General features: G+C 59.5%; 51 protein-coding genes, 1 tRNA gene and 2 pseudogenes (1 of these 54 running past the window's edge). 42 read left to right on the forward strand and 12 right to left on the reverse strand.

The window, feature by feature from the left end:
• Positions 1–151: 151 nt before the first annotated feature.
• Positions 152–228: transfer RNA gene (locus ACP7E6_RS25560), tRNA-Met, on the forward strand.
• A 269-nt stretch (positions 229–497) separates the two neighbouring features.
• Here ACP7E6_RS25560 and ACP7E6_RS25565 read toward each other — a convergent pair.
• Positions 498–1,397 (reverse strand): AraC family transcriptional regulator, encoded by a 900-nt coding sequence (locus ACP7E6_RS25565; protein WP_426232500.1) that lies wholly within the window; start codon positions 1,395–1,397, stop codon positions 498–500.
• 248 nt (positions 1,398–1,645) lie between these two features.
• On the opposite strand from ACP7E6_RS25565, the gene ACP7E6_RS25570 reads away from it, so the two are divergent.
• The 12 genes and pseudogenes from ACP7E6_RS25570 (at position 1,646) to ACP7E6_RS25625 (ending at position 15,305) form a co-directional block, all read left to right on the forward strand.
• Entirely contained in the window at positions 1,646–3,079 is a 1,434-nt protein-coding gene (locus ACP7E6_RS25570; protein WP_426232501.1) for an aldehyde dehydrogenase, read from the forward strand.
• Between the two features lie 79 nt (positions 3,080–3,158).
• Positions 3,159–4,478: an ABC transporter substrate-binding protein gene (locus tag ACP7E6_RS25575; protein WP_426232502.1), complete on the forward strand. Its 1,320-nt coding sequence runs from the start codon at positions 3,159–3,161 to the stop codon at positions 4,476–4,478.
• Positions 4,479–4,485: 7 nt separating this feature from the next.
• Complete coding sequence (locus ACP7E6_RS25580; RefSeq protein ID WP_426232503.1) at positions 4,486–5,241, forward strand: ABC transporter ATP-binding protein; 756 nt, start codon at positions 4,486–4,488, stop codon at positions 5,239–5,241.
• Positions 5,238–5,965: pseudogene (locus ACP7E6_RS25585) on the forward strand (ABC transporter ATP-binding protein). Before ACP7E6_RS25580 ends, ACP7E6_RS25585 begins: the two are co-directional and overlap by 4 nt.
• On the forward strand, positions 5,962–6,888 hold the full coding sequence (locus ACP7E6_RS25590) for a branched-chain amino acid ABC transporter permease (RefSeq protein WP_426232504.1): 927 nt from the start codon (positions 5,962–5,964) through the stop codon (positions 6,886–6,888). Before ACP7E6_RS25585 ends, ACP7E6_RS25590 begins: the two are co-directional and overlap by 4 nt.
• Positions 6,885–7,910 (forward strand): branched-chain amino acid ABC transporter permease, encoded by a 1,026-nt coding sequence (locus ACP7E6_RS25595; RefSeq protein ID WP_426232505.1) that lies wholly within the window; start codon positions 6,885–6,887, stop codon positions 7,908–7,910. Before ACP7E6_RS25590 ends, ACP7E6_RS25595 begins: the two co-directional genes overlap by 4 nt.
• A 39-nt stretch (positions 7,911–7,949) precedes the next feature.
• Positions 7,950–8,735 (forward strand): coniferyl-alcohol dehydrogenase, encoded by a 786-nt coding sequence (locus ACP7E6_RS25600; protein WP_426232506.1) that lies wholly within the window; start codon positions 7,950–7,952, stop codon positions 8,733–8,735.
• 23 nt (positions 8,736–8,758) lie between these two features.
• Positions 8,759–10,204 (forward strand): aldehyde dehydrogenase, encoded by a 1,446-nt coding sequence (locus tag ACP7E6_RS25605; RefSeq protein WP_426232507.1) that lies wholly within the window; start codon positions 8,759–8,761, stop codon positions 10,202–10,204.
• A 921-nt stretch (positions 10,205–11,125) separates the two neighbouring features.
• Positions 11,126–12,433 (forward strand): sn-glycerol-3-phosphate ABC transporter substrate-binding protein UgpB, encoded by a 1,308-nt coding sequence (gene ugpB, locus ACP7E6_RS25610; RefSeq protein WP_426232508.1) that lies wholly within the window; start codon positions 11,126–11,128, stop codon positions 12,431–12,433.
• A gap of 86 nt (positions 12,434–12,519) precedes the next feature.
• Complete coding sequence (gene ugpA / locus ACP7E6_RS25615; protein ID WP_426232509.1) at positions 12,520–13,401, forward strand: sn-glycerol-3-phosphate ABC transporter permease UgpA; 882 nt, start codon at positions 12,520–12,522, stop codon at positions 13,399–13,401.
• Positions 13,402–13,410: 9 nt separating this feature from the next.
• Positions 13,411–14,259: a sn-glycerol-3-phosphate ABC transporter permease UgpE gene (gene ugpE, locus ACP7E6_RS25620; RefSeq protein WP_426232510.1), complete on the forward strand. Its 849-nt coding sequence runs from the start codon at positions 13,411–13,413 to the stop codon at positions 14,257–14,259.
• The gene (locus ACP7E6_RS25625) at positions 14,259–15,305 is read left to right on the forward strand and encodes a sn-glycerol-3-phosphate import ATP-binding protein UgpC (RefSeq protein WP_426232511.1); all 1,047 of its coding nucleotides are present in this window, start codon (positions 14,259–14,261) and stop codon (positions 15,303–15,305) included. The genes ugpE and ACP7E6_RS25625 overlap by 1 nt, the downstream gene beginning before the upstream one ends.
• 164 nt (positions 15,306–15,469) lie before the next feature.
• Here the strand turns inward: ACP7E6_RS25625 and copM are convergent, their stop codons facing one another.
• Both copM and ACP7E6_RS25635 read right to left on the reverse strand, forming a co-directional pair.
• Positions 15,470–15,862, reverse strand: coding sequence for a CopM family metallochaperone (gene copM / locus ACP7E6_RS25630; RefSeq protein WP_426232512.1), 393 nt, complete (start codon positions 15,860–15,862; stop codon positions 15,470–15,472).
• A gap of 14 nt (positions 15,863–15,876) precedes the next feature.
• Positions 15,877–16,071 carry a heavy-metal-associated domain-containing protein gene (locus ACP7E6_RS25635; protein WP_426232513.1) on the reverse strand — a complete coding sequence of 65 codons (195 nt, stop codon included), beginning with the start codon at positions 16,069–16,071 and terminating at the stop codon, positions 15,877–15,879.
• Between the two features lie 159 nt (positions 16,072–16,230).
• On the opposite strand from ACP7E6_RS25635, the gene ACP7E6_RS25640 reads away from it, so the two are divergent.
• Together ACP7E6_RS25640 and cueR are read left to right on the forward strand one after the other, a co-directional pair.
• Entirely contained in the window at positions 16,231–18,735 is a 2,505-nt protein-coding gene (locus tag ACP7E6_RS25640; RefSeq protein WP_426232514.1) for a heavy metal translocating P-type ATPase, read from the forward strand.
• 62 nt (positions 18,736–18,797) lie between these two features.
• Positions 18,798–19,247 (forward strand): Cu(I)-responsive transcriptional regulator, encoded by a 450-nt coding sequence (cueR, locus tag ACP7E6_RS25645; RefSeq protein WP_426232515.1) that lies wholly within the window; start codon positions 18,798–18,800, stop codon positions 19,245–19,247.
• 120 nt (positions 19,248–19,367) lie between these two features.
• On the opposite strand, the gene ACP7E6_RS25650 is transcribed toward cueR, so the two are convergent.
• Together ACP7E6_RS25650 and ACP7E6_RS25655 are read right to left on the reverse strand one after the other, a co-directional pair.
• A complete protein-coding gene (locus ACP7E6_RS25650) occupies positions 19,368–19,988 on the reverse strand; it encodes an RBBP9/YdeN family alpha/beta hydrolase (protein ID WP_426232516.1) in 621 nt (206 codons plus the stop codon).
• A gap of 743 nt (positions 19,989–20,731) precedes the next feature.
• Positions 20,732–21,529 (reverse strand): pseudouridine synthase, encoded by a 798-nt coding sequence (locus tag ACP7E6_RS25655; protein ID WP_426232517.1) that lies wholly within the window; start codon positions 21,527–21,529, stop codon positions 20,732–20,734.
• A 379-nt stretch (positions 21,530–21,908) separates the two neighbouring features.
• Between ACP7E6_RS25655 and ACP7E6_RS25660 the strand changes: the two genes are divergently transcribed.
• The 11 genes from ACP7E6_RS25660 to ACP7E6_RS25710 all read left to right on the forward strand — a co-directional run bounded on the left by ACP7E6_RS25660 (position 21,909) and on the right by ACP7E6_RS25710 (position 29,768).
• Positions 21,909–22,613, forward strand: a complete 705-nt coding sequence (locus ACP7E6_RS25660) for a GntR family transcriptional regulator (RefSeq protein ID WP_426232518.1) — start codon at positions 21,909–21,911, stop codon at positions 22,611–22,613.
• Between the two features lie 154 nt (positions 22,614–22,767).
• Positions 22,768–23,730: a dihydrodipicolinate synthase family protein gene (locus ACP7E6_RS25665; protein ID WP_426232519.1), complete on the forward strand. Its 963-nt coding sequence runs from the start codon at positions 22,768–22,770 to the stop codon at positions 23,728–23,730.
• Between the two features lie 326 nt (positions 23,731–24,056).
• Positions 24,057–24,311 carry a type II toxin-antitoxin system VapB family antitoxin gene (locus ACP7E6_RS25670; RefSeq protein ID WP_426232520.1) on the forward strand — a complete coding sequence of 85 codons (255 nt, stop codon included), beginning with the start codon at positions 24,057–24,059 and terminating at the stop codon, positions 24,309–24,311.
• Complete coding sequence (locus ACP7E6_RS25675) at positions 24,311–24,697, forward strand: type II toxin-antitoxin system VapC family toxin (protein ID WP_426232521.1); 387 nt, start codon at positions 24,311–24,313, stop codon at positions 24,695–24,697. Before ACP7E6_RS25670 ends, ACP7E6_RS25675 begins: the two co-directional genes overlap by 1 nt.
• A gap of 152 nt (positions 24,698–24,849) precedes the next feature.
• Positions 24,850–26,202, forward strand: a complete 1,353-nt coding sequence (locus ACP7E6_RS25680; protein WP_426232522.1) for a glutamine synthetase family protein — start codon at positions 24,850–24,852, stop codon at positions 26,200–26,202.
• A gap of 246 nt (positions 26,203–26,448) precedes the next feature.
• The gene (locus ACP7E6_RS25685; protein WP_426232523.1) at positions 26,449–26,760 is read left to right on the forward strand and encodes a hypothetical protein; all 312 of its coding nucleotides are present in this window, start codon (positions 26,449–26,451) and stop codon (positions 26,758–26,760) included.
• Between the two features lie 8 nt (positions 26,761–26,768).
• On the forward strand, positions 26,769–27,152 hold the full coding sequence (locus ACP7E6_RS25690; RefSeq protein ID WP_426232524.1) for a hypothetical protein: 384 nt from the start codon (positions 26,769–26,771) through the stop codon (positions 27,150–27,152).
• Positions 27,153–27,163: 11 nt separating this feature from the next.
• The gene (locus tag ACP7E6_RS25695) at positions 27,164–27,331 is read left to right on the forward strand and encodes a hypothetical protein (RefSeq protein ID WP_162743988.1); all 168 of its coding nucleotides are present in this window, start codon (positions 27,164–27,166) and stop codon (positions 27,329–27,331) included.
• Positions 27,332–27,341: 10 nt separating this feature from the next.
• Positions 27,342–28,739, forward strand: a complete 1,398-nt coding sequence (locus tag ACP7E6_RS25700; protein WP_426232525.1) for an APC family permease — start codon at positions 27,342–27,344, stop codon at positions 28,737–28,739.
• A 60-nt stretch (positions 28,740–28,799) separates the two neighbouring features.
• A complete protein-coding gene (locus ACP7E6_RS25705) occupies positions 28,800–29,495 on the forward strand; it encodes a hypothetical protein (protein ID WP_426232526.1) in 696 nt (231 codons plus the stop codon).
• A 9-nt stretch (positions 29,496–29,504) separates the two neighbouring features.
• Entirely contained in the window at positions 29,505–29,768 is a 264-nt protein-coding gene (locus ACP7E6_RS25710; RefSeq protein WP_426232527.1) for a hypothetical protein, read from the forward strand.
• Between the two features lie 65 nt (positions 29,769–29,833).
• Here the strand turns inward: ACP7E6_RS25710 and ACP7E6_RS25715 are convergent, their stop codons facing one another.
• A complete protein-coding gene (locus tag ACP7E6_RS25715; RefSeq protein WP_426232528.1) occupies positions 29,834–30,901 on the reverse strand; it encodes a LacI family DNA-binding transcriptional regulator in 1,068 nt (355 codons plus the stop codon).
• A 114-nt stretch (positions 30,902–31,015) separates the two neighbouring features.
• On the opposite strand from ACP7E6_RS25715, the gene ACP7E6_RS25720 reads away from it, so the two are divergent.
• The 13 genes from ACP7E6_RS25720 (at position 31,016) to ACP7E6_RS25780 (ending at position 47,935) form a co-directional block, all read left to right on the forward strand.
• A complete protein-coding gene (locus ACP7E6_RS25720; RefSeq protein ID WP_426232529.1) occupies positions 31,016–32,116 on the forward strand; it encodes a glycoside hydrolase family 88/105 protein in 1,101 nt (366 codons plus the stop codon).
• Entirely contained in the window at positions 32,113–32,949 is an 837-nt protein-coding gene (gene kduI, locus ACP7E6_RS25725; protein WP_426232530.1) for a 5-dehydro-4-deoxy-D-glucuronate isomerase, read from the forward strand. The genes ACP7E6_RS25720 and kduI overlap by 4 nt, the downstream gene beginning before the upstream one ends.
• Positions 32,946–35,429, forward strand: coding sequence for a hypothetical protein (locus ACP7E6_RS25730; RefSeq protein WP_426232531.1), 2,484 nt, complete (start codon positions 32,946–32,948; stop codon positions 35,427–35,429). The genes kduI and ACP7E6_RS25730 overlap by 4 nt, the downstream gene beginning before the upstream one ends.
• Before the next feature lie 82 nt (positions 35,430–35,511).
• On the forward strand, positions 35,512–36,780 hold the full coding sequence (locus tag ACP7E6_RS25735; RefSeq protein ID WP_426232532.1) for an ABC transporter substrate-binding protein: 1,269 nt from the start codon (positions 35,512–35,514) through the stop codon (positions 36,778–36,780).
• Between the two features lie 110 nt (positions 36,781–36,890).
• Positions 36,891–37,907 carry a carbohydrate ABC transporter permease gene (locus ACP7E6_RS25740; protein WP_426232533.1) on the forward strand — a complete coding sequence of 339 codons (1,017 nt, stop codon included), beginning with the start codon at positions 36,891–36,893 and terminating at the stop codon, positions 37,905–37,907.
• Complete coding sequence (locus ACP7E6_RS25745) at positions 37,904–38,956, forward strand: carbohydrate ABC transporter permease (protein WP_426232534.1); 1,053 nt, start codon at positions 37,904–37,906, stop codon at positions 38,954–38,956. Before ACP7E6_RS25740 ends, ACP7E6_RS25745 begins: the two co-directional genes overlap by 4 nt.
• A gap of 9 nt (positions 38,957–38,965) precedes the next feature.
• A complete protein-coding gene (locus ACP7E6_RS25750) occupies positions 38,966–40,051 on the forward strand; it encodes an ABC transporter ATP-binding protein (protein WP_426232535.1) in 1,086 nt (361 codons plus the stop codon).
• Entirely contained in the window at positions 40,035–40,793 is a 759-nt protein-coding gene (gene kduD, locus ACP7E6_RS25755; protein ID WP_426232536.1) for a 2-dehydro-3-deoxy-D-gluconate 5-dehydrogenase KduD, read from the forward strand. The genes ACP7E6_RS25750 and kduD overlap by 17 nt, the downstream gene beginning before the upstream one ends.
• 14 nt (positions 40,794–40,807) lie before the next feature.
• Positions 40,808–41,713, forward strand: a complete 906-nt coding sequence (locus tag ACP7E6_RS25760) for an alpha/beta hydrolase family protein (RefSeq protein WP_426232537.1) — start codon at positions 40,808–40,810, stop codon at positions 41,711–41,713.
• A gap of 234 nt (positions 41,714–41,947) precedes the next feature.
• Positions 41,948–42,613 (forward strand): L,D-transpeptidase, encoded by a 666-nt coding sequence (locus ACP7E6_RS25765; RefSeq protein WP_426232538.1) that lies wholly within the window; start codon positions 41,948–41,950, stop codon positions 42,611–42,613.
• Positions 42,614–42,625: 12 nt separating this feature from the next.
• Positions 42,626–43,162 (forward strand): OmpA family protein, encoded by a 537-nt coding sequence (locus tag ACP7E6_RS25770; RefSeq protein WP_426232539.1) that lies wholly within the window; start codon positions 42,626–42,628, stop codon positions 43,160–43,162.
• 1,646 nt (positions 43,163–44,808) lie between these two features.
• Positions 44,809–46,746: an AI-2E family transporter gene (locus ACP7E6_RS25775; RefSeq protein WP_426232540.1), complete on the forward strand. Its 1,938-nt coding sequence runs from the start codon at positions 44,809–44,811 to the stop codon at positions 46,744–46,746.
• 838 nt (positions 46,747–47,584) lie between these two features.
• Positions 47,585–47,935, forward strand: coding sequence for a hypothetical protein (locus ACP7E6_RS25780; protein ID WP_426232541.1), 351 nt, complete (start codon positions 47,585–47,587; stop codon positions 47,933–47,935).
• 155 nt (positions 47,936–48,090) lie between these two features.
• Here ACP7E6_RS25780 and ACP7E6_RS25785 read toward each other — a convergent pair whose 3' ends face one another.
• From ACP7E6_RS25785 to ACP7E6_RS25795, 3 genes are read right to left on the reverse strand one after another with little or no spacing between them, the layout of a single operon-like run.
• Positions 48,091–49,161, reverse strand: a complete 1,071-nt coding sequence (locus tag ACP7E6_RS25785) for a lipocalin-like domain-containing protein (RefSeq protein WP_426232542.1) — start codon at positions 49,159–49,161, stop codon at positions 48,091–48,093.
• Positions 49,151–51,556 carry an ABC transporter permease gene (locus ACP7E6_RS25790; protein ID WP_426232543.1) on the reverse strand — a complete coding sequence of 802 codons (2,406 nt, stop codon included), beginning with the start codon at positions 51,554–51,556 and terminating at the stop codon, positions 49,151–49,153. Before ACP7E6_RS25790 ends, ACP7E6_RS25785 begins: the two co-directional genes overlap by 11 nt.
• The gene (locus ACP7E6_RS25795) at positions 51,553–52,212 is read right to left on the reverse strand and encodes an ABC transporter ATP-binding protein (protein WP_426232571.1); all 660 of its coding nucleotides are present in this window, start codon (positions 52,210–52,212) and stop codon (positions 51,553–51,555) included. Before ACP7E6_RS25795 ends, ACP7E6_RS25790 begins: the two co-directional genes overlap by 4 nt.
• Positions 52,213–52,469: 257 nt before the next feature.
• On the opposite strand from ACP7E6_RS25795, the gene ACP7E6_RS25800 reads away from it, so the two are divergent.
• Both ACP7E6_RS25800 and ACP7E6_RS25805 read left to right on the forward strand, forming a co-directional pair.
• Positions 52,470–52,700: a hypothetical protein gene (locus ACP7E6_RS25800; RefSeq protein ID WP_426232544.1), complete on the forward strand. Its 231-nt coding sequence runs from the start codon at positions 52,470–52,472 to the stop codon at positions 52,698–52,700.
• Positions 52,701–52,746: 46 nt separating this feature from the next.
• Positions 52,747–53,237: pseudogene (locus ACP7E6_RS25805) on the forward strand (cupin).
• A gap of 1,265 nt (positions 53,238–54,502) precedes the next feature.
• Here ACP7E6_RS25805 and ACP7E6_RS25810 read toward each other — a convergent pair.
• A complete protein-coding gene (locus tag ACP7E6_RS25810) occupies positions 54,503–54,895 on the reverse strand; it encodes a GFA family protein (protein ID WP_426232545.1) in 393 nt (130 codons plus the stop codon).
• 69 nt (positions 54,896–54,964) lie between these two features.
• Positions 54,965–56,302, reverse strand: a complete 1,338-nt coding sequence (locus tag ACP7E6_RS25815) for an aspartate aminotransferase family protein (protein WP_426232546.1) — start codon at positions 56,300–56,302, stop codon at positions 54,965–54,967.
• Positions 56,303–56,445: 143 nt separating this feature from the next.
• Between ACP7E6_RS25815 and ACP7E6_RS25820 the strand changes: the two genes are divergently transcribed.
• The gene (locus tag ACP7E6_RS25820; RefSeq protein WP_426232547.1) at positions 56,446–56,994 is read left to right on the forward strand and encodes a cupin domain-containing protein; all 549 of its coding nucleotides are present in this window, start codon (positions 56,446–56,448) and stop codon (positions 56,992–56,994) included.
• A 21-nt stretch (positions 56,995–57,015) separates the two neighbouring features.
• On the opposite strand, the gene ACP7E6_RS25825 is transcribed toward ACP7E6_RS25820, so the two are convergent.
• On the reverse strand, positions 57,016–57,671 hold the end of the coding sequence (locus tag ACP7E6_RS25825) for a M20 family metallopeptidase (RefSeq protein ID WP_426232548.1). The gene runs 787 nt beyond the window's last position; 656 of the gene's 1,443 nt are visible here — the last part of the coding sequence; its start codon lies beyond the right edge, outside the window; its stop codon occupies positions 57,016–57,018.

Here is a 57,671-nt window from a genome sequence, read left to right on the forward strand (position 1 = left end):
AACATACGCAGGCAACTCCCTGCGTAAGCGACATTCGGAAAAGCCGAATGCGCTGCAAAGGGCAAAAGCCCTTCGGACTTTCGCCAGCGCGATTTTGCTGACGCAAAACGCTGATAACGCGACAAATCCCGACAGGGATTTGCACGGATAACGCGGGGTGGAGCAGCCCGGTAGCTCGTCAGGCTCATAACCTGAAGGCCGCAGGTTCAAATCCTGCCCCCGCAACCAAATCGATACCAAAAACACACAAAAAGCCCGCCATCCGGAAACGGAGGCGGGCTTTGCTGCGTTCGGGAACGTGAAATATCTGCTATCGACTTGCACGGCGGCAACTGTCTCGTCGGCCTCCTTGGTTCTCATCTCGGTTTCATTGTTTCTGAGCGGCACCCTGGTAGATACTTTTTCACGGGACTACGTTGGCGGCTCGGTCACCGCATAACGCAGCATGAAAGCCGCACTGCAACTTGTCCCTGATAATGCGAATGCGCCCCCGCCTTTTAGGGCCAATCTGCGTAGCCGGAAGACAGAGTATCGCGGTTCGTGCCGTCAGAGGCACGAGCCGCCTGTCTGTAGCTGGCCGGTGACAGTCCCGTCTTGCGTTTGAAGAAATGGCTGAAATAGGTCGGATCGCGAAAGCCCAAACTGTCGGAAATCTCCTGGATATTGCGGGCCGACCGCTCCAGCCGCAGTTTTGCCTCCTGCACCAGCCGCTCGTGCAGCAGCTGGATGGGCGATCGGCCGAGCGTACGGTGACAGATGGCGTGCAGGCGGTCGGCCGTCACCCCGAGTTCGTCGGCATAGTCGCTAACCGGCCGATGCTGGCGGAACCAGACCTCGACCAGTTGCCGGTAGCGCTGCAGGATAGAGCCGCTTTCGCCGCTGCCGCGCTGTTCGGCTTTTTCGCCGCCGGAACCACGCCAGACCGTCATCAGGATAAGCCGCATATAAGCCGAAACCACCATCCAGGACGCCCGGGCGGGATCGGCAAGTTCGCGCACGAAGCCGGCGATCAGCGGACTGACCTCGTTCACGGAAACCGCATCGGCGCCTTCGATCAGTTTCATCTGCTCGATGAAGATGCGCAAAGAATAGGATTCTACCTTGTTGCCGATCGCATCGACCATGATCTGCGCTGATGCACCGATCAGATAGGCCTCGGATCCTGCCGCAATCGAAACGTCGCAGCGGACCTGTGATGGCAGGAAAGCCAGTGCCGGACCGTGCAATATACGATGCTCGCCATCGTCGAAATGCAGTCCCCCCTCGCCTTCGCTCAGCAGGACGAAATGATGGAAGTCGGCATAGAGTCCTTTCTGGAACCGGATGCGCCGATGTGACAGCGACGGCTCCCGCCACTCGCCGCGTGCATGGTGATGAATACCCCCGTCCGTCGCCACTCATTCCTCCCCATTAAACAATACGGAGAATAAGCCAAATAGTTACAATATTAACCCTATAATTCACATTCCATCCTTTTAAGAACGGCGTACTCTTTCGTCACCAGCCTTTGGGAGGAGGCCTTCAACATATCCCTGCAGGACCCGCGGCCTTAACGGCCCGGCCCTGACATGTGTCTGTCTCCCATCGGAAAACGCGGGCTCAGCCTGCAGCTCAATGGGTGACGACAGTGTATGTGGCAAAGCTGATGATCAACGATGAGGCGGTGGATGCATCCGATGCGTCTACCTTCGAACGTATTGATCCGCTGACGGGAGATGTGGCGACGATCGCCCCTGCAGGTTCCGTTGCCGACATGGCAAGGGCGGCCAGCGCTGCCGCCGCAGCCTTTCCAGCCTGGTCGGAAACCGGCCCCGGCGAACGCCGCAGCTTGCTCAATGCCGCCGCCAATATTCTCAGCCGCCGCACGCCTGACTTTATTGCTGCGATGATCACCGAGACCGGTGCCACAGCGCAATGGGCAGCGATCAACTGCGCTCTCGGCGCCGATATTCTTCGCGAAGCTGCGGCCATGACCACGCAAGTCAACGGCGAAATCGTCCCATCCGGCATTCCGGGAAACCTCGCCATGGCCTTTCGCCAGCCAGCCGGCGTCTGCGTCGGCATCGCGCCCTGGAATGCGCCGATCATCCTTGGCACCCGCGCCATCGCCATGCCGCTCGCCTGCGGCAATACCGTCGTGCTCAAGGCCTCCGAACTCTGCCCGAAAACCCATAGCCTGATTGGCGATGTGATGCGCGAAGCCGGTTTTCCGCGCGGCGTCGTCAATGTCGTCAGCAACGCGCCGAAGGATGCAGCCGCTGTCGTCGAGGCCCTGATCGCCCATCCGGCCGTCCGCCGCATCAATTTTACCGGCTCCACGCGCGTCGGCCGCATCATCGCGGAATCTTCCGCCCGGCATCTGAAACGCTGCCTGCTCGAGCTTGGCGGCAAGGCGCCGTTCATCGTTCTCGCCGATGCCGATATCGACGAGGCGGTCCGCGCTGCCGCCTTCGGCGCCTTCATGAACCAGGGTCAGATCTGCATGTCGACCGAGCGGATCATCCTGATGGACGAGATCGCCGATGAGTTCGTTGGCAAATTCAAGGTCAAAGCCGCCACCCTCGTTGCCGGTAATCCACAGGACGGCAACGCGCCCCTTGGCGCGCTGATCAATGCCGAGGCTGCCCGGCGCGTCAGGGCGCTGATCGACGATGCCGTGCAGAAAGGCGCTGAGCTCGTCTGCGGCGGTGTCGCCCACGGCACCTTGATGGATGCGACGGTGGTCGATCATGTCACGCCCGCCATGCGCATTTATCGAGAGGAAAGCTTCGGACCTGTCGCCGCCATCATTCGCGTCGGCAGTACCGACGAGGCGGTGACCGTCGCCAACGACAGCGAATACGGCCTGTCGTCGGCGGTGTTCAGCCGCGATGTCAATGCAGCCCTTGGCGTCGCAAAACGGCTGGAATCCGGCATTTGCCACATCAACGAGGCAACCGTCTCCGATGAACCGCAAATGCCCTTCGGCGGTGTCAAGTCGAGTGGCTACGGCCGCTTCGGCGGCAAGGCTGCGATCGACGAATTCACCGAACTGCGCTGGATTACGCTCGCATCCGGGAAACGGGACTATCCCATCTGACCTATGGGATGCAGCGGCAGACGGATAAAATTTGAAACATGACGGGCTGGGAGGCTCGCAAACTGGGAGGAAGAACTTCATGAACGGCACTTTCCGCAACGGAAAATTCGACCCGGCAGCGCTGACGCGCCGGTCCTTCATCGCAACGGCTGCAGCGGGTGGCGCTGCATTGGCATTCACCGGCCGCACGGCATTCGCACAAAGCGGCGACACATTGAAAGTCGGCTTCATCAGCCCGCGCACCGGACCACTTGCAGGCTTCGGCCAGACCGATGGCTATGTGCTGGACCTTGCCCGCAAGGCATTGGCCAATGGCTTCCAGGCAAAGAGCAAGACATTCCAGGTCGAGATTCTCGACCGGGACACCCAGTCCGATCCGTCGCGGGCCGGTCAGCTGGCAAAGGACCTGATCAACAACCAGGGCATCGACCTGATGCTTGCTGTTTCTACGCCGGAGACCATCAATCCGGTGGCCGATGCCTGCGAGGCAGCCGGTATTCCCTGCCTCTCCACCGTCATGCCCTGGGAGGCCTGGTATTTCGGCCGTGGCGCCAAGCCCGGCGCGCCCTCGCCGTTCAAATGGACCTATCATTTCGGCTTCGGTGTCGGCGAGTTCCACAAGACCTATGTGTCACAATGGAACCTGATCGAGACCAACAAGAAGGTCGGCGTGATGTATCCGAACGACGCCGACGGCAATGCGATCCGCGCCAATCTCGCGCCGCTGTTGGCCAAGGAAGGTTTTACCATCATCGATCCCGGCGCCTATGAAACCGGCACCACCGACTTCTCGGCCCAGATCGCCCTGTTCAAGCAGGAAGGTGTCGAAATCTTCTCCTCCTTCCCGATCCCGCCGGATTTCGCCGCCTTCTGGCGCCAAGCCGCCCAGCAGGGCCTCACCCGCCAGATCAAGATTTGCCAGGTGGCAAAAACCGGTCTCTTCCCCTCCGATATCGAGGCGCTCGGTGATCTCGGCGTCAACATTTCCAGCGCCGCCTATTGGCACAAGGCGTTCCCCTACAAGTCGTCGTTGACCGGTGTTTCCGGCCCTGAGCTGGCCGATGGATATGAGGCAGAAAGCGGCAAACAATGGACCCAGCAGCTCGGCGCCAGTCTGTCGCTGCTCGATGCCGGCTTCGAGGCCTTGAAAACGGCAGCTGACGCCAAGAGCAAGGAAGCCGTCGCCAAGGCTATTTCGACCCTGAAGACGACGACCATCGCCGGAAAAGTCGATTTCACCGCCGGCCCGGTCGCCAACGTTTCTCCCGGCCCGATTATCGGGACGCAATGGATCAGGGCGCCCGAGGGCTCGAAATTCCCGCTCGATTATGTCGTCACCGAGAACGCCACCGATCCAAACGTTCCGGTTGCCGCCAAGCTCAATGCCTATAACGGATAAGAACACAGTGCAGATCGCCACTCACCAGCAAGCGCCGGGAGACGCTTTTCTCTCGGCCAAAGGGATCCACAAGCGCTTCGGTGCGCTTGTGGTTCTCGACAACATCGACTTTACCATGGGCCAGAGCGACGCCGTCGGCATTGTCGGTCCGAACGGCGCTGGCAAGACGACGCTGCTGAGCGCGCTTGCGGGCGCATTTCCGCCCAATGCCGGCACCATCACCTTCGATGGCCGCGATGTCACCGCGCTGTCGGCTGCGGAGCGTTGCCGCTCCGGGCTGGTGCGCACCCATCAGGTTCCCAAACCCTTCAGCGGCATGACGACCTTCGAAAATGTCTTCGTCGCCGCCGCGCACGGTGATGCGGTCAGCCGTGACGAAGCCTATGAGCGCGTCATCGACAGCCTGACGCTTTGCGGCATGCTTGGCGTCGCCAACCGTCAGGCCGCTACGCTGGGCCTGCTCGACCGCAAGCGGCTTGAACTTGCCCGAGCTCTGGCGACCAGGCCGAAACTGATGCTGCTCGACGAAATCGGTGGCGGGCTGACCGATGCGGAAGCCAGCGAACTGGTAACGACCATTCTGGAGCTGCGCCGCCGCGGCATCGGCATCGTCTGGATCGAGCATATCGTTCATATCCTTTTGCAGGTGACTGAGCGGCTGATCTGTATGGATGCCGGCCGGATCATCGCCGATGGAGAGCCGTGCGCCGTCATGGCCGATGCCGGCGTCGTCAAAGCCTATCTCGGGGGTACGCCCGCATGACTATCCTTTCCGTTCAGAATCTCAATGTCCGTCATGGCCTGCTGCAGGCAGTCCGCGATGTCAGCTTCGATCTTGCCACGGGCGATGTTCTGGCGCTGGTCGGCGCCAACGGGGCTGGCAAGACGACGCTGCTCCGCTCGCTTGCCGGCGCCCATCTTCCCGCTTCGGGCCGCATTACTTTGAACGGCGACGATATGACGGCTGTGCCTTCGCACCAGCGTATCGCCAGAGGCATCGCACTGGTGCCGGAAGGCCGTCGGCTGTTTTCGCAAATGACCGTTGAGGAAAACCTGCTGCTCGGGAAAAGCTCGGGCAGGACAGGGAATGGACCGTCGATCGTGTTTTCGATGCCTTCCCCAACCTCGTCCCCCGTCGCCATGCCAAGACCGGCCATCTCTCCGGTGGCGAACAACAGGCAACGGCGATCGGCCGGGCGCTGATGAGCAATCCCGACATTCTGTTGCTCGACGAGGTCTCGCTGGGTCTGTCGCCGCTGGTGGTCGACCGGGTCTATGCGCAGCTGCAGACCTTGCTCACCTCCGGCACCACAATCATCCTGGTCGAGCAGGATCTCGGCCGCGCCATGGCTGTCGCCAGCCGCGTCATCTGCATGCTTGAGGGTCGTATCGTGCTCGACAGTCCCGCGAAAAGTGTCACCCGCGATCAGGTGACACAGGCCTATTTCGGTCTGCACCGCGACAGCACCGGGAGGGCGGCATCGTGATCGACACCCTCATTCAGGGCATCCTGCTCGGCGGTTATTATGCCGTCATCGCCTGTGGCCTGTCCTTCATGTTCTCCGTCATGCGGATCATCAATCTCGCCCATGGCGGTCTGGCGGTCGCCGCTGCCTACGGCCTTTGGCTGCTGGCCTCGAAGTTCGGCATCTCTCCATTCGCGGGGCTGATGATCGTTCTTCCCGTGATGGCCGTAGCCGGCTGGATGCTGCAGCGCTACCTTTTGGAACGAAGCGCCCGTGGCGGCGCGCTTCTGCCGATCCTGACAACCTTCGGCCTCGCCATCGTCATCGACAATCTGATGTTCGAACATTTCGGGGCCGATACCCGCTCCCTCGCCCCATTCATCGGCAGTCTGTCCTATGACAGCTGGGAACTGCCGGGCGGCATCTATGTCGGCAAGCTGGCGGTGATGACAATGGCGACCGCCATTGCCCTTCTCGGCGGCCTGCAGTTTTTCCTCAGCCGCTTCGCACTCGGCCGCGCCATCCGTGCCACGGCGGAAGACCCCGATACCGCCGGTCTCGTCGGCATCGACGCCCGCAAGGTCAATGCGCTTGCCGCAGCCATCGCCATGGTCACGGTTGGCATCGCCGGCGCGTTTCTCGGCATGCGGGCCACGTTCGATCCCTATTCCGGCGGACCACAGCTGCTGTTTGCCTTCGAGGCAGCGGTGATCGGCGGCGCCGGTTCGCTCTGGGGCACGCTGATCGGCGGCATCGTGCTTGGGCTTGCCCAGTCGCTCGGCGCCCAGGTCCATCCGCAGGGCTTTCTCATTGGCGGCCACGCCGTCTTCCTCGCTGTGCTGTTTGCCCGGCTCTTTCTCACTGGCGTGCCCTTCCTCGGCAGGATCGGTTTCAGCAGAACCGGCCTCACCAAAATCCGCGCAGCCCTCCGGAGCACACCATGACCCTCGTATCCAACGGTATCTCAATCGAACGCTGGACGCGCTCCTCTCGGCTGGCACTCGGCGGTGTCGCACTTGCGATTGCGCTGTTTGCCATCGCGCCGATGAGCCTCGGCGCCGGTGCCATCGACCGGCTGACGGCACTGTTCATCTACGTCATCCTGGCTGCCATGTGGAATGCGCTGGCCGGTTTCGGCGGCCTCGTCTCCGTCGGCCAGCAGGTGTTTTTCGGCCTCGGTGCCTATTTCACCATCCGGCTGGCCGATGCCGGGCTCAATCCGTTCCTGTCGCTGTTTGCAGCGGCGCTGATCACCGGGGCAATCTCGCTGCCACTGTCCTTCCTCATGCTGCGGCTGAAAGGCGGCGAGTTTGCCATCGGCATGTGGGTGATCTCGGCGCTCACCCACATGCTGGTCAATCTCGACCGGCTGATCCAGGGCGAAACCGGTACATCGCTTATCTCGCTCAATGTCTATGACAGCAGCACCCGCCGGGTAATGATCTACTGGCTGGCATTGGCCTCGATGGCGGCCCTGCTCGGCACGCTGTTTGCTCTGCTGCGCAGCCGGGCCGGAGCAGCCATCCAGGCCATCCGCGATAACGAGGATGCTGCAACATCGCTTGGTGTGCGCGTCGTCGCCACCAAACGTTTGCTGTTCGTGCTCGCTGCCTTCGGTATCGCTGTAGCCGGTGCGCTGTGGCTGGCAACCGCCACGACCTTCCAGCCAAAGACCTATTTCAGCGTCCAGTGGACCGCCTACATGATCTTCATGGTGCTGGTCGGCGGTATCGGCAAGTTCGAGGGTGCGATCCTTGGCGCGGTGCTGTTCTTCGTCATCGAGACCTTCTTCGGGGCGATGGGCGTCTGGTACCTGATCGGACTTGGCGCAACGGCGGTGCTGTTCTCGTTGTTCCTGCCGCAGGGCCTGTGGGGCGAAATCGAGCGGCGCTTCGACCTTCGGCTGCTGCCGGTCGGCTACCGCGTCAAATTGCCCGGCCCGGCAAAAATTCAATGGAACCAGTAATATATCGGCTCCCCGGACTCTCTTGCGAAAGGTAAACACATGCTCTTTGGTAAAACCATCCTGGTGACCGGCGTTGCCTCCGGCATCGGCGCGCGCACGGCGGAACTGGCTGGACAGATGGGAGCCGATGTCATCGGCATCGACGTTCGTGAGCCTGCGGGCAACACGGCCAATTTCATCAAGGGCGACCTTTCGACCGCCGCTGGCGTCGCCGACATCGTCACGCAGCTGCCCAGCCGCATCGATGCACTTGCCAACGTCGCCGGGCTTTCCGGCAATACCGGCGTGGCTTCGACGCTATCGGTGAATTTCTACGGCCTGCGCGCCCTGTCGGAAACTGTCGCCCCACGCATCCGCGAAGGTGGTGCCATCGTCAATGTGGCCTCGATCGCCGGTTATGGCTGGCGCGCCAATCTGGAGCGGGCAAAGATGCTGACCGGTATTCAGGGCTTTCCAGATGTGGCAGCCATTGTTGCCGAACATGGACTGAAGGATGAAGAAGGCTATCCCCTGTCCAAGGAACTGTTGCTGCTCTGGACCATGCACGCTGCCCATCAGCGGCTGTTTCGGGATCGTGGCATCCGCGTCAACGCCGTCAGCCCCGGCCCGGTCGAAACGCCGATCCTCAAGCAATTCCGTGCCGTGCTCGGTGATGCCCGGGTCGATAGCGATATCACCCGCGTCGGCCGTGCCGGCACATCAGCCGATATTGCGCCTGCGGTTCTGTTCCTTGCATCGGACGGCGCGCGCTGGATCAACGGCGCCAATCTTCCAACCGATGGCGGCCTCGAAGCCTCGATCAACGCCGAAGTCCTCGGCTTCTAATATCCTTCCCTCAGGAGACACACATGAACATTTCCCTCCTCATCAACGGCACGGATCGTGCAGCAGCCAGTGGCCGGACCTATGACCGGATTGATCCTTTCACAGAAAAGCTAGCCAGCCGCGCTGCCGCCGCCGGTCCCGACGATGTCACGGCCGCCATTGAAGCCGCCTCGAATGCTTTTCCCGCCTGGTCGAAGACCGGTCCCAACCAGCGCCGCGCGCTGCTGATGAAGGCCGCCGACATCATGGACGCCAAGGTGGGCGAATTCACCCGGCTGATGATCGAGGAGACCGGCGCGACGGCGTCTTGGGCGGGCTTCAACGTCATGCTTGCCGCCAATATCTTGCGCGAAGCGGCCTCGATGACGACGCAGATTTCCGGAGAGATCATACCCTCTGACAAGCCGGGTACGCTGGCGATGGGTGTCCGTCAGGCGGCAGGCGTCTGCCTTGCGATCGCCCCCTGGAATGCGCCGGTCATCCTGGCCACCCGCGCCGTCGCCATGCCGATCGCCTGCGGCAACACCGTCATCTTGAAAGCCTCGGAACAATGCCCGGGCACGCACCGGCTGATCGGCACGGCGCTGACGGAAGCGGGGCTTCCCCCAGGCGTCATCAACGTCATCACCAATGCGCCGGAAGATGCCGCCGGCATCGTCGCCAGCCTGATTATCCATCCCGCCATCCGCCGCGTCAATTTCACCGGCTCCACCAAGGTCGGGAAAATCATTGCGAAACTGTGCGGCGAGCATCTGAAGCCCGCCCTTTTGGAACTCGGCGGCAAGGCACCGCTGGTCATTCTCGATGACGCCGATATCGACGGCGCCGTCAACGCGGCGATCTTCGGCGCCTTCATGCACCAGGGCCAGATCTGCATGTCGACCGAACGCATCATCGTCGATCAGGCAATCGCCGACACATTCGTCGCCAAACTCGCCGCCCGCGCCGCGCAGCTTCCGGCCGGTGATCCGCGCGGCCATGTCGTGCTTGGCTCGCTGATCAGTCTGGAAGCAGCAAAAAAGATGGAAGACTTGATAATCGACGCAACGGCCAAGGGCGCCAAGCTCGTGGCGGGTGGCATCCGCACCGGCACCGTGGTCGAGGCGACGCTGCTCGATCACGTCACCCCGGACATGCGGGTCTACTCGGAGGAATCCTTCGGCCCGGTCAAGCCGATCATCCGCGTCGCCGATGAAGAAGAAGCCATCCGCGTTGCCAACGATACCGAATACGGCCTGTCGTCGGCTGTGTTCAGCCGCGACGTCCAGCGCGCTATGGCAGTTGCCGCCCGCATCGAATCCGGCATCTGCCACATCAATGGACCGACGCTGAACGACGAGGCGCAGATGCCCTTCGGCGGCGTCAAGGGTAGCGGCTATGGCCGCTTCGGCGGCAAGGCGGCGATCGCCGAGTTCACCGACCTGCGCTGGATCACAATCGAGGATTCCGCCCAGCATTATCCCTTTTAGCCAAGACTAGTTGATCACATCGCTCTCCACCGGTGATTGCGACCGAGTTTGCCCTCACCGTGATCGCAAAGGGCCGACAAAGGAATGGGGCGTTAGAAAGCGCTCCATTCCAAAAATCCCAGATGGAGAGTTGCCGCTTACCGGTCGATTTGGATCTGCGGCACTGCCGTCACACGCTCACCAAGAAGACCGCGACGCAATCGCCTGCCTTAACGAGGCCGGGGAAATGCCGCGCGCAGAAGGCATCCCCAAACCACAACGATGACGAGGCCCGTCCGCAACGCCATCTCGATTGTCGAGCCAAGCGGGATACCCACGGCATGCGCACGGCCATGGTCGGCCATCTGGAACGCCTTGCGTCGTGTTGGGGACAAGAGACCCCACACAAGCGCTAGTCAGGCGAAGCAAGTGGTGATTGCGGGATTAAGACTGCCGTTTGGGAACCCCGTACGACATCGTTCGGCCGGATGTGTTGGAAGCGGTCTACGACACCGCTTTCGATGTGCACGAACTTCAGGGAAACCGTATCGTCACCTATTTTGTCTAGGTGGCACGGCTCAGAACCTGTTGATTACAGTGCTTGTAAAAGCAGCGTTGTTTTGACTCACCCTCGGCAGGGGATTTGACATGCGTGTTGCTTTTCCCGACACCATCGTCGTGTAACAGGGTCGAGCCGTATCCCACGCCGATCTCGGTGGTGAGAGCGAATGATCCAAAAAAAGCGCGAACTTTCAATCGAACGGCTGGACAAAGGCAGTTCGCGCCTATGTATGGAGTCTGCAACGGGCAAATAACAAAGAAGACAGGTCTGGCTGGCTCAGCAAGCCCGATTTTGGAAAATCTGGTATCGATCGAGGAGGATTGACGCCGGATTTCATGGAAGTTTCGTTGTGCAGTTTTTGACATCACCGGGAGGAAATCATGTTTAAACGTTCGCTCGCCTCATCGACGGCCTTTCTCGCCATCTCTCTTCTTTTGCCCGCAGGCGCCGATGCTGCGACCGACCTGCAGTGGTGGCATGCGATGACAGGTGCCAACAACGAAGTCGTCAATCAACTGGCTAAAGAGTTCAACGAGAGCCAGACCGACTACACGATTACGCCGGTTTTCAAAGGCACCTATCCCGAAACGTTGAATGCCGGCATCGCGGCCTTCCGCTCGCAGCAGGCTCCCGCCATTATTCAGGTTTTCGACGCTGGTAGCGGTGTGATGATGGGCGCAGAAGGCGCCATCGTTCCGGCAGCCGACGTACTGCAGAAGGGCGGCTACACGTTCGACAAGTCGCAATATCTTGCAGGCATTGCGGCCTATTATTCAAAGCCGGACGGCACGATGCTGTCATTCCCCTACAATTCGTCCTCGCCGATCCTGTACTTTAACAAGGATATCTTCCAGAAGGCTGGCCTTGACGCCGATAATCCGCCGAAGACATGGCCGGAAGTGTTCGACGCGGCCAAGAAGATCAAGACCAGCGGTGCCGCCTCTTGCGGGTTTACATCGACCTGGCTGACCTGGATCCAGACCGAGAACTTTGCCGCCTGGAACAATGTTGCCTATGGCACCCATGAAAACGGCCTCGGCGGCAACGACGTCAAGCTTGAGTTCAACTCTCCCCTCTTCGTTCAGCATTTCCAGTCGATCGCGGATCTCGCCAAGGACGCCACCTTCCGTTATGGCGGCCGGACGTCAGAGGCCAAGCAGCTCTTCATGTCCGGAGAGTGCGCAATCCTCACTGAATCGTCGGGTGGACTGGGCGATATCATCAAGTCCGGCGTGAAATACGGCATCGGCCAGCTCCCCTATTACGAAGGCCATGGCCCCCAGAACACGATTCCCGGCGGCGCCAGCCTTTGGGTGTTCGGCGGAAAGAGCGACGAGGAATACAAGGGGGTCGCCCAGTTTTTCAACTTCCTCTCACAGACCCAGATCCAGGCCCGCCTGCATCAGGTGTCTGGCTATATGCCGGTGACGAATGCGGCTTACGAGGAGACCAAGAAATCCGGGTTTTATGACAAAAACCCCGGCCGTGAAACGCCGATCTTGCAGATGATGGGCAAGGCACCGACCGAGAACTCCAAGGGGGTGCGTCTCGTCAACCTTCCACAGGTTCGCGACATCATGAATGAGGAGTTCGAGGCCATGCTGGCAGGGCAGCAGGATGCTAAGGCCGCTCTCGACAAGGCCGTCGAACGTGGGAACGCAGCGATCACTGAAGCCGTCGGCAACTAAACCCGACAACACCTCCGCCGCTCGCATCCGGTTGCGGGCGGCATCGGTGCCGTCTTGTGATCTGTCTGACTGCCGGAGGAGAACCCGTGCACAACGTTGCGTTTCCCAACAAGATCCTGCCGTATCTGCTGATCGCCCCGCAGATCATACTGACGATCATCTTCTTTTTCTGGCCTGCCAGTCAGGCGCTGTATCAGTCCATGGTCCGGCAGGATCCATTTGGCCTTAAAAGCGGCTTTGTCGGCCTTGCAAACTTCAAGGCGGTTCTGTCCGATCCCAACTATATCCACGCTCTGCAGGTGACGGTCGTCTTCAGTCTGTTGACGGCCATTGTCTCGATGGGCGTAGCCTTGCTTCTCGCCACCGCAGCCGACAAGGTGGTGCGCGGTCAGGGCTTCTATCGCACACTCCTGATCTGGCCTTATGCGGTGGCGCCGGCTGTTGCCGGCATGCTCTGGCTCTTCATGTTCAATCCGGCCATGGGCACGCTGGCTTACCTTCTCCGTCGCAACGGCTTTGCCTGGGATCCGCTTTTGAACGGCAACCAGGCGATGGCGCTGGTCGTGGTTGCCGCCGCCTGGAAGCAGATCAGCTACAATTTCCTGTTCTTCGTGGCAGGCCTGCAGGCCATTCCGAAATCGCTGATCGAGGCTGCCTCCATCGACGGCGCCCGTGGCAGCAGGCGCTTCTGGACCATCGTCTTCCCGTTGCTTGCCCCGACCACATTCTTCCTCCTGGTCGTCAACACGGTCTACGCCTTCTTCGATACGTTCGGCATCATCCACGCGGTGACCGGTGGTGGCCCTGCAAAGGCGACGGAAACGCTGGTCTACAAGGTTTACAATGACGGCTTCGTCAATCTGAACCTCGGCTCTTCGGCGGCCCAATCCGTCATTCTGATGGTGATCGTCATCGGGCTGACCGCCTTCCAATTCCGTTTTGTCGAGAAACGGGTCCATTATGGCTGAGGGCAAGAGATGATCGAAAAACGTCCTGTCGCCAATCTGGTCGGCCATCTGATTTTGATCCTCGGGATCATCATCGTTGCTTTCCCGATCTACTATACGTTCATCGCTTCGACGACGACATCAGAGGCGATCATCCGGCCGCCAATGTCTCTGCTGCCCGGCGGTCATATGGTGGAAAACTACACCGAAGCCATGGCCGGCGGTGTCGAGCGGGTCGTCGGCGTCAGCTTGGAAAGATTGCTGTTCAACTCTTTCGTGGTGGCCATCGCCATCGCCGTCGGCAAGATCGTCATTTCCTTTCTCTCGGCATTTGCCATCGTCTTCTTCCGTTTTCCCTTCCGCATGGCGTTTTTCTGGATGATCTTTGTGACGCTGATGCTGCCGGTGGAGGTGCGCATCCTGCCGACCTACAAGGTCATCGTCGATCTCGGCATGATCGATACCTACGCCGGATTGACGCTGCCGCTGATGGCATCCGCCACCGCAACGTTCCTATTTCGCCAGTTCTTCCTGACGATCCCGGGCGAACTGGTTGAGGCCGCGCGCGTCGACAATGCCGGGCCTTTCCGCTTCATGCGCGATATCCTTTTGCCGCTGTCGAGCACCAATATCGCCGCGCTGTTCGTCATTCTCTTCATCTACGGCTGGACGCAATATCTGTGGCCATTGCTCGTCACCAACGACGCCAAGATGAATACGATCATCATCGGGCTGCGGCGCATGGTCGATTTCACAGACGCTTCGACACCCTGGAACTACGTCATGGTGACCGCGATCCTCGCCATCATACCGCCGATTCTCGTCGTGGTGCTGATGCAGCGCTGGTTCGTCAAAGGTCTCGTGGATACGGAGAAATAATGGCCAATATTATCTTAGATGACGTTCGCAAGAAGTATGGTTCGGTCGAGGCCATCCAGGGGGTTTCCCTCGATATCGCCGATGGCGAATTGGTGGTGCTGGTCGGCCCGTCCGGCTGCGGGAAGTCGACGCTTCTGCGCATGATCGCCGGTCTCGAAAGCATTACCGGCGGCACGATCTCGATTGGCGGCCGGGTCGTCAACGAACTCGAACCATCCGAGCGCGACATCGCCATGGTCTTCCAGAATTATGCGCTTTATCCGCACATGACGGTCCGCCAAAACCTCGCTTACGGCCTGAAGAACCGCAATACGCCGAAAGACGAGATAGACCGGCGGATCGCAGATGCGGCAAAAGCCCTGGAAATCGAACCTTTCCTTGATCGGAAACCACGGCAATTGTCCGGCGGACAGCGCCAGCGCGTCGCAATGGGCCGTGCCATCGTTCGCGAACCTGCGGCATACCTGTTCGACGAACCACTTTCCAACCTGGATGCCAAGTTGCGCGTCCAGATGCGTGTCGAGATCAAGCGTCTTCAGCGGTCGCTCGCCACGACCAGCGTCTACGTCACACACGATCAGATGGAAGCCATGACACTTGCCGATAGGCTCGTTGTCCTGAACGCTGGCCGGATCGAGCAGGTCGGGACACCCATCGAACTTTATGAACGGCCACAGACGACATTCGTGGCGACCTTCATCGGGTCTCCCTCAATGAATCTGTTGCCGCTCGAGGGTTCAAACATTTGGGATGGCGGCCGCAGACTACCGATACCGAAGAGTACCGCCACCCTTGGAGTTCGTCCGGAGGATCTGCATTTACCGCAACTGGGCGCGCCGGAAAATGAATTTGCAATCGGGTTGACTGTTCTGGCGGTGGAGCTCGTCGGCGCAGAAAGCTTCGTGCATGGTATCCTGCCTAACCGCCAACCGATTACCTTTCGTGCGCCCGGCCGTTCCACCATTGCCCCCGATGAAAATCTGACCGTCTATGCAGCTTTCGAGAAACTGCACTTCTTCGACCAAGGCGGCGAGCGGTTGCAATAATGCGATATTCTACCCATTGGGTTTCAAGCTGGTGACGTGCTGAATGAGTATAGGCGTATCAAGCGCCTAGTGCGCTTTGTCGTTTGACAGAACGCCGAGGTCGCTTAACTTGGTCTTGAGGATTTCTTTTGGCGGAGGCGGCTCCGGAGAGCCGCCTCCTATTGCTACTGGCCGCGAGCGGCGAGCCATGTCTTCATCATGGTGATCTCGCCTTCCTGGGCCTTGATCACGTCTGCGGCAAGTTTGCGGACCTGCGGATCCTTGCCGTACTTCAGCACAACTGTTGCCATATCGATCGCGCCCTGATGGTGCGGAATCATGCCGCGCATGAAGTCGATGTCGGCATCGCCGGTGAACGCGACCGTCATGTCCTTATGCATGCGGTCGTTGACGGCCAGGTAAGCCTTGGTGGACGGAGTGTCGGAAGAAGGCATCTCCATCCCCGTCATATCGTGTCCTTGCATCGGATCGTCCTTGTGCATTTGGTTCTGCGCGACCGCAAGGCCTGCGCTGATAACGAGCGAGCCTGCGATGAAGATGGGGGTGAGTGTGTTCATGATGTCTCTCCTGTTCAGATTGTGGTCGCCGGATAGCCAGCGTCTTCGAGAACTTTTTCAAGGGCCACTGAGGACGCGGTGGTCTCGACTTTGACTAAGCGTGCGGCGGGGTTGGTCTCAATCCCGGCATTGGGATCGACGGACCGGATCGCCTTGGTGACGGATCTGGCGCAGCCTCCACAGGTCATGTTCTCGATTCTCAGTTCCATTGGAATTCTCCGTGTTTGCTTATGACGGTGAAGATGGGGCTTCCAACCATGGGAAGGTCAAGTGGCGCGGAGACGGAAAATTTGCTATTGACCTTCCCATGGTTGGAAGCCCCATCTTCCGTCCGAACCTGAATTTCGGAACGAGAAAAGGAGGCGGCTATGAATGCCCCTGTTCGAGCAAAAGATCTTTCTGGAGCGATATCGATACCGATCGAGGGTATGACCTGCGCATCCTGTGTCGGCCGCATCGAAAGAGCCATAAAAGCCGTTCCAGGCGTTGAGACCGTGTCGGTCAACCTGGGCACGGAACGCGCAAGCATCACGACCCAATCGCCTGTTGCCCGCGAAAAGCTTGTCGAGGCCATAGAAAACGCCGGCTATTCCGTGCCGGTACAATCCGCCGGCTTGGTTGGTCCCACAGAGCTAGCGATCGAGGGCATGACATGCGCATCCTGCGTCGGCCGCGTCGAGCGCGCGCTAAAAGCGGTCCCCGGCGTGACGGAGGCTGCTGTCAACCTGGCGACGGAGCGCGCCACGATCCATGGAACCGCCGATCAAGCGGCTATGATTGCGGCGATCGCCGATGTCGGTTACGCGGCAAAAGTGATCGGCTCGGCAGCCGGCACTGGCAGCGAGGACGAGAATGCGGAGCATGCGAAAAGAAAAGATGCAGAGCGCCGCGAACTGACCCGCGACTTCACTATCGCGGCGGCGCTGACGGCGCCGGTCTTTCTCATCGAGATGGGGTCGCACCTCATCCCGGGCGGGCATGGCCTGATCGAATCGACGATCGGCATGCAGTGGAGCTGGTACATTCAGTTTGCACTGACGACGCTCGTGCTGTTCATTCCAGGCATTCGGTTTTACGACAAGGGGCTGCCGGCGCTTTGGCGTCTCGCCCCCGACATGAACTCGCTCGTGGCCGTCGGCTCGCTCGCCGCCTATGGCTATTCGCTGGTCGCGACCTTCGCGCCGGGCTTGCTGCCGCCCGGAACGATCAACGTCTATTTTGAAGCCGCCGCTGTCATCGTGACGCTCATTCTGCTCGGCCGCCTGCTCGAGGCCCGTGCCAAGGGCCGGACATCCGAGGCGATCAAGCGCCTGGCCGGCCTGCAAGCCAAGACGGCACGTGTCCAAAGGGACGGAAAGACGGTCGATCTGCCGATCGGCTCGGTGGTATCAGGCGATATCGTCGAGGTTCGTCCCGGCGAACGTCTGCCCGTCGATGGCGAGGTGGTCGAAGGCGCCAGCTATGTCGACGAGTCGATGATCACCGGCGAACCAATCCCGGTTTCAAAATCGATGGGCAGTGCGGTCGTCGGTGGCACGGTGAACCAGAAGGGCGCGTTCGCCTTCCGCGCCACGGCGGTCGGCGGCAATACGGTGCTGTCGCAGATCATTCGCATGGTCGAGGAAGCCCAGGGCTCCAAGCTGCCGATCCAGGCACTGGTCGACAAGGTCACCATGTGGTTCGTACCGGCGGTCTTTGCGGTCGCGGCGCTGACCTTTGCGGCTTGGCTCACGCTCGGCCCGTCGCCCGCGCTCACCTTCGCTCTGGTCAATGCGGTTGCCGTGCTGATCATCGCCTGCCCGTGCGCCATGGGTCTGGCAACGCCGACCTCCATCATGGTGGGTACCGGCCGTGGCGCAGAACTCGGCGTTCTCTTCCGCAAGGGGGAAGCGCTGCAATTGCTGAAGGACGCCAAGGTCGTGGCGCTCGACAAGACCGGCACGCTGACCGCGGGCAAGCCGGCCCTCACCGATCTGGAACTGGCTGCAGGCTTCGATCGCCCGGCCGTCCTCAGTCTCGTCGCCGCTGTCGAGGCCAAGTCGGAACATCCGATTGCCAGTGCGATCGTGGACGCTGCCATTGCGGAAGGCATTTCTCTGCCCGCCGTTTCGGACTTCGAATCCGTGACCGGCTTTGGCGTCAGGGCCAAGGTTGACGGCAAGAACGTCGAGATCGGTGCAGACCGCTACATGGTCGAGCTCGGCCATGACGTGGCAGCGTTCTCCAAGGTTGCCGAACGTCTGGGCGACGAGGGCAAGTCGCCACTTTATGCCGCGATCGACGGCAAGCTCGCGGCGATCATCGCCGTAGCCGACCCGATCAAGGAGGCAACGCCTGCGGCCATCAAGGCACTGCACGATCTCGGTCTCAAGGTCGCGATGATCACCGGCGACAATGCCCGCACGGCCATGGCCATCGCTTCCCGGCTGGGGATCGACGAGGTGGTGGCGGAAGTGCTGCCGGACGCTAAGGTCGAGGCGGTCCGCCGCCTCAGAGCCAAATACGGCAAGGTCGCCTTTGTCGGTGACGGCATCAACGACGCCCCGGCGCTGGCGGAAGCGGACGTGGGTCTGGCCGTCGGCACAGGCACGGACATCGCCATCGAGGCAGCGGACGTTGTGCTGATGTCTGGCAGCCTGCAGGGCGTCCCCAATGCCATCGCTCTGTCAAATGCGACGATCGGCAATATCCGGCAGAACCTGTTCTGGGCATTTGCCTACAACACCGCGCTGATCCCGGTCGCGGCTGGCCTGCTCTATCCGGCCTACGGCATCTTGCTGTCACCGGTCTTTGCGGCAGGCGCCATGGCGCTGTCGAGCGTCTTCGTGCTCGGAAATGCACTGCGGTTGCGCACGTTCAAGATGGTGAACTGACGAACCGCATCAGCCGCCCCTCTATCCGGGCCGGCTGATGCGCCATTTCAAGGAGAACACGAATGAACATCGGGCAGGCATCAAAAGCATCGGGCGTTTCGGCAAAGATGATCCGCTACTACGAGCAGACCGGTCTCATTCCGGCAGCGGACCGGACGTCGTCCGGCTACCGCGATTATTCCGACACCGACGTTCACATGCTGCGCTTCATCCGCCGCGCGCGAGATCTTGGTTTTTCGGTTGCCGAGATCAGTGATCTTCTTGGCCTCTGGCGGGACGAAGCCCGCCAGAGCGGCGAGGTCAAGCGCCTGGCACAGGGCCATATCGACGAACTCCATAAGAAGATCAAGGGTCTTCAGGACATGGCCAATACGCTGACAACGCTGGTCAAGACTTGCAGCGGTGACCACCGCCCGCATTGCCCGATCCTGCAAGGTCTCGAGAGTGGCCTCGAAGATGAGGATCGATCAATTCGCCCTCGCGCCGGCGCAGTGGCCCGCCCGGTGCAATAGGGGAGAACGTTCCAAGTTCGCATGCCCGCCGTGGCGTTCATAAAAACGACCTGCCGCCTGAACGATGCTTCGCAGACTGTATGCGCAAGCCAGCCTGCCGCATCATCCGGGACTGTTATCTCAGTGCGACATGCCGGATTTGATCGCCCGTCCGGCAAGCGCCTCGCCATTCTGCGCCGGGGGCAGGTCGTAATTTCTGCGCGCCTTGGCTTTCATTTTCAGCAGGGACAGCAACTCGTAGGCCCCCTTCCACCGGCCGAAACCGCTCTCGATATTGATATGACCGGCCGGCCCGAGGTTTCTAACCTGCGTCTTCCAGAGGCGGCTGTAGAGCGACAGGCTTTCCAGCGGCATGTAGATATCGTTCAGGCTTCCGACCGTGATGGTTGGGAAAGGCAGAACGCGGGTCGGCATCCGGCCGAAATGGATTGCGCCCGGATGAAGTCTTTCCGTGGTCGATAGATCGCAGGGGGCAACCAGCAACGCGCCCTTGATCAATCTCGCAGATGGCCTGTCCGCACATTTCGCGGCCAGCAGACAACCAAGGCTGTGCGCAACGATGTAGGCAGGCCCTTCCTGAACAAGCACCTCCTCAAGACGGTCTGTCCAGGCTTCAACTCTTGGGGACTTCCAGTCGTCCTGTTCGACCAAGCGGCTTTCTGCATCGTCCTTGAGCCAGAACCGCTGCCAATGCCCGTCATCGGAACCGTTCAACCCAGGCAGGATCAGGGTGGTTGTCATTTGGTTGTTCCTCACCGTCTAACGCTGTCAGCTTTGGAAAGAGCGAGACCGTTCCAGTGCCGAGATTTCCTGTGAAATCTCGGATATGCGCGCGCTCAGATCACGCCGCGCCCGGTAACCCATTCCGGAAAATCCGGCGTCATCCAGGTCCAGCTTTGCTTCGAGTTGGTCCCTCATGGTTTGAAGGTGGTCAAAATGTTTGAGCAAGCTCATCCCTCACATCTGCAATGCGAAATCCCATGACCTGTCGATCAGGGCAGAGTGAGCATTATTATCCATAATTTTAGTGGACAAAAGAAACTGCAGACTATCCGTGACCGCGATTGCGGAAATTCGAGCCCGCCGGTCGTTGAGGAGACGGAAAAACTTCACGGAAAAAGTGCTTTTCGACGTTTCAGCGTGACATGGGCGCCAAGCGTTCAAGGGAAGTGGCGACCGGCAAACGGTTACCCCAGCCGTCATACGCAGAAACCGAGGACGCGGGTTTCACGGCGGGTAAAAAAGTGCGGCTTGAGATCGGACTTTGGGCAAAACGTTTAATTTCGGGGGCGTGGCAGGATGCCATTCGTTGTTTGCAAAGGTCGAATTGAGCATACTGATTACGGTTGAAGTTCTCGGTGCCCTCTCCTCCCGGGCCATCGTTTTCAACCGTTCCCTCTGGAGGTTGATCCTTCAAAACTCAGGGTCTCCGTTCACTGGAGGCCTTTTTTTTGACGTGTTTTTTGAAGCGGTGGTTACCAGCGCTACCCGGTTTTCGTCCGCTGCCGCAGTATCTCGATCTCGTGCCGATCAAGAGCGCGGGCCGACCCTTTCGCCAACTCACCCAGCTTGATATCGTCGATCGCGACGCGGACCAATCGAAGGCATTCGATATCCAGGCCCTTGAGCATTCTCCTGATCTGCCGGTAACGGCCCTCACGCAACTCGACTTCAAGCCAGGTGCTTCTTCCTCCCGAACGCAGGATGTTGACGGAGGAAGCCTTGAGCATCTCGCCGCCCTCGCAGACGCCGCCGCGCATATGGGCGATCATGTTGTCCGTCGGGGTGCCCCTCACCTGCACGTGATAGATCTTCCCGACATTGGTGACCGGATCGAGCAAGCGTTGGGCGAGCAGCGTATCATTGGTGAACAGCAGCAATCCCTCACTTGCCTTATCCAGCCGGCCGACAGGGGAAAGGAAAGGATTGTCCATCTGCGCCAGGCAATCGAAGACTGTTGGTCGCCCTTCCGGATCGACCCTGGTGGTGACCATGCCGCGTGGCTTGTTGAGCATGAGATAGACGGTGGATTGCGGAACCAGCCGGATGCCGTCGACCTCAATTATGTCCTTATGCACGTCAGCCCATGTGAGGATATCGGTGACCACCCGCCCGCCCAGCGTCACGCGCCGTTCGGCGACCAGCGTTTCGGCTTGCGTGCGCGAACAATAGCCAAGTTTGGAAAGCGCACGGCAGATGGTTGCGCGTGCGCCGTTGTCAGATGCCTGTTTAGTCAAGTCGAAGTATTCCGAAAGCTTTGCTGCTGGACTGCGCTGTGACACGCCACATCGTTTGCAGGTGCGCAGCCAATCAACAGGGCAGCGCGCGATCAAACGTGGGTGGGTATCGAAATCCCGGAGACCTGCAACGGGTGCGCAATGGCGGTCGAATGATCATGTCAGAAACCTGGCCGTCCCGAACGTCAAGCCAGGGCTTCTTCAACGTTCGGGCTAAGTGCCGGTTTTCGAGAGTTTAGACTCTCGCCGAAGGTGGATCACGATACGCGACATCATGCCGTTGCGTTTAGCCCAACCCGGTTCGAAGTCAAGCCGGGCAGCCTGCGGCGCTTTATCCATTGGCGGTTCGTCTGGACCCGCTCGCCGGCTGTTGCTCGATTGGGCAGGAGGCACTATCCATCATGTCGATATGAAGGATTCCGCGATGAGTGAAGACATGCAACCGGCTCCAGTTGAACGGAAACGGGGCGAAGGTGCAAAATTCGTCTACGAAATTCTGCGCGACGACATATTGGACCTCGTCCTTGAGCCGGGAAGCCCGATTGACGAGATTCAGCTGTCGCAGCGGTTGTCGATGTCGCGTACGCCCATTCGCGAAGCGCTGGTCCGGCTAGCGAGCGAAGGGCTGGTGACCACCCTACCCAACCGCTCGACGGTCGTATCGCCGATCGACTTTCTGAACCTTCACACGTTCTTCGATGCCATCACGCTGATGTATCGGGTCACGACCCGCCTTGCCGCGCAACACTACAAATCCGGCGACCTCGACATCATCCGCCGGAAACAGACCGACTTCGCCGAGGCCGTCGCTGCCCAGGATGCACTGGCGATGATATCAACCAATCGCGACTTTCACGCTGCCATCGCGGATGCGGGGCGTAACGCCTATTTCACTGGGCTTTTCTGCCGCCTGCTTGACGAAGGGCGCCGTATCATGCGGCTTTACTACTCGTCATTCGAAGACCGCCTGCCCCACCGCTACGTCGTCGAGCATGAGGATATGATCGCGGCGATCGAGGTGCGGGATATCGATATGGCCGATCGGCTGGCCGCCGCCCATGCGGACCAGATCGTCAAGCAGATACAGCAAATGATCGCAAGCGACCGGCGCGTCAGCGTTCCACTTTGACGGGCCGGCCGCGCCGCGCTCTGTAAGTTCGACCGTCACACTGGTGACGATTTTCTTGTCGACAAATAAAATACAAGATGTATTATTGATCTCAGGAATTAACCGGGCTGGCGGTTTGCGATTGTGAGCGCAGCCTACTCAAAAGGGAATCGTCATGAAGAACGGCATTTTTTCCGGCTGCATCCCGGCGCTGATGACGCCATGCAAGGCCGACCGCAGCCCGGATTTCGAAACGCTGGTGCAGACCGCCAAGGACCTGATCGCGGCTGGCATGGCGTCGGTCGTCTATTGCGGCTCGATGGGTGACTGGCCCCTGCTCAGCGATGAACAGCGAATGGAAGGCGTCGAGCGTCTCGTCAAGGCCGGCATTCCGGTTATTGTCGGCACCGGCGCTGTCAACACAGCCAAGGCTGTGGCGCATGCAGCACACGCGCAGAAGGTCGGCGCGCAGGGTTTGATGGTTATTCCCCGCGTTCTCTCTCGCGGCCCGTCCATTGCGGCCCAGCGCCATCACTTCAAGGCCATCCTGTCAGCGGCACCGGATCTGCCGGCCGTTATCTACAACAGCCCGTATTACGGCTTTGCGACCCGCGCCGATCTGTTCTTTGCGCTGCGCAGCGAACATCCGAACCTGATTGGCTTCAAGGAATTCGGCGGACCGACAGACATGCGCTATGCGGCCGAAAATATCACCAGCCAGGATGAAAACGTCTCGTTGATGATTGGTGTGGACACCGCAGTCTTCCACGGTTTCGTCAATTGCGGCGCGACCGGTGCAATCACCGGTATCGGCAACGTGCTTCCGAAGGAAGTCCTGCATATGGTGGCGCTTTCGCAAGCCGCAGCGAAAGGCGATGTCGATGCGCGCCGGCGGGCGCTGGAGCTGGAAGCGGCGCTGGCCGTGCTGTCCTCCTTCGATGAAGGTCCCGATCTCGTGCTCTACTTCAAGCACATGATGGTCCTGAAGGGACATGCCGAATACGCATTGAACTTCTACGAGACAGACACCCTGTCTGCCAGCCAGCGCGGCTATGCCGAGGCGCAGCTTGCATTGTTCGACGCCTGGTATGCGGAATGGTCCAAGCTCTCTGGCGCTGTTGAGAAATACGCTGCCTGAATGCGACATGGAGAGGCTCTGCCTGAAGGAGGGCCTCTCTGCGGAACGACGTCATATCGATCCGAGCACGCCGAAACGCATGCACGAAAAAAGCGTTCCGGTGGCTTTGTGAGAACATCTTATGGATCGCTTGATCGAAGCGCGATGGCAAGATCATCTGCATGACGCCGGATTTAATCCCCAATGGCGGAGGCCGGCGGGCATTAGCCTCGTCGGTCCCCGGTATTTGGGTTTCGATACCGACCAACAGCAATATCCCTTTGCTGTCGCAGCGACGTAGTGCTACTTAGGTAGAATATGGCAAAATAGGAACCTAGGAGCCTGTCGTGGCGCTCAGTATTAAAGACCCCAAGACCGAACAATTGGCCCGCGCTCTTGCCGAGCGCACTGGAGAGAGCATTACGACCGCCACGCGCCGTGCCCTGGAAGAACGTCTTCGCCGCGTCGGCTCTGACGCCCGTAAAGCTGCGTTGCTCGATGATATGGCCGCCAGCCGCCGGCGCTGGAGTGCATTGCCCGTGCTGGATAGTCGCTCTGATGACGAGATCATTGGCTATGACGAGAACGGCTTGCCAAGCTGATGGTTATTGACACCTCCGCCATCGTGGCGATTGCTCAAAACGAGCCGGAAGCTGCGAAGTTCGAGCAAAGCATTGCGGATGATCCAGTCCGTTTGATCTCGGCCGCCACCCTGTTGGAGGCTGCGATGGTTATCGAGGCGCGTCTTGGCGAGGCTGGTGGCAGCGAATTGGACTTGTGGTTGCACAAGATAGGCGTTGAGATCGTCGCCGTCGAACCCGATCATGCCGACCATGCGCGCCGCGCCTGGCGCCGCTATGGCAAGGGCCGGCATCCCGCCGGGCTGAACTTCGGCGACTGCTTTTCCTATGCGCTCGCAGAACTTACCGGCGAGCCGCTACTCTACAAAGGCAACGATTTTTCGAAAACCGATATAAGAGCGGCGTGAGGCGCACACTGCAGTATCTTTCATCGTCCCGGATCGTTCCTCGACACTGGCAAGGCTTGCGCCGCCGCTGTACTGATGCTTGCGACACACGATATTCGTCTCGAAAATCGCAATGAAGCCCATGCGACGCCCACGCCCTCACGGAGTAGATCATGTCTAATGAAACGCAGGGTTTGTCGGCTGGACAAGAGGCTGGGCGTGGTGCCTACGTTCTGGCCGCGACCTGTGATCTCAATGGCTGCTTTCGCGGCAAACGCGTGGAAGCGGCATCGCTCGACAAGATTCTGAAGAACGGCATCCGTATGCCGATATCATCCATCGGCGTCGATATCTGGGGCACGGATGTCTTTGCAAATTCCCTGACGCTGGATCAGGGCGATCTGGACGGTATTTGTGAACCGACGGAGCGTGGGCCGATCCCTCTGGCCTGGAGCGCAACGCAGGCGCAATTCGTGCCGATGTGGATGCGCTTGGAAACCGGCGAGCCGTTTTTCGGTGATCCGCGCCGGACGCTGGCCGATATCCTCGAGAGGTTCCGCGCCGTTCAACTGACCCCTGTCGTCGCGACGGAAGTCGAATTCTATCTGATCGATCCAAAATCGCCGCGAGCCAAGCCGCTGACGCGTATGCCGGTCGGTCATGCGGATGCCAAGGATACGATCTACTCGCTGGAGGAACTGGCCGAGGTCGGCCCTTTCCTGGACGACGTCTACACAATGGCTGCCGCATGCGGCGTTGCCGTCGATGCCGCCACGTCGGAGAGCGGGCCGAGTCAGTTCGAATTCAACCTGGTGCACGGTCCCGATGCGCTCAGGGTGGCCGACGATACCGTCTTCTTCAAGCAGATCGTTCGCAACATGGCGCGCAAGCACGGCTTTGCGGCGACCTTCATGGCCAAGCCCTACCCCGCACATTCCGGCAGCGGGCTGCATGTGCATTTCAGCACCGTCGATGCGCAAGGCCGCAAAGTCTTCGACAATGGCGGCCCTGAAGGCACGGGTTTGATGCGGCAGGCCGTTGCCGGTCTGATCGACGCCATGCCGGATTGCACCGCTTTGTTTGCACCGCATCTGAACTCGTTTCGCAGGCTCTGCCCGGATAGCCTGGCGCCGACCACGGCGGCCTGGGGGTATGAAAACCGGACGGCTGCGATCCGCATTCCCGGCGGTCCTGCCGTTGCCCGCCGCATCGAACACCGGGTCGCCGGTATCGACGCCAATCCTTATCTTGTGATCGCAGCCATTCTGGGGGCGGCCATCGACGGGATCACCCGGCGCGCCGAACCGCCGATGCCAACGGCCGGCAATACCTATGCCAGCGACGCCAAGTCCCTTCCGGCAACATGGCCGGCCGCCCTTGATCTCTTCGAGCAAAGCGAGACCGTCAAACGGATTTTCCAGCCGAAACTGATCGAGATGTTCTCGACCTGCAAGCGCCAGGAACTCGCCGTGTTCAACCGGGATATTTCAGACCTGGAATATGCCAGCTACCTGCACAGTGTTTAACCGGCAGCGCATGCCCGGTCTTCCCGCAATCCCCTGTTTAAATAGCCGGCCTTTGACGTGCCGAAAATCGGAATCCTGACTGCCCCGCAGGTTCCGCCGGCAAGACCTGATTGACTTCTTTTTGCCCGATGCGGCATTTTGGCACATGGCTGCTTGACCAACGGGCCAGGTCGGAATATTCGTTGGAGGAAAATAAATTGCCTTAAAGGCAATATCGGACTTGAAAGCGTATTCTGGGAGGAACGCATGATAATCCACGAGGCAGGTGCCGACGCGCACCTTGCGACACGCATCGACAAGATGCATTCCCGCGACAGGGCAGGCCTGATTATCTTCATAACCGTGTTGTGGTGCACGATGGTCTTCGCACTGGTGACGATCTGGCCCTACATCGCCGTGCCCGCCATCCGGATCATCCTGACGACCGCCTGCGGCCTGGTTCTGGTGTTCAACACCGCGGCCATCATCGCGATGCTGAAGCACTACAGCGAAGACAAGCATTTCATTTACGGGCTCGACCTCAAGCATCTCGACGAGATGCGCCGGCGCCGGCGCTAGGAGGGATCATGGCTTACAAACCACCAAAACAGAGCTTTGCCGGGCAGATTTTCGACGTTATCACCCTCTTGGTCCTGACTGTCGGCGCGCTCTATCTTCCGCTCTATCTTGGCCTCGCAGGTGCGGCCAAGACCCCAGCACCCATCGCCAATCCCACATGGGAGGCGCTCGGCCAGAATGCCACCGAGCAGCAACAGTGGGCAGCCCTTGGCATCACTGATCCGGCGGCGGCGAACGACATCATCACGGCCCGTTTCGACTATTCGTTCTCCTGGATGGCCCTCCTGGTCATGGCAGTCCTGGTCATCGGGTATTTCGTGCTGGTGGTGCGATTGTCGGACAGGGAATATCGCGACGTCATCGCGGAGCGCTTCGGCGCCAAGAAGAAATAGTGGGGGCACCAATGGATATCTGGACTGTTCTGGAATACGCGGCCTGGGCCCTTTCTGCGCTCTTCGCCTTTTTGATGCTCTCCGACATGGTGCGCATCGACACGACCTATGACAACGACCTGCTGACATCATCCCGCGAAGGCGAGATCGAAGCGGCAGCCGAACGTCACACGCTGTAAGGAGCCGGATATGGTAGACACGAAAACCACCACCGGCCAGCCTGAACGGTTGCAGCTTTTGCGCGTTCTCGGCCCCGCTCATATCTGGGCACTTGGCGTCGGCATCGTTCTCGTCGGCGAATATATGGGATGGAACTTCGCAATCGGCAAAGGCGGCATGATTGCCGGGCTGATTGCCTGCTGGGTGGCCGGCCTGCTGTATACATGCGTTGCGATGATCGATTCCGAGGTGACCTCGACGGTTGCCGCAGCCGGCGGCCAGTACGCCCAGGCCAAGCACATCGTCGGTCCGTTGATGGCCTTCAATGTCGGCCTGTTCCTGGTCATGGCCTATACGATGCTTGAGGCCGCCAACGCCATCACCATCGGCTTCCTGCTCGACACGGTGGCGAGCATGCAAGGCCATACGGGCTTGCACCAGCAGCCGTTCATCGTCCTCTGCGTTGTGTTTCTGGCATGGCTGAACTATCGCGGCGTGCTGGCGACGCTGACGTTCAATCTCGTGATCACCGCAGTCGCGTTCATGGCCATCATCGCCCTGTTCCTAGCGGTGCAGTTTGGTGTATCCAGCGTGCCGCTTGATTTCTCGGCGGTGACGACGGATCCGATGCCCTATGGCTGGATTGGCATTCTCGCTTCCCTGCATTTCGGTCTCTGGTATTATCTCGGCATCGAGGGCACCTGCCAGGCGGCCGAGGAAGTCCGTTCTCCTGCTCGCTCGCTGCCCTATGGCACCATGGCCGGCATCATGACGCTGCTGATCGCTGCGACCATGACTTGGTATGTCTGCTCCGGTCTTATTCCGTGGGAATATCTCGGCCAGGCCGGAACGCCGCTGTTTGATGCGGCCCGCGTCACGGGCAATCGTGGCCTGATGGTTCTGCTGTTCATCGGCACGATGTTTTCCACGCTTGCCTCGGCAAACGGCTGCATCAACGATGCTTCGCGCGCCTGGTTCTCGATGGGCCGTGACCGCTATCTGCCGATTTGGTTCGGCGCGGTGCATCCGATTTATCGCACGCCCTACCGTTCGATCATCTTCCTCGTGCCGATCGCCTTGATCTTCGCACTGGGCGCACCGCTCGACCAGGTCGTGACATTCTCGATCCTGTCCGGCTTGCTGGGTTATACGTTCATGACCTTCAATATGGTCATGTTCCGCAGGAAATGGCCGCTCGACACCATCAAGCGCGGCTATGTCCATCCGATGCATCCCCTGCCGACGATCGTTCTCCTGATCCTCTGCGCCACGGCCTATGTCGCCGTCTTCCTCGGATACGGGACACAGCTCATCGCGATGGTCAGTTTCTATATTATCGCGTCGCTGTGGTTCCACTTCCGGCGTTACCGGTTCGTGCGCCGTGGCGATCAGTTCACCATGCCCTGGCCGCGGCCCGAAGGGTATTGATCTGAACACAGCCCGCAGCCTGATCAATGGCTGCGGGTCCACCATCTGGAGGGATCAGCGTTGACGATCACCTATCTGCTCTTCGCCTTTGCCCTTTTGGCCGTCGCCTGGTTCATTCGCGCTGCGGTAAGTGGACATCGGGAGGCCATGCGACAGCGCCGCCGCTTGCTTGATGAAGCCCACGGGCTGCTCAGCGAACCCGGCATCGGCATGGCACCGGATGAATTTCCTATCGTTACGGGACGGATCGGCGACGGCCGCCGTGTTAGGCTCGAGCTGATCGCCGATACGATGGTGACGCGCCGTCTGCCGCAGCTCTGGCTGAAGGTGACGTTGTTCGAAAGCGCGCTGCGCGACTGCCCGTCGCTCGGCGCGCTCGCCCGTCCGACCGGTTCAGAATATTATTCGCTCGTTCATGGCTTTGCGGAATGGATGCGGCCGCCCGAGATGGACATGTCCTTGCTGATGCGCGGCGACGGGCGCGCTAGCTCTGAACAGGCGGCGATCGCCGGCCGGCATTTTCAGCGGCTATTCGTCGACCAAAAGGTCAAGGAAGCGGTGATTACCGCAAATGCAACCCGGCTTGTCTATCAGGCATCGCAAGGTGAACGTGCGGCGCATATGTTCCTACGACAGGCGCGATTTTCCCTCGAGACGGTTCCTGCCGCAACGATCGCAAAGGCCGTTTCGCTAGCGGCAGTCCTAAGTACGATTTACTCCGAAGCAGACAGACCACCTGTCTTGCAAGTTGCTTGAAGGCTGCATGTGTCGAAACCGGTAAATCCTTATCTCGTTCTTCTTCTGTCGATCATCCTGCCCGGTGCGGGCCATGTCGCCATCGGTGAGGCACGTCGCGGGCTGGCATTCGCGCTGTTCGTCCTGTTGTTTTCGTTCCTGACCTATATGACCACCACGCCGGACCAATCCTTTATCGGACGGCATGCGGGCGGGTTGTTTGTCTGGGCCCTGTCGATCCCGGACGCCTATCGCCGCGCACGGATCCGTTTTTCGATCAAGCATGGACTGTAAATCGGAGAAACGGAGACCGCCCAGGAATCACAAGCCGGGCAATGGCTGTCGAGCGGGCCGATGCGTTAAAACGACGTGACCGGCAGCGACCGGCAGGTGGCCGTCGATGCGCGCTCGACCAGATGACAGGCGAGTTCTACGCGGCGCGGTGGCATCGGCAGACCGGACAGGCTGTCACGCAAGAGATCGAGCGCGACCGAGCCGATTTCTCGCATCGGGATATGCATCGTCGTCAGCGGTGGGTTGAGGAAGGACGCCTGCGGCAGGTCGTCCATGCCCATGACAGAAACATCGCCCGGCACGGTATAACCCCGTTGCTGGACGCCCATCATCGCGCCGACGGCCAAGCTATCGCCGGCGGCCAGCACGGCGGTAAAATCGAGCCCGCGCGCATCGATCCGTGATGCGATGGCCTGTGCTGCCAGTTCCGGCAACCAGTCCTCGACGGGAACAACCAGATCCGCATCCGCGGCAAGACCATGATGCAACAGCGCATCCTTCCAGCCCTCATAGCGCCGCTCGATGGTGCGCCGACCCGGACGCATCAGGAACAGGATTCGCTCGTGGCCGAGCCCGATCAGATGATCGGCTGCCAGCCGCGCACTGGACCGGTTGCAGGGCGTGACGCTGGAAAGCCGCATCAACGGATCATCGCTGTTCAGCAGCACCACCGGCTTGTCGAAACCGCGGGTTGCGGCCAGCATGCCCTCGTCATCGACGGTCAGGAACAGGAGACCTGCGACCTGCGGATCATCCTGCGCCTCCTTCAACACCGCCAATTCCTCATTGCGGTCGGCGATCGGCCGCGTGACGATCTCGAGCCCCAGCGCCTGCGCCCGTTCCTTCAGGCCCTCAAGCACATAGAGCGTGAACTGGTTGCGCACGTAATCGATCATTGCCGCACTGGATGCCGCCAGAATGACTTTCTGACCGGCGACAGCCGTCGGGATCACATAATTGGCGAGCTTCGCCGCTTCGAGCACCTGCTGGCGAATTTCTGGCCTGACACCTTTTTCGCCGGCAATGGCGCGTGAGGCCGTGCTCAGCGACACGCCGCACGCCTCGGCAATATCCTCCAGGCGCACGCGTTTGCTCTTCTTTCCGCGTTTGCCCGCGATGGGTTTGACAGCCATATCGACCTCCGTGGCATCAACATGAGAAAAATTTTCAGATTGCGCAACAAAATTCGACGTGCATTATTTCTTTAACGAGCCGCCTCGAAGAGCGGTGCATGTGGAGGAGCATTCATGGGTCCAAATGGCCGCGATATCAGCAACGGTCTCGATCGCCTTGTCGCCGGAACGACCGGCCTCAAGCACGACGGCCGTTTCCATGAGCCCAATCTCGATGGCACCGCTGGCGACTATATCAGCTTCGACAGTTGGGAATGGCCGCAGGGCGTTGGTCTCTATGGCCTCATCAAGCTTTGGCTGTTCACCGGCCGCGACGATCTGCGCCAGCTTGTCGAAGCCTGGTATCAGCAGCGTATCGAGGCCGGCCTGCCCCAACTCAACGTCAACACCACCGCACCGATGCTCGGCCTGTCGGTGCTCTGGGCCAAGACCCGCGATCCCCGCTGGCAGCCGGTACTCGATGAATGGGCAAACCGGGTGATGGCAGAGCTCGGCCGCACCCCGGAAGGCGGTTTCGAACATCATGTCTCCGACAAGGTCAATCACGACGAACTGTGGGACGACACGCTCTATATGGTCGCCCTGTTCCTCGCATCCTATGGCCAGGCAAGTGGCCGCCGCGAACTGGTCGACGAAGCCTCGAGACAGTTCCTCGTCCATACCCGCTATCTTGCTGACACCCATACCGGCCTCTGGTTCCATGGCTGGACTTTTGACGGACGTCACAATTTCGCCCAGGCCCGCTGGGCGCGTGGCAATGCCTGGATTACGGCAGGCTTGCTCGATCTCTTCGATCTCGCCGACCTCGCCAAGCCGGTGAAGTATTTCCTTCAAGGCGTTCTCGTCGCGCAGGTCGATGCGCTACTGTCACTACAGGCTCCATCCGGTGCATGGCGCACTCTGCTCGACGATGCCTCGTCCTATGAGGAAATCTCGGCGACGGCCGGTATCGGCTACGGTCTGCTCAAAGGTTACCGCCTCGGCCTCGGCACCCCGGCATGGCGCACTGCAGGCCTCAGGGCCTTGCAGGTGGTGATGGACAATATCGACGACACCGGCACCGTCGGAAACGTCTCCTATGGCACCCGCATGGGCCACGATCTCCAGTTCTACAAGGACATTCCCATTCAACCGACCGGCTACGGCCAGGCACTCGCCATCCTGTGTCTTTCCGAAGGCCTGCAGCACGTCGGACAAGAAGGACAAGTAGCATGACGATGAAGATTTTGTACGGCGCAGCCCCGCAAGACGTCAAAGGCTATGATACGGAAAAACTCCGCAGTGCCTTCCTGATGACCGACCTGTTCGTGCCGGACGCGGCCAGTTTCACCTATACCCATGTCGATCGCCTGCTGCTCGGCGGCGCAATGCCGGTTTCCAGAAGCGTGAGATTCGGTTCCGGCGACGAGATCGGCACGCCCTATCTTCTGTCGGCACGCGAAATGGGCATCGCCAATCTTGGCGGTACGGGCACTGTAACTGTCGATGGGCAATCTTTCACACTGGAAAACCGTGATGTTCTGTATCTCGGCCGTGGTGCGCGAGAAATTTCGATGGAAAGCCTGTTGGGCAAAACCCCTGCCCGCTTCTACATGAACTCCGTTCCGGCCGGTGCCGATATTCCCCACAAGCTGATTAAGAAGGCGGAATCGAAGGCCGTCGATCTGGGCGACGGCCGCCGCTCCAACAAGCGCCGCCTCGCGATGTACATCCATCCGGAAGTTACGCCGTCCTGCCTGCTTTTGATGGGAATCACCGATCTGGCCGAGGGCAGTGTCTGGAACACCATGCCGCCGCATCTGCATGAGCGCCGCATGGAAGCCTATTGCTATTTCGACATGGCGGCGGAAGATCGCATCATTCATCTGATGGGTCGCCCCGAAGAGACGCGTCATCTGATCGTCGCCAACGGCGACGCGGTCCTGTCACCCGCCTGGTCTATCCACATGGGCGCCGGCACCGGTCCCTATGCCTTCGTCTGGGGCATGACCGGAGAGAACCAGGAATATAACGACGTGGCCCCGGTGGCCCTGGCAGAGCTGAAATGACCCCGATGACATCCCTGATGAACCGCACATTGAACGCCGGCGATGCCATCCGCTACTGGCAGCTCGGAACGATTGCCGAAGAGCGCTTCGACGTGCCGGACGCGCCGATGAAAGGCGAGATGGATCCGTTCTTCTTTCTCACCAAACACAAGAACTTCATTCCGCACGAATATCCTTGCCGGACGATCTTTGCCGAAACCTATCGTGGTAAGCGCCCTGACGTGCGCGGCTCCTTCGAGGCCGCCCGCTGGTGGCTGCCGTTCGGTTCGCCTCGGCTCGATCTTTCCGGCTTCTGGTTCCGCCCGACCCGGCTTGCCACCTTTGCCCGCACGTTCATCGCCGCAGAGAAACCCGGAACCGCCAAGCTTCGGCTCGGCACCTGCGGCGGCGCGGTCCTCTGGCTAAACGGCAATGAGGCCGGCTGGATGGCGCCCTACAGCCGCAATCTTGAGGCAAAGGCGGAATTCGATCTGACGCTGCAGGAAGGGCTAAACGAGGTCACGATCTTCTTCGACGATCTCGCCGAACGCGACGCCCGCTATTTCTTCCAGCTCGATTACCTCAATGGCCCGGTCGCCAGCGTCGCCGTTCCCGTGCCCATCGAGGGCAAGGTGGCAGAGACGATCGAGACCGCCCTCGACAGCATGCATTTTGACAGGACCGCTTACTTCGAAGGCGACATCACGTTGCGGCTTGCCGAGGCCCTGCCGGTGGATGTCGCTGTGAATGTCACCGTCGAGGGCGACTTCATGTCGACCGAACGCTTCGATTATGACTTTGTCCTCAAGGCTGGCGAAGCGCGTCTGGTGATCGGTCCTTCGGAAGCGGCACCCGCCGATTTCCGCCATTTTCGCATTACGCTCAAGGCCGGCGAATTCGTCGCATCGCGCTCGCTCGGCATCGAAATCTGCCATACCGGCCGCCAGGGCAAGGCACCGGCGACGCTTGCTGATCGCATCACCGAGACGCTGACCGAAGTCTCGGAATTATCCGAACGCGACACTGTCCGCGCTTTCGCACGGCTCGCCAGCGACCGGAGCGGCGCCGATACCGACGCGATGATCGAGGAAATCCTGCCGTCGATCGAGGATTGCCATGACTGCGCCGACTTTTCGCTTGTGCCGCTGATCTGGTCGCGCACCGTCTGGGGCAAGGACATTGGTGAAAAGACCCGCGCGCGCATCGACCGCGCCATCCTCGATTTCCGCTATTGGATGGACGAACCCGGCAACGATGTTCAGTGGTATTTTTCCGAAAACCATGCCCTGCTTTTCCATACCTCTGCCTATCTCGCCGGACACCTGCTGGCCGGTGAAATCTTCGCCCGCTCCGGCCGCAAGGGTGCCGAGCAGAGCGCTATCGGAGCCGCCCGCGTACGCGCCTGGCTTGATCATTTCGAAGCGTGGGAAATGGCGGAGTTCAACTCGGCACCTTACTTCCCGATCGATCTCAAGGGCCTGACGGCACTCGCCGCCCTATCGCCCGATGCCGATATCGCCGAGCGGGCAAAGAAAGGCATCGTGCGCATCTGCGAAGTGATCGCCCGCTCCGCCCACCACGGCATGGTCACGGCAGCGCAGGGGCGTTCCTATGAGCACACGCTTTGCGCCGGCCGCTCGCTGGAGCTTTCGGGTGTTGCCCGTTTGCTTTGGGGTGCCGGCTGGTACGGCCGCCGCGTCCATGCCCTGCCGCAGCTTGCTGTCTGCCTGCGCGATCATGGCTTGGTCATTCCCGAAACGCTCGCCGCCGTTGCCAGCCATCAGGCCGACGAGCATCAGGAATGGCGGTTTGCGCAGGGCCAGGACCGGTTTGCAGCGCTCTATCATTACAAGGGCCGCGATTTCGCCATGGGATCCGCCGCCCATTACCGTTGGGACGAATGGGGCTATCAGGAAACCATCCTGCATCTGCGCCTGGGCAAGCGGCCCGAAGCCGCCATCTGGATCAACCATCCGGGTGAGACAATTCAGTTCGGGTACGGCCGACCGTCCTTCTGGGGCGGGTGCGGCACCCTCCCTCGCGCCCACCAGTACCGAGGGCTGGCCGTACTCGATTTTTTGACTTTCGAAGAACAGCCCGACTTTACCCACGCCTGGTTCCCGGTCGACGAATTCAATGAAAGCACTGTTCGCGGACGCCTTGCCATTGCCCGCAGCGGCGGCGGCGCGGCGATCCTTCTAGGCAGCACGGATTTGCAACCGGTGACGACAGGCCCTTCAGCCAATGCGGAACTGCGCCAATATGGCCAGAATACCCGCTGGATCGTCCGGGTCTGCGAAGCTTCTGATCTTAAGGTGGTAGAAAGCCGGTTCGCTTCGTTGTCCGTAGCAGAGATGGCAGACGGGTCGTTGGTGATCGAGGACCCTGACTACGGCACGGTCACCTTCCGCAGGGACGGAACGGTCGAGGCTGAGGGCCGGATGATCGTTCCCAAGGATTTCACGGTCGCGGGCGAGGTTGCCATGCTGACCGCACACTAGAGGCGAAGCGCCGGCGAGGAGAAGCCGGCGCCCGTTCAAATGCGGGCAAGGAGAAGGCCCGCACCCACAGGAGGAGGAAGACATGACCAGGACCAGAACGATGCTCGCGGCATTCGCCGTCGGGCTTTTGACCTCCACGGCGGCACTTGCCGGGGACGTACGCATCATGTGGTATTCCGATGGCGTCGAAGGCGAGGTCCTGAAAGACCTGATCGACCGCTTCATGAAGGACAATCCGGATATCAAGGTCACAATCGACAACGTGTCTTACAGCGTCGTGCGCGAACAATTGCCGGTACAGCTTGAGGCCGGCGACGGCCCGGATATCGCCCGCGTCACCAATCTGAAGGCACTGAGCAAGCACTGGCTTGACCTGCGCCCGCTCGTGGCCGACGCTGCCTATTGGGACACGAATTTCGGCGATCAGGCCGACTGGATGCGCCCCGACGGCACTGACCAGATTTCCGGCTTCATGACGCAGATCACGCTGACCGGCGGCTTTGCCAACAAGACGCTGTTCGAACAGGCCGGCGTTGCCCTGCCTGGCAAGGATGCAACCTGGGATGACTGGGCCAAGGCCTCCAAGCAGGTCGCCGAAAGCCAGCAGATACCCTTCCCGATGGCACTGGACAGATCTGGGCATCGCATAACAGCACCCGACATAGCTTTCGGCGCCAATTACATCGGTGCAGACGGGAAGCCGGCACCGCTCGACGAGGGTTCGAAAGCCTTCATTTCCAAGTTCATCGGCTGGATCGAAGACGGCACCATGAGCAAGGACGTCTGGGTATCGGCCGCAGGCTCGACCTACCGCGCCGGCGCCGACGACTTCATTAACGGCCAGGTCACGTTCTATTATTCCGGCTCGTGGCAAGTGCCGAACTTCTCGACGAAAATCGGCACGAACTTCGATTGGGTCGCGACCGGTAGCCCCTGCGGCCCGGCAAACTGCACCGGCATGCCGGGCGGCGCCGGTCTGGTAGCAGTCAAGTACACCAAGAACCCCAAGGACGTTGCCAAGGTCATGGACTATCTGGCAAGCGAACCGGTCGTGAAAGAGTTTTCCGAGCGCACCCTGTTCCTGCCAGCGCACAAGGGCGTGATCGAAAAGGGATTGGACTTCAAGACGGACGATGCACAGGCCAAGACGGCGCTCGGCATCTTCGTGACGGCAACGACGTCGCTCGCCGACCTCGCGCGCAAGCTGCCCGGTTGGGCCTGGTCCGACACGATCTACGGCGCTCTCGTTACCCGCGTCAGCCAGGCGGCTGCCGGCGAGATGACGCTTGACGAAGCCTATAGCCGCATCGACGCGGATATCGCCGCCAAGGTCAAGGACTCAGCTCTCTAACTGAGAACACGCGGGCGGCGGCGGCCAATCCCGCACAGCCGCCCGTTTTACATCTTTTATGGAAGACGAGCCGCAGCGCCATTCAACGCGCAAGAGGAAAGTGATCGATAATGGCAGAAATATCCAGCCAGAGCCTGGGCGAGACCGCCATGGTACCGGTGCGCCTTGCCATGGGCATCATCGATGCACCCCTGCGCTGGGTCCAGAAGAAGTTTGGTCTCGGCGGCATGGCGGCGTTCTTCCTCTTGCCGAACATGCTGGTCTTCGGCGTCTTCGTACTCCTGCCGTTCTTCATCAATTTCGCCTATTCCATGACCGGCGGCACCGCGCTCTTTCTGTCGGACCGCACCTTTGTCGGGGCCGATCAGTATACGAGGCTGTTCGACTGCTCGAATTATTTGAACCCCAATACCTGCGCCGAGGACACGTTCTGGACGGCGGTTGGAAATACCGGCTGGTTCGTCATCCTGCAGGTCACGCTGATGATCGCCGTGTCGCTGATCACCGCCCTGATCCTCAACCGCAACCTGATGGCGCGCAGCTTCTGGCGCGCGGTGTTCTTCTTTCCGGTGCTGCTGTCGCCGGTCGTCGTCGGCCTGATCTGGAAATGGATCCTGCAACGCCAAGGCCTGTTGAACTTCGGCCTCTACGGCTTCGGCTTCGAACCGCATGTCTGGCTGAACGACCGCAACTGGGCCTTTGCCGCCGCCGTCGGCGTCTCGATCTGGGCGCATATGGGCTTCTACACATTGATCATCCTCGCCGGCCTGCAGGCCATTCCGAAGGACCTTTATGAGGCAGCCGAGATGGACGGCACCCGGGCCATGCGCGTCTTTAGCCGCATCACCCTGCCGCTCCTGATGCCGAACCTGCTCGTCGTCATCGTGCTGGTGCTGATCCGCGCGGTACAGATCTTCGATGAAGTCTACGTGCTGACCGGCGGTGGGCCCGGCACCAGCACCCTGTTTGTCACGCAATACATCTACGAGACCGGTTTTGCAGCACAGCTGCGTAATCCCGGCCTTGCTGCCGCCGCCTCCATCCTGATGGGCCTCGTGCTTGTCGTCCTCACACTGATGCAGCTCGGCCTCAGCCGTTCCAGCGAAAAGAAGGGAGCCCGCAAATGAGCCGGGCGATCGAATTCCTGCTTCGCCGCAAGGGCGGCAAAGGCTGGCACTGGACGGATATCGTCACCTGGGTCTGGCTGATCGTGGGCCTGTTCGTGATGTTCGGTCCGGCAGTGTGGCTCACGGCATCGTCGTTCAAGTCACCCGCCGCTCTCGCCGAGTTCCCGCCGACCATCCTGCCCTATGTCACCCAGAAGGTGACGGTCGAAGGCTATGACAAGCCGCTCGATCTCTACACCGCAACGCTTGAAGATGGCGGCACGGCGACGCTCGCAGAAGTTCGCCGGATCGGAACCGTCAGCCAGATGGTCGATCCCGAAAAGCCCGCCGAGATCGTCAAGGTCAACATCGCCAAGCGCACGCCGGTCCGGCAGATGTCGTTCGCAACCGAGAACTACACCGAGCCGTTCACCCATTTCGATTTCGTCCGCTATCTCTGGAACTCGGTCTTCGTCACGGTGACCGCAACGCTAATCACGCTGGTGGTCAATTCCATGGCAGCGTTTGCGCTCAGCAAATACGAATTCCGCGGCCGCACTTTTGCGATGCTTCTGATCCTCGCGACGCTGATGGTGCCGCTGTCGGTAATCATGGTGCCGCTCTACTCCATCGTCTCGGCACTCGGTCTGTTTAACAATCTCTGGGGTGTTATCCTGCCGACAGTGGCGACGCCGACCGGCGTCTTCATTCTGCGGCAGTACATGCTGACGATCCCCGACGAGTTGCTGGACGCCGCGCGTATGGATAAGGCGTCGGAATGGCAGATCTATTGGCGCATCATCCTGCCTTTGTCCGCACCGGCGCTCGCCGTCCTCGCCATCTTCTCCGTCGTCTGGCGCTGGAACGACTTCCTCTGGCCGCTGATCGTGCTGTCGCGCAAGGAGCTCTACACCCTGCAGGTCGGCCTCAGCATCTATTCCGGCGAGCTCAACGTGCAATGGCACTTCATCCTGGCGATGACGGTCGTGACCATGATTCCCGTGGTTCTGGTCTTCCTCTTCCTGCAGCGTTTCATCACCACCGGCATTGCCGGAACCGGCCTGAAATAGGGGTTCATCATGGGACATATCAAACTCACCAATGTCGCAAAGTCTTTCGGGGCAGTCGACGTGATCCATGACATCAATCTGGAGATTGCCGACGGCGAACTCGTCGTTTTCGTCGGCCCGTCCGGCTGCGGCAAGTCCACGTTGCTGCGCATGATCGCCGGCCTTGAAAAGCCGTCGGGCGGCGAACTCGCCATCGACGGCAAGGTGGTCAACACAATCCCCGCCGCCGATCGCGGGCTCGCCATGGTGTTCCAATCCTATGCGCTCTACCCGCATATGAGCGTGCGCCAGAACCTCGCCTTCGGGCTCGAAAACACCAAGATGCCGAAGGCCGAGATTGCCACACGCATCACTGAAGCGGCCCGCATGCTGGAAATCGAGCACTATCTCGACCGGCGTCCTGGCCAGCTCTCCGGCGGCCAGCGCCAGCGCGTCGCCATCGGCCGGGCGATCGTGCGCCGCCCGGTCGCTTTCCTGCTCGATGAACCGCTGTCCAACCTCGATGCCGAACTGCGCGGCTCGACCCGCGCCGAGCTGGCGGCCCTTCATGCCCGTCTGTCCGCGACGATGATCTACGTCACCCACGATCAGGTCGAGGCTTTGACGCTTGCCGACCGGATCGTCGTGCTGCGCGCCGGCCGCATCGAGCAGATCGGCACGCCGATGGAGCTGTACAATACGCCGGCAAATCGCTTCGTCGCCGGCTTCATTGGCTCGCCGCACATGAACTTCCTCGAAGGCTCAGTGGAACCATCATCCTCCGGCAAGGCCGTCGCCACCTTCGCCGGCGGTAACCGGCTGGAGCTTCCGGTGACCGCAAGCAGCATTGCGAAGGGCGCGCCCATCACGCTCGGCGTCCGACCCCAGCACGTTTCGATCGCCAATGGTTCCGACGGTATCGCAGCCAAGATCAAGCTGGTCGAAGCACTCGGTTCCGAAACCATCCTCCATACCGACGTCGCCGGCCAGAAAATTCTGGTCGTCGTACAAGGACAGCATAACCTGACGCCGGGTGCGGATATCCGCCTGTCGTTGTCATCTGCTCCACTGCATCTGTTCAACGAGAAGGGGTTGCGCCTTGAGCACGCTATTTGATCTTTCTGGCAAGGTTGCGCTGGTCACCGGCGCCCGAACGGGGCTCGGCCAGGGCATGGCGCTGGCGCTCGCCCGCGCCGGTGCCGATATCGCTGCCCTTGGCTCCAGCCCGATGCCGGAAACAGCCGAATCCATCCGCCAGAACGGCCGCAGGTTTCACGAACTCGAAGTCGATCTCTCGCAGAAATTCAATGCAAAAGATGTCATTGGGTCGGTGGTCTCTGCGCTGGGCAGTATCGATATCCTCGTCAACAATGCCGGCATCATCCGCCGCGCCGATCTGCTCGATCATTCGCAAGAGGATTGGGACGCCGTCATCGACGTCAACCTCAAGTCTGCCTTCCTGCTGTCGCAGGCTGTTGCCCGGCACTTGGTCGAGACGAAGCGGGCGGGACGGATCATCAACGTCGCATCGATGCTGTCCTACCAGGGCGGCATTCGCGTGCCCGCCTATACCGCGTCCAAACACGGTATTGCCGGCCTGACGAAAGCCATGGCCAACGAACTTGCGCCGCACGGCATCACCGTCAACGCCATCGCTCCAGGCTACATGGAGACGGACAATACCGAGGCATTGCGCAACGATCCCACCCGCAACGCCCAGATCTCCGCCCGCATACCGATGGGCCGCTGGGGTACGCCGGACGATCTTGCAACATCAGTACTGTTCCTTGCCTCTCCAGCCTCCAGCTACGTCACCGGCATCACCGTCCCGGTCGATGGCGGCTGGCTGGTGCGCTAAGCCGGGGATCGCGAATGGCCATCTCTATCGAACGGCTGAGATCCCTGCTTCGCGTAACGGAACCAGCGCTGGAACTGGTGGCGTCAACTGTCGAAGATCATGACGGTTACACCGTCGAACACCTGCGGTTCCGCTTGCCCGGCGGCACGGAAATCCGCGGCTTACTGACCAGGCCGGCCGGCAACACCAAGCCCGGACCTGCCATCCTCTACGCCCATGCGCATGGGGCCCGCTACGATATTGGCGCCAGCGAACTGATTGATGGACGTCCTGCCCTCCTTGACGCCCCCGGCCCCGTTCTGGCGCGGAAAGGCTATGTGGCGCTCTGCATCGACATGCCGGTCTTCGGCGGACGCGCTGATGTAACCGAAAGCACCGCAACCAAGGCGGCCCTCTGGCACGGCCAGACCCTGTTCGGCCAAATGCTTGGCGAACAGGCAGCCGCCCTGACTTGGCTTGCCGCACGCGCGGACGTCGATTCCAGCCGGATCGGCATGACAGGTATCTCGATGGGCGCCACCCTTACCTATTATCTGGCCGCAATTGACACACGCATTGCTGCGGCCGCCCATCTCTGCTGCTATGCCGATTTCGCCATGTTGGTCGAGACCGGCGCTCATGATTTGCATGGCCATTATCTCACCATCCCCGGCCTTCTCGCGGAGACCTCGACCGGCGAGATCGCCGGGCTGATCGCGCCGCGCCCACAGCTCATCTGTGCAGGTCTCGACGATCCGCTCACGCCGCCGCTTGCGATTCATCGGGCTTTCATCGAGACGCTGACCGCCTACGAAACCGTTGATGCCGAAACCGCCGTCACACTATTGGAAGAGGCTGGCATCGGACATCGGGAAACACCGTCAATGCGGCGCGCAGTCATTGACTTCTTCAAGCAGCATCTATCGCGACCGCTCCCTTGAGCGCCTTTAGCGCAAGCGAGAGAGGGTGTCTTTGCGGCATACGGCTGATTATGCCTCGGTGTACTTTTGGACGGCTGAGCCACCTCCCAAAACGTCCATTCCCGCTGGCCTGCACGCCACAACTGGCATCTCAGAAGTTCGACGAAAGAACCGAGGCCGAAGAATTTCCTGTTGTGGCAAATGAAAAATCTGATTTACTGGCATTTCGATGATTGGCTTTGGGGGAAATTGCCGATGGTGTCGACTCGCAGGGATATGCTACTTGGTGGTTTGGCGTTATTTGGCGCCGGAACAGTCCAGAACCCGGTATTGGCGGCAGCGGCTTCCTACTTTGCCGGTACGGCCGTGGATAATGGCGTGACGTTCCGGACGACCAATTTTGCCAAGATCGATAAGCAGTGGCGCCGCCAGGTCGTCAAATATTTCAGCAGCGAGCCGATCGGCACGGTTGTTGTCGATACGAGGCACCATTTTCTCTACGTGATCATGGAAAACAAGACGGCCATCCGCTACGGCGTTGGCGTCGGCCGCGATGGCTTCAAGTGGTTTGGCCGTGCCACGATCGACCAGAAATCGCTGTGGCCGCGCTGGACGCCGCCTGCGGATATGCGCAAACGCCATCCCGAACTGCCCGAATTTGTCGATGGAGGCTCGCCCAAGAACCCGCTCGGCCCCCGCGCCATGTATCTGCATCGCGACGGCGTAGATACCGGCTATCGCTTCCATGGCACGCTGGAACCGGGCAGCATCGGCAAAGATGCCTCCAGCGGCTGCATCCGCATGTTCAACGAAGACGCCATCGACCTTTACCAGCGTTGTCCCATCGGCACCGCAGTGCAGGTTCTGCCGCATATTGCCGACCAGGCTCCCCAGGTCAGTGACGCTACCCCGGTCGAATGAGGAATTTCCCTGATGCCTGCTATGATCGGATATACGCGGCACGTATTAGCCGCGGCCATGCTCCTGGTGCTCGCCGCCTGCAACACAACCGAAATCGCCTCCGTCGAAGAACCTGCGGCGGTGCCGATGACCGGCCAGACCAACGATCCAGCGCCCGGTTTCGAAACCGTCTCGTCTGGTAGCGAACAGGATTTTATCCTCAATGTCGGCCGGCGGATCTACTTTACGCAGGACTCGGCCGCGCTCGATTCCGTTGCCAAGGCAACGTTGGATAACCAGGCCGATTGGCTCAACAAGAACCCAACCTGGTTGCTCAAGCTGCAAGGTTTTGCCGATGATTCCGGGTCAGCGTCCAAAATGGAAGCGCTGTCGCAAAAGCGCGCCGATGCGACGATGGCCTATCTCGCTTCGAAGGGTGTTGACCCCGGGCGCATGTGGGCCAAGGGCTACGGCAACGACCGCGAAGTGCGCGACTGTACCGACCGCTCATGCAAGGTGCAAAATCGCCGCGTTGTCTCCAACCTGCGCACCCAGCGCGATGCAACCTGATCGCAGGTGACTTGTGCGCGTATCGGCCTCCGGGCATTTTGGATCGCCGGGGAGTAGAGTTTTCCGGCACGTTTCAGGAAGGCGGCGGGCTGCATTATGTGGTGGATTGATCAAGTCAATGTCGACGATGGTTGCCAAGAAGACCTCACGACTTTCGATTTAAGGTCGAGTAACGACGTCACATCAGCTTTTGGCTTTTATAAGCATACGAAAGTGCGACATGCCCTCGTCAGCCCGGTCAGGAGATCGGTAATCTGTTCGTTCTCGTCGTTCAGCCTCGCGTTCTAACAATAACATGTCTCGCAAACATCGAAGGTACGGCAGGCCAAAAAAAGCAAAAGCGTGCTATCTTTGATCGGTTCGACAGTGGGAGGCACTTTATGACGACTAGGTGGGACTTCACTTACAACGAATGGGACAGTCTCGTGCGCCTCTACGACCACGAGAGCGCCACCCTCCCGAACGAAATCGACCGGAAATGTCGGGAGCTTGGCTTGACCGACGAAACAGGTCTTTCTGACGCGGGAAAGCGACTTGTCGAACACGAGCTTCTTATGGAGCGAAGGAACCGGCTTCAGCGATGAACTCATCGGCTGCGCACCTGCCGCTGCTTGATTGAGTTCACCACGATGCGGCTTAATGTGATCAACCACAGTAGCGGGCCGGATATGGCCACTCTGCGCGCACATGCTGCCATGCGGGTGCATCGTGAGGTATTCAGTGCGGGCCTTGCGCCATTCGCCGTCATAGCCGCGCTTCCGCGCCGAAGGGCGGCGTGCATCGTGGCGTGCGTTACGGACGCGGGTCGCAGCGATCTGGCAAGAGCAACGCTCACCGTGGGGAATGATACGGGTGCCGCATTGGCAATGGTGTGGCGGGCGAAGGCTCATAATGCGCTCGCAATCTTGGCCTTAAGGGCGCGAAGGCGTTCACGGTCAACGCCAGCTTCAGTGTTGCGCCGTGCGTGGTCAGGATCTGTTGCTTCGGCTGCTCATTCCCCCGAGGCGCGCCAATGACATTTTTGCAGATGCCATTCACAACTTACGGCGTGCAACCTAATGCTTGGTTTCGAGTTAGCCGCTCGAAGGGAGTTGTCCTATGGTTGAAAGTCCACTGCACGAACCGAACACGGATGATCGTCATCTCGAACTCCAAAAGCACCTAGATTCTATTCTGGGCGATGTTATCGACGAGTTCTCAAAGGCTGGGTATACGACGCTCGAGGTTATTGAAGGAATGCGGGATATACTCTGGAACCGGCGGATGGCCTTCGAACAGAATTCTGACTCCTTGGAGGACATGTCCACTCTTGAAACGTAACCGAAAGGCCTCAAGCGGATTAGGCTGAGGCGCGAATGTTCGTGCCCGTGAATGTGTTCTATGGCAGCGGACTTCGTCTCGCCAGCTTGAACTTTTGGCTCGGCCATCTCGGCTCCCCGGGCTTCTGAACCCGAAGCTGGCGAACGCGCTATCAGAGACGTCAATTTCCCGGGGCACATCGGTATACCCGACGAGGCCGATCGGAGCTAGCACGGGTGCTGGCTCACCGAGGGTATATTTTAGTATACACCTCGATAAAGCGCGGTGCTGTTATACTTTAGAACAAACAGATCATTGGCGAGAAAGCCTTTAACGAGGATGAGCTCATGAGCAACCTGACAACAACGGATACGGGGGGCACGGCGCCAAGTTCCGGGACATTCGTAAATACGACGCTGTCTGGACGAATGATCCTGATCCTGATCGGGGCCGCCGTGCTCCTGCGCGTCGGCCAGGATATTTTCGTGCCGCTGGCTTTGTCGCTGCTCCTGACTTTCACGCTGGCGCCGATCGTCACATTCCTCAGAAAGCGATACATTCCTAAAATCGCGGCGGTAGTCCTAACTGTGGCTTCCGCATTCCTTGTGATCGCCACGTTCAGTTTCATCGTCGCAGGACAGGTTGCAAACCTCGCAGACAATATCCCTACTTATCAGCGCAATATCATCGACAAGGTACACGCACTACGTGAGGCCGGAACGGGGACGGGCATATTCGAACACCTGACCAAGGTCGTCGAGCGTGTCGGAGCCGAGATGCAAAATCGAGCAACCGAAACTCGGGATGAGACACCTTCGTCAACGCAGCAGCGCGAACCTCTTCCTGTTGAGATCGTGACCCCCTCGAAACCGATCGAAACACTGGTGAACGTTATCCTGCCACTGATCAGCCCGTTTGCAACGGCGGGTCTCGTCATAGTGCTTGTGATATTCATGTTGCTTGAGCGTGAGGACCTGCGCGACCGTTTCATTAGGCTGGTCGGCCTCGGCGACCTTCACAGGACAACCGCGGCCCTTCAGGACGCGGGAACCAGGGTCGGCAAATATCTTCTGATGCAGCTCGTCGTAAATTCTCTTTATGCCGTCCCGATAACGCTCGGTCTTTGGTTGCTCGGAATACCAAACGCTATCCTTTGGGGCTTGTTCACTCTGGTACTCCGGTTTGTTCCCTATATCGGCCCAGTCATCGGAATGATCCTGCCATTATTCCTGGCATTGGCAATCTCGCCAGGTTGGTCCTTGGTGGCATGGGTCGCCGCGCTATTCATAACGATCGAGGTCATTAGTAATAACGTCATAGAGCCTTGGCTGTACGGTAGTCATACCGGGCTATCTCCGTTGGCGATTATTATTTCAGCTATTTTCTGGTCGTGGCTGTGGGGACCGCTCGGACTGATGCTGTCGACGCCCCTCACCGTATGCCTCGTTGTGTTAGGCAGGTATGTACCCCAATTCAGCTTCCTGGATGTGCTTCTCGGTAATGAACCCGTCCTACAACCGCAGGAAAAGCTTTATCAGCGTTTGCTCGCTGGCGATCCAAGCGAGGCTACCGATAATGCCGAGGATTTCCTCGAAGAGGGTTATCTGATCGACTACTACGAGAATGTTGGTCTTCCAGCGCTGTTACTGGGGGAAATGGACCGTCAGCGCGGTGTAATGACCGAGACGCAGATCGCACTCGTTGCGGCGAGCATGCAGACGCTGATTGGCAATCTCGCCGACATGGCGGACGAAGAAGAGAAGGACGAGGAGCTCGAGCAAGCACAGACTGACGCTGCCGAGGCCGCCGACGAACTTGACCTTCCAGACGGCAGGGGACGATCCATATTATGCCTTGGAGGCAGAGGCGCGATGGACAATGCCGTCGCGTCAATGCTTGCACAGATACTTGCAGTGCAAGGTGCTCACGTCGCCGACAACCGCGTCCTCAACGACCCGCAGGGCTCCGACCCGTTGGAAGCTTCTAATGCAGACACGGTTCTAATCGCCTTCTTAAACGGAAACTCGAAATCACAAGCTCGCCAGATTATCCGACGTCTAAAGCGTCGGAAACCGTCTCTTCGGGTTGGTATTGTGGTCCCGATGGCGGACAGTGAACGTTCCGCCCAGATTGCGCCCGATGAAATCAACGCGGACTTCGTCTCACTTAGTCTTACCGAAGCAACGCGATCTGCTTTGAGCAATGCTGAACCGGTTGCGCTCAAAAGCGCCGTCAGACCGTTGCTGCGGCCCCGCCCTCGCCTAAACCCCTCTTTGGTGGCTTGATACCAAACCAGCGGCATCGGATTGGTGAAACAAGCTCAGCTTTCGCCGTCTTAGCGGGGTGGGACCGACAGAAGTCTCGAAGGATTTTCACATAACCCCAAAAGTCGACCCCAGCGATCCACCCCGCAAACTAACAGGCGGGGTGGTTCAGGTCGCACCGCATCCCTAGAATCAAAACATAGTTGGGCTTAAACGCCTCGAGCTCGGTTGGATTTACTTGTCGGAACTGGAACAATTGATTGATGGCCTCGTGGGTGTGCGCTTGAAATGCACCATTTGCTCCCGGCGCGTCATGGAGAGGTCGGCCATGGCGTCAGCGGTCCGCTGTTGCCTGCCCGTTTGAGGCCACTAACAACGATGGCGTGATTATCTATATTGTCGCGCTCCGACTAGGCCGAGATAAGCGGCATGGACAGGTGGCGCGCTCGACTGGCATTTCGTTGCCCGCAGCGAGAACCGGAAAAATCGCTGCGTTCGCTATCCCTGTCGCGTCCGGTTGACACAAGCTGCGACCTCTCCAGCTAACGCGGGGCTTCAGAGGGGGTTCCACCCAATGGAATCAATCGGCAACGTGGCCACCGCAGCAGATCGCCTACAACAACAGCAAGTCTGTGTATCAGTGTGAATTCTTGCTGAGCTTAGAGATAGCACTAGCTCTCTCGTTGCGAGTGTGCGTGAGCAAAGATGTTGCAACGACAGCTTCCTGAAACTTGGGTGCATGAGGTCACGAGCCGGGCCTGCTTTAGCTCTGATCTATTCGTTCAAGCGTTGAGGCAACCGCTCGCTTGTAGCCCGAAAGCGCCTATATTTAGGTGAGATCAAATTTGAAGGGGAAGCCATGGTCGACAAGATCACAAAAGTCTCATCTTCCTCCCCATCTACCGCTACCCGCGTCGAATCAAGCCTTTCGCTTGCGGAACCGGACGCAGCTTGGGTCGCGCACCGCCAATCTGCGATCAATGCAGGCATTGAGAAACGCAAACGAGATGACGGCGCCGCCCACGAGAGAGCGAGCCCTGCGGAAACCGATGCTGATAGCGTTCCCGGGCGCGATGTTGACGACGAAGGATCAGACGCTGCTCCCACAAATAAAGAGAGTGCCGAACTCCTTTCCGGTGAGAGCGAACGTATCGGCTCGGGAAACCTCGACGAGGATGTCCCGTTTGGTCAGCATGTCGGCTATGTGTGACGCGGCCCGCATCACCCCTCGTGTGAAATCGTGGAACCGACCGGGACCACGATTATTTAAGACATAGTAGGTTCGCCCACTCGGGCAAGCGCCGCGACCGCAGCTTGAGCAAAGTGTGCAAGCGGGGTATTTTCGATGCCAGCGACGAAAACGGGTCAGTATCCAGTCATCTCCAAGTACCCTATCCCCGTCGCGGTGCCATTAAACCAGATCGGACCTTCCCAATATGGCGTCGATGTCCGCATCCATGATTGATCGTTCAAAGCCTGCGTTGTGATATCTATGGATCTCGCGGGGATTTGAATGCGCCATCCCACTGGCATCTCGCGCCCTTCCACCTTTGCTTGGCGAATCGGGTCCAGTCGTATGTCTTCTTTTGAAATCGGGGTGGTCTTGCCATCCGCCGAAATCCAGTTTGCCGAGATGAACCCATCCGTGTCGTCGCGAAGTCTGAACGCCATCAGTTTGTCCCCTGTGTCGAAGTGCAGAGAAAACCAATCCCAGCCGGTCTGGTTTTCCGCCAATGGCTGAGAAGACCACTCTCGGTCAAGCCACGCCTTGCCGCTCACTTGGACGTCAGAACCAGCAACGTTGATTGTGCCAGAAACCCGGTAGAAGGGCTGCGAGTAGTAGTAAGACGCCTGCCCGCTCGCCGATTTGACGGAGAATCCGCGATCGCCCTGAAGCACCAAGGGACCGGTTGCCTTCAGATTCAAGCTGTAATTGAAATCGCCCCCGTTTGCGGTGACAGCAAGGTCGTTGAGTTGGTCTCGTGCCGTCTTGTTCACCGCCGCCAACCGCCAATCGTCGATCCAGGCCTCGAACGGCGATGCGACTACATCCGCCTGCCCGACCCCACCCCTGCCAAGGCGTTCTGCGACGTAATGGTGGTCGTCCGTGGTGATGGCCGCATGTCCTATCCAAATTTGCGGATCAGCGAACCCTTGATTGACGCCCGGTGCCAAAGCGGACCGGAACAAGGTCCACTGCGCTCCATAGTGCTTGCCATCCTCATCTTGAAGATTAGCCGTCACATACCACCACTCAATCCGGTAATCAGGGTGAGCCCCGTGATCGACCGGGAATGATAACGCTGATCCCGTATGTGGAATGGCGAAACCCTTCGCGTCCGAGCCGAGCCCTGCAAATCCTTGGGTCTGGGTCTGTCCCGCTGAGGCGGTCAACAGTAGCGCCGCGAAGATCCACATCACCATTTTAGCGCTCATTGGCGAATATCCTGAGCAAATCGGCTGGGTTGATGGTGGCTAGGCGTCGAACCGGCACCAGAACAGATAAAATCGCGGCCACTAGAGCAACAGCTCCTAACCATAGCCAGTCGAGAGGAAACACGGTCATCGGCAAACGCCATCCAAACGCCTCGACATTGACGATGGCCAACAGCACCCACGCCAGACCAAGACCGACTGGGATGGCAGCGACATACGTGGCAAGCCAGAGAGCTAAAGTGCGAGCGACCTCATAAAGCGCAAGATGCCGCCGCCTAATACCCATCGCCCACACAGGCGCAAGCTGAGGCAACCTTATACCCGAGAGTGTCAGAAGACTCGAAAACATCGCGAACCCCGCCACCGCAAGCGTCAGAACATTGAGCGCTCCCGTGACGGCGAAGGTTTGCTCAAAAACCGCCCGCGACTGTGCTTTTAGCGAGTTCTGATCGACAATGGAGGTTTCGGGCAGACCGAACTGGGTCACGAGCTGCTGCTTGAGTTTCGGAGCGCTTTCCGGCGGCACGCGAATGCCGTAGCGGAGTTTGGAAACATCGGGGTAATGGGCAACCAACGCATCTATCCCAATTATGACCTGTCCTTTAGGATTTCCGTAGTCGGAATAGATTCCCACGACTGTTGCGTCCCACCCGCCCGGCATCGCGATGGTCTGCCCCGGCTTCGCCGCGCCGCGTCGCCACATCTGCTCGTTGATCAGCGCTCCTTTACCAGAAGACACCTCATCCCAGGCGTCTTTGTCAGCGACGACCAACGGCCAATTGTCTCGGTACGTCGGATCATCGGCCACCCCGAAAACCTGGAGCTGCTCGCCCAGAACATCCCCTTCGACACTCCAAATCGGCAAGATCGCGGTGGAGTGTTGCGGAAGCCATTCGCGCAAACGCTTGGCCTCTTCCTCGTCTTTCGCAGTTACGTACAATTCGGCGGCCAATCTTTGATCCAGCCACCCAAGGAAGGTCAGCCGAAAGCTGGAAACCATTGTCCCGACGCCGATGTTTGCAGATAGGGCAAGCAAGAGTGCCATGAGCGCAAGCGACAGCCCGGGGAGTTGCAAACGTGTGTCCGCCCAGAACCATTGGGTCAGGGCTGTGCGAGAGGTTCGTTCAGCGAGTGCGAGGCTGAGGGCTAGAAGCCCAGGCAACATAAGAGCACAACCAAGCAGCAGTGCTCCAAGGACGCCAAAACCCATCAAGAGCCCTGAGCCTGCAATCGCCAGGATCACGGCCAGCGCTAGGAGTGCGCCGCCTGCGGACGCTTGGTACGCAAGGGTTTTGGCGGACGCTCTCGCCCATTCACGCGGCTGGGCGGCAGCCAATATGGGAAGCGTCCAAACCCGCCACAGGCTTTGGACGGAAGATATAGCCGTCCCGCCGAGAGCAATAGCCAATCCCGCTACCCACCATTCCGGGCGTACCGAAAGGGAGCCTGGGACGCTCGCGCCATAAAGGCCTTTAAGGGTGGTCGCGACACCCGGCATGAGCGCAGATGCGATGAAATACCCCAGAACGATACCAAGAATACCAGAGATCAGTGCCAATGCCGCAAGCTCGATCACGAGCATTGCGGTCAGAGCCGGGAGCGAAACTCCCAGCGATCGCAACGTGCGGAAGGTTCCCCTCCGCTGCTCGAACGTTAGGCCGGTCGCCGAATACACGATGAAAAGTCCGACGATAAAAGAGAGGAACCCGAAAGCTGTTAAGTTGAGATGGAAGCTGTCGGTAAGCCGGGCGACATCTGACGTGTCTGAGGTCTCCCGCAGTGTGATCTCCGGAGCAACTTGGTCGATCGGCTTCAGTCCGGGACGCTGTTCGGACGCGACGACTAGCCGATTGATCTTTCCATGAGCTGCAAGCAACCTGTCAGCAACGGAGATATCTACGAAGGCGGCCTCATCGGGGACGTTCTCGGAGACTTTCAGCCGCATTTCCGTGGCGCTACGAAGCCTCTCGGCAGTGGCAGCTGAAACCACAAGCTGGCCGGGGCCGGACAGAAGGTCTGAGAAATCAGATCCATCCGTGATGGATGCCACCTGCCCCTCCCTCGGCATGCTGGTCGGGTCGATACCGATCAATTTGATCCTTAGATTTCCGAACCGATACGTGCCTTCAATAACCGGTGAGACATTCCAGCCCGCGCGACGAAGCTTGCCGTACGTCTGGATCGAAATCCCGTTGCCGTCCCTAGAAACGACTTGCCGAAGCGCCCCCTGCTCCAAAACGGATGCCGCCCGGGCGTAGCTTGCCCGGGCTTCGGCATTGATTGCCTGCACGCCAGACCACAGCGCGGTCGCGAGCGCGATCCCCATCACCAGTGTTAGCAGCTGAAGTGGCTTCCGTCGCCAATGTGAAAGCAGCGCCGCCAATGCAAAGGTCATTCGACGATCCTGCCGCCACGAAGGACGACCTGCCGGTCAAGGCGATCCGCGAGCCTCATTGAGTGCGTTACCAGCAGAAGAGCGGACCCGGCGTTCTTCGCTAATGAGACCATAAGATCGAGGACCGCGTCTCCAGTCGCCTCGTCCAGATTTCCTGTCGGCTCGTCAGCAAGAATGAGCGGTGGACGAGCTGCCAAGGTTCGACCAATCGCGACGCGTTGTTGTTGCCCGCCCGACAGTTGTTCGGGATAGCGGGCAAGATAGGCTGCCAAACCCAAGCGTTCCGTGAGGTCAACCTCCCACGCTGCATCATGACGTCCAGCAAGCTTGGCATGAAATGAGATGTTGGAGGCAACGTTTAACGACGGGATCAGGTTGAACTGTTGAAAGACGAGACCGACCTGAGTTCGACGGTAGTTGGCTCTTTCCCGCTCACCGAATTGAGCAAGGTCCTGTCCCTGCATAAGAACAGAGCCACCGTCCGCATGATCAAGACCACCGGCTAGATGGAGCAGCGTACTTTTGCCGCTTCCGGATTCACCGGTCAACGCGACGCTCTCGCCAGCTCCAACGTCGAGATCGATGCCCTTTAGGATCTCTATGACCCCCTCGGCGGTTGTATAGGACTTTCGAACGGCGGTCATGGATAGGGTCATAAATCTCGTATCGTCTTTTTGAGCCGCGAAATCGGCCAAATCTGATCGCTTCGTGCCCGTTTTAATCAACCTTTGGCAGTGGCGTTGTTCCCACCGCTCCCGCCGAGAACGTGACAGCAAATCGAGGGTACCTAGCCTCTGTAGTGCCTTAAATGCCAGCCCGCATCATGCTTAAGGGGAAGTAATACGGAACTCATTTGTGATCGGTTCGTTGTGTCGCGAACAGCTGGCTGCAAGTTTGAACATAGGAGCTTAGTTTGGAAAACCAATCGAAAAGTCTGGCCGACGAATACCGGCGCCTTGGTGGCCGCCGCGTCGCCGTGATCGACGACAATCTCGGCTCGACGCGGGACTGGGAAAACGACCCACCCGAAGCCGCCGATTTCTGGGAGAAGCGCATAGCTTCTCTATCAGATCGTGAGAAGAGGGACGTCGAGACGTTTCTCCCGTCGCTGAATGACATTAACGGCGACGCTGCCGACAAATGACGAGGACAGCTTTCGGCAAGCTGCATGGCTCGAAAGGAGGGTATGTATGAAACAGGAACAGATCCTTTTCCCCCCCAGCGCCTGGGTTCCAAACAATCAGCGGCTCGCAGTTCTCCTCTATAGCGACGCCCTGCCCAACAATGGCTCGTCAAAAGATTTTGAAACCATGTTCGCCGCGAACGGATGGACCGGTATCTGGAGAAACGGTGTTTTTGACTATCAGCATTACCACTCCGGCGCACACGAAGTGCTGGGCGTCGGCCGTGGCTCTGCCACTCTCCTAATCGGAGGTCCGGGAGGCCAGTCAATAGAAGCCGGCACCGGCGACTGCCTGATACTGCCAGCGGGAACGGGACACCAGAACTTGGGCTGCTCTCCAGACTTCGAGGTCGTCGGCGCTTATCCTGTCGGACAACAGGCTGACATCCAGACGTCAGCGCCTCTAGCGAGATGAAGGCACGAATATCGTCGCTGCCGATCCCTAAGATAGACCCGGTGCAAGGGGCAAAAGGATATCTTATTGAATGTTGGCGGTAGCCGACCTCGTAGAGATTGAGAACGTTTCGCCAATGCTCAATAGGAGCGGAATGTTGCTGTGCCATCCGTGGCCGACGAAGACTCAAAAATGCAATTGTTCAGCGCAGGCCGATTGAATTATCCCGCTTACGCTGGCCGGATTTTCAGAGAACCATATCTGTATCGCATCATTCCGGTTCATTCATCTATGCAATCACTTGACGAACCTATTTCGGGGCCACAACACGATAACGAATTCTACGGCTCGTTAAGGGAGAACGCCGAAGACGAGCTGGGCGAGACGCATTCGCCCGATATCGCGACACAACAGCGGTGGTTCTGCAAGCTCTACATCTCCCGTTTGGTAGAAGATTTCGCTGTCCCGCAAAGGACAGCTAGGCTCTTAGACCAGAGAAAAAATTGAGGCCACTTACGCCGATGTTCTAATCGCTATCTCCTCTTTCCTTGCCAACTCACCTTCACCCCAAAATCCGATAAATTTCGCTGCGATTGCTGACAAGGAGCCGCGCTGAAAGCTATGATTGCGGCCCAGCGCCGTTGCATTAAGCTGTTTCGCATTCAATTTGAAAAACGAATTCGTTCGTTGATCAGGTGACTTTGCTGGAGTTGCGCTTATTTTCAAGGCTCAGTGCAATCCTCGCTGGCTCATATTTGAAACGGAGCAAGTCATAGCGGCGTCCGCTTCGCTACATTCAGAAGCGGCGCAGAAATGAGTGCGAACGACCGACGCGCTGTACGTTTCCCGAGGCTGATAGATGCTGGTTCCGCGGCACACTTTGGTATCTTCGTCAAAATATTAGGCGTGATATCCACCGCGGCCGTCTAGCACATTTGCAGCAAGGATCGAGTTGACTTGGAGTTGGAGGAGTTTTGCTTCGGCAAACACGAGGTTACCGACCGTAGATTGGTGACTGGCTACGCCACCGAGTGACTAAAGCCAGGTCAAGCGGATCGCGGACAATATAGGTTTGTTATCAGTCCAGAGCTTACAGCGTTCACGATCACAGAAAGATTATAGCGAACGCGTCCATCCGGCACCTCCCTGAGCCTATCTGCAAATTGGCCGTGCGGCAGGCCGAGCTATTCCTCGTCGGCAACCTGCATTTTACCACCCGCCACTTGGCCGCGACGGAGCCATTTCGCGAGCGACGGTGCTTGAGCATTTCGTTGAGGGTTTCCGTAAGGCTGGGCTTCCGGAGTGACGCGCCGTTGACCTCTGACAGTTCTGTTACCCGATAACGGCATCTTCGCGCTGATCCTGTGACCTACGCCTCATAGCGGCTCGTGTCATCGCGATCGCGATTGTATCCTTTCACGAGCGGAAATTGCGGCAGCCAGGATTCGCGGCGGGAAGTCCAGAGCTCGTAGGTCGGCATCAGTTGGTCTGGGGCATCCAAGGATCCGAGGTTCACTTCGATTTCGTCGGCGCTGCGTGCAAAAACGGGAGAGCCACAGCGGGGGCAAAAAAACCGCCCGGCATAGTCGCGCGTTTCGCCCTCGATCGTCACCGCATCCTCAGGGAAGATTGCGGAAGCGTGAAAAAGGGCGCCATGATGCTTGCGGCAGTCGAGACAGTGACAAAGGCCGACCCGGTATGGGGAGCCGGCCGCCACAAAGCGGACCTCGCCGCACAGGCAACCGCCGGTCAATCGGTCCATGCCATGTTTCCTCCGAATTTGGCGCCCGGCATGTTTTTGATTAACAGCCGAACGCCTCAATCATACGGACTACTGCACCAGCTTCAAGGCATCACCGAGCATCGAGACGATGTCCTCGATATGGGATTTCTCAGCTATCAGCGGCGGCGAGAAGGCTATGATGTCGCCGGTGACGCGGATCAGCAGGCCCCGTTCGAAGCAATCGACGAAGACATCGTAAGCGCGCGCACCGGGCGCGCCGTCGCGGGGGGCTAGCTCGATGCCGGCGATCAGGCCGATCGTGCGAATATCGGTGACATGCGGCAGGCCTTTGAGCGAATGCATTGCATCATGCCAATCGTCCTGCAGCTCGGCTGCCCGTGTCAAGAGACCTTCGTCGCGGTAAATATCGAGCGTCGCGATACCCGCGGCGCAGGCTGCCGGATGGCCGGAATAGGTGTAGCCGTGGAACAGCTCGATCTGGCCGTCCGGCCCATGCATCAGCGCGTCGTGCACCTTGCGGCTGGTAAACACGGCACCCATCGGAATCGCGCCGTTGGTCAGGCCCTTCGCCGTGGTGACGAGATCCGGTGTCACGCCGAAATAATCGGTGGCAAACGGCGCGCCGAGGCGGCCGAAACCGGTGATGACCTCATCGAATATCAACAGGATGCCGTGGGTCGAGCAGATCTTGCGCAGCCGCTCAAGATAGCCCTTTGGCGGGATCAGTACGCCGGTTGAACCAGCGACGGGTTCGACAATGCAGGCCGCGATGGTTTCGGCGCCATGCAGGGCGACCAGTCTTTCCAGATCATCGGCAAGCTCGGCGCCGTGCTCGGGCTGGCCTTTGACAAAGGCGTTCTTTGCAAGATCATGCGTATGGCGCAGATGGTCCGTGCCGGGAATGAGCGGAAAGACCCGGCGATTGTTGACGAGGCCACCAACGGAAATGCCGCCGAAACCGACGCCATGATAGCCGCGCTCCCGGCCGATCAGCCGTGTGCGTGTGCCCTGCCCGATCGACCGCTGGTAGGCGACAGCGATCTTGAGGGCGGTATCGACGGATTCCGAGCCGGAGCCTGTGAAGAACACGCGGTCGAGCTTTTCGCCCTTACCGCCCGGCGCGATTTCGGCCAGCCGCTCGGCAAAATCAAAGGCGATCGGATGGCCCATCTGGAAGGACGGTGCGAAATCCAGCGTCAGCAGCTGGCGCTCGACCGCTGACGCGATCTGGCGGCGGCCATGACCCGCATTGACGCACCAGAGGCCGGCGGTGCCATCAAGGATCTTGCGTCCATCGACGCTGGTATAATGCATGCCCTCTGCCGAGGCGAGCAGGCGCGGCGCCGCCTTGAATTGCCGGTTGGCGGTAAACGGCATCCAGTAGCTGTCGAGTACCGGGGTGTTTGGTTTGCTGTGCTGGTTCATGGCGACCTCCTGTGAGACCACGATGACGCCACGATTTCAAATGCCGAAACAAGTCCTTTTCTGATCTTTCATAAGCTATTGAAAATGCTTGCCGTGAAATGTGATAGTTGCGATATTTCGAACATGAGAAACGGAGGATGGGCATGTCTGTCGATATCGGAAACCGGTTGCGCCATGTGCGCCTGCTCAACAATTTGTCGCAGCGGGAACTGGCGAAGCGGTCGGGCGTGACGAACTCAACGATTTCGCTGATCGAATCCAATTCCTCCAATCCCTCCGTCGGTGCGCTGAAGCGCATCCTCGACGGCATTCCGATCGGGCTCGCGGAGTTTTTTGCCTTTGAGCCGGACCGCCCGAAGAAGGCTTTCTATCGGGGCGACGAACTCGTCGAAATCGGCAAGGGGCCAATATCCTACCGGCAGATCGGCGATAATCTGTTCGGCCGCAGCCTGCAAATCCTCAAGGAATGTTATCAGCCCGGCGCGGACACCGGCAAAGTGCCGCTGGTGCATGACGGCGAGGAAGGCGGCATCATCCTGTCCGGGCGGCTGGAAGTCACTGTCGATGATGAACGCCGGTTCCTTGGGCCGGGCGATGCTTATTATTTCGAAAGCCGCCGCCCGCACCGATTCCGCTGCGTCGGGCCGGTGGCTTGTGAAATCATCAGCGCCTGCACGCCGCCGACCTTCTGATCGGCGGGTACGGCGGTTGGCTCAGTGCTGTCCCGGTTTGACGTCTGCCGGGATCGGGCAGACATAGGGCTGGCCGTCCATCTTGTCGTTCCACTCGGCCCTTGCCTCGTAACGCAGCTTTTCCGACGTTGCCAGATCAAGGCCGGTGGCTGCTAAAACCTTTGCCGCATGCACCATCGCCTTGTGCGCAGCCGGGCTGCGGCCCTGCGCCACCACCTGCCATGTGTGCGGATTGGTGCCGATCGCCCAGGTCGGCGCCCAGCATTGCGCCGTCGGCGTCACCCGGCTGACATCCCCGACATCGGTCGAACCCGCGCGAAAATGCGACTGGCCTTCGAAGGCACGCAAGCCCAGATGCAGCGCCGTTGAGCCGTCGATCTTTTCGTTGGAAAAGACGTCACCCTTGATCTGGTACAGGCGGATGCTGCTTTTGACCGCTTCGTCGGTAAAGGTCGCCTGGATCTTTTTTGCAAAGGCGATATCATCGTCATCGAACGGCACGGGCCCGAGCGCAACCATGTTGTCATGGATAGCGTTTTCGAGCGTCAGATTGGGCAGCAGGTTGGTCGAGGCAGTATCGAAGATGGTCTCGACTTCGGTTTCCGTCATTGTGGCAGCACCCTGCGCCACCTTGCCCACCCGCTCGGCCAGAGCCAGCGCCTGCGCCATGTCCGGCG

It is taken from the genome of Pararhizobium sp. DWP3-4 (genome assembly GCF_049898205.1).
In the GTDB taxonomy this organism is placed as follows: Bacteria; Pseudomonadota; Alphaproteobacteria; order Rhizobiales; family Rhizobiaceae; genus Pararhizobium.

What these genes read in the sequence shown, in the direction of transcription:
- ACP7E6_RS25780 (WP_426232541.1), top strand. Translation starts at nt 47,585, where the DNA reads ATGGTCGACAAGATCACAAAAGTCTCATCTTCCTCCCCATCTACCGCT.
- ACP7E6_RS25575 (WP_426232502.1), top strand. Translation starts at nt 3,159, where the DNA reads ATGAACGGCACTTTCCGCAACGGAAAATTCGACCCGGCAGCGCTGACG.
- ACP7E6_RS25640 (WP_426232514.1), top strand. Translation starts at nt 16,231, where the DNA reads ATGAATGCCCCTGTTCGAGCAAAAGATCTTTCTGGAGCGATATCGATA.
- ACP7E6_RS25690 (WP_426232524.1), top strand. Translation starts at nt 26,769, where the DNA reads ATGGCTTACAAACCACCAAAACAGAGCTTTGCCGGGCAGATTTTCGAC.
- ACP7E6_RS25660 (WP_426232518.1), top strand. Translation starts at nt 21,909, where the DNA reads ATGAGTGAAGACATGCAACCGGCTCCAGTTGAACGGAAACGGGGCGAA.
- ACP7E6_RS25740 (WP_426232533.1), top strand. Translation starts at nt 36,891, where the DNA reads ATGGCAGAAATATCCAGCCAGAGCCTGGGCGAGACCGCCATGGTACCG.
- ACP7E6_RS25635 (WP_426232513.1), bottom strand. Translation starts at nt 16,071, where the DNA reads ATGGAACTGAGAATCGAGAACATGACCTGTGGAGGCTGCGCCAGATCC.
- ACP7E6_RS25595 (WP_426232505.1), top strand. Translation starts at nt 6,885, where the DNA reads ATGACCCTCGTATCCAACGGTATCTCAATCGAACGCTGGACGCGCTCC.
- copM (WP_426232512.1), bottom strand. Translation starts at nt 15,862, where the DNA reads ATGAACACACTCACCCCCATCTTCATCGCAGGCTCGCTCGTTATCAGC.
- ACP7E6_RS25735 (WP_426232532.1), top strand. Translation starts at nt 35,512, where the DNA reads ATGACCAGGACCAGAACGATGCTCGCGGCATTCGCCGTCGGGCTTTTG.
- ACP7E6_RS25625 (WP_426232511.1), top strand. Translation starts at nt 14,259, where the DNA reads ATGGCCAATATTATCTTAGATGACGTTCGCAAGAAGTATGGTTCGGTC.
- ACP7E6_RS25650 (WP_426232516.1), bottom strand. Translation starts at nt 19,988, where the DNA reads ATGACAACCACCCTGATCCTGCCTGGGTTGAACGGTTCCGATGACGGG.
- ACP7E6_RS25770 (WP_426232539.1), top strand. Translation starts at nt 42,626, where the DNA reads ATGCCTGCTATGATCGGATATACGCGGCACGTATTAGCCGCGGCCATG.
- ACP7E6_RS25750 (WP_426232535.1), top strand. Translation starts at nt 38,966, where the DNA reads ATGGGACATATCAAACTCACCAATGTCGCAAAGTCTTTCGGGGCAGTC.
- ugpE (WP_426232510.1), top strand. Translation starts at nt 13,411, where the DNA reads ATGATCGAAAAACGTCCTGTCGCCAATCTGGTCGGCCATCTGATTTTG.
- ACP7E6_RS25820 (WP_426232547.1), top strand. Translation starts at nt 56,446, where the DNA reads ATGTCTGTCGATATCGGAAACCGGTTGCGCCATGTGCGCCTGCTCAAC.
- ACP7E6_RS25765 (WP_426232538.1), top strand. Translation starts at nt 41,948, where the DNA reads ATGGTGTCGACTCGCAGGGATATGCTACTTGGTGGTTTGGCGTTATTT.
- ACP7E6_RS25700 (WP_426232525.1), top strand. Translation starts at nt 27,342, where the DNA reads ATGGTAGACACGAAAACCACCACCGGCCAGCCTGAACGGTTGCAGCTT.
- ACP7E6_RS25790 (WP_426232543.1), bottom strand. Translation starts at nt 51,556, where the DNA reads ATGACCTTTGCATTGGCGGCGCTGCTTTCACATTGGCGACGGAAGCCA.
- ACP7E6_RS25760 (WP_426232537.1), top strand. Translation starts at nt 40,808, where the DNA reads ATGGCCATCTCTATCGAACGGCTGAGATCCCTGCTTCGCGTAACGGAA.
- ACP7E6_RS25665 (WP_426232519.1), top strand. Translation starts at nt 22,768, where the DNA reads ATGAAGAACGGCATTTTTTCCGGCTGCATCCCGGCGCTGATGACGCCA.
- ACP7E6_RS25685 (WP_426232523.1), top strand. Translation starts at nt 26,449, where the DNA reads ATGATAATCCACGAGGCAGGTGCCGACGCGCACCTTGCGACACGCATC.
- cueR (WP_426232515.1), top strand. Translation starts at nt 18,798, where the DNA reads ATGAACATCGGGCAGGCATCAAAAGCATCGGGCGTTTCGGCAAAGATG.
- ACP7E6_RS25715 (WP_426232528.1), bottom strand. Translation starts at nt 30,901, where the DNA reads ATGGCTGTCAAACCCATCGCGGGCAAACGCGGAAAGAAGAGCAAACGC.
- ACP7E6_RS25605 (WP_426232507.1), top strand. Translation starts at nt 8,759, where the DNA reads ATGAACATTTCCCTCCTCATCAACGGCACGGATCGTGCAGCAGCCAGT.
- ugpB (WP_426232508.1), top strand. Translation starts at nt 11,126, where the DNA reads ATGTTTAAACGTTCGCTCGCCTCATCGACGGCCTTTCTCGCCATCTCT.
- ACP7E6_RS25810 (WP_426232545.1), bottom strand. Translation starts at nt 54,895, where the DNA reads ATGGACCGATTGACCGGCGGTTGCCTGTGCGGCGAGGTCCGCTTTGTG.
- ACP7E6_RS25695 (WP_162743988.1), top strand. Translation starts at nt 27,164, where the DNA reads ATGGATATCTGGACTGTTCTGGAATACGCGGCCTGGGCCCTTTCTGCG.
- ACP7E6_RS25570 (WP_426232501.1), top strand. Translation starts at nt 1,646, where the DNA reads ATGATCAACGATGAGGCGGTGGATGCATCCGATGCGTCTACCTTCGAA.
- ACP7E6_RS25720 (WP_426232529.1), top strand. Translation starts at nt 31,016, where the DNA reads ATGGGTCCAAATGGCCGCGATATCAGCAACGGTCTCGATCGCCTTGTC.
- kduI (WP_426232530.1), top strand. Translation starts at nt 32,113, where the DNA reads ATGACGATGAAGATTTTGTACGGCGCAGCCCCGCAAGACGTCAAAGGC.
- ACP7E6_RS25745 (WP_426232534.1), top strand. Translation starts at nt 37,904, where the DNA reads ATGAGCCGGGCGATCGAATTCCTGCTTCGCCGCAAGGGCGGCAAAGGC.
- ACP7E6_RS25600 (WP_426232506.1), top strand. Translation starts at nt 7,950, where the DNA reads ATGCTCTTTGGTAAAACCATCCTGGTGACCGGCGTTGCCTCCGGCATC.
- ACP7E6_RS25680 (WP_426232522.1), top strand. Translation starts at nt 24,850, where the DNA reads ATGTCTAATGAAACGCAGGGTTTGTCGGCTGGACAAGAGGCTGGGCGT.
- ACP7E6_RS25775 (WP_426232540.1), top strand. Translation starts at nt 44,809, where the DNA reads ATGAGCAACCTGACAACAACGGATACGGGGGGCACGGCGCCAAGTTCC.
- ACP7E6_RS25815 (WP_426232546.1), bottom strand. Translation starts at nt 56,302, where the DNA reads ATGAACCAGCACAGCAAACCAAACACCCCGGTACTCGACAGCTACTGG.
- ACP7E6_RS25675 (WP_426232521.1), top strand. Translation starts at nt 24,311, where the DNA reads ATGGTTATTGACACCTCCGCCATCGTGGCGATTGCTCAAAACGAGCCG.
- ACP7E6_RS25730 (WP_426232531.1), top strand. Translation starts at nt 32,946, where the DNA reads ATGACCCCGATGACATCCCTGATGAACCGCACATTGAACGCCGGCGAT.
- ACP7E6_RS25785 (WP_426232542.1), bottom strand. Translation starts at nt 49,161, where the DNA reads ATGAGCGCTAAAATGGTGATGTGGATCTTCGCGGCGCTACTGTTGACC.
- ACP7E6_RS25795 (WP_426232571.1), bottom strand. Translation starts at nt 52,212, where the DNA reads ATGACCCTATCCATGACCGCCGTTCGAAAGTCCTATACAACCGCCGAG.